Annotated in this window: 57 protein-coding genes, 1 tRNA gene and 1 riboswitch; of the genes, 29 read left to right on the top strand and 29 right to left on the bottom strand. The window is 64.8% G+C overall.

What is annotated here, in order from left to right; genetic code table 11:
* Positions 1-89: 89 nt before the first annotated feature.
* Positions 90-311: a hypothetical protein gene (locus tag CT676_RS36525; protein WP_071917652.1), complete on the bottom strand. Its 222-nt coding sequence runs from the start codon at positions 309-311 to the stop codon at positions 90-92.
* 153 nt (positions 312-464) lie between these two features.
* The gene (locus tag CT676_RS36520) at positions 465-917 is read right to left on the bottom strand and encodes a hypothetical protein (protein ID WP_085401302.1); all 453 of its coding nucleotides are present in this window, start codon (positions 915-917) and stop codon (positions 465-467) included.
* Positions 918-1,073: 156 nt separating this feature from the next.
* Here CT676_RS36520 and CT676_RS36515 point away from each other — a divergent pair, with 156 nt between their 5' ends.
* A complete protein-coding gene (locus tag CT676_RS36515; RefSeq protein WP_135216540.1) occupies positions 1,074-1,346 on the top strand; it encodes a helix-turn-helix domain-containing protein in 273 nt (90 codons plus the stop codon).
* A gap of 8 nt (positions 1,347-1,354) precedes the next feature.
* On the opposite strand, the gene CT676_RS36510 is transcribed toward CT676_RS36515, so the two are convergent.
* A complete protein-coding gene (locus tag CT676_RS36510) occupies positions 1,355-2,587 on the bottom strand; it encodes a PLP-dependent aminotransferase family protein (protein WP_028158083.1) in 1,233 nt (410 codons plus the stop codon).
* An 88-nt stretch (positions 2,588-2,675) separates the two neighbouring features.
* Positions 2,676-3,203 (bottom strand): DUF3124 domain-containing protein, encoded by a 528-nt coding sequence (locus CT676_RS36505; RefSeq protein WP_085401301.1) that lies wholly within the window; start codon positions 3,201-3,203, stop codon positions 2,676-2,678.
* A gap of 67 nt (positions 3,204-3,270) precedes the next feature.
* Between CT676_RS36505 and CT676_RS36500 the strand changes: the two genes are divergently transcribed.
* The 4 genes from CT676_RS36500 (at position 3,271) to CT676_RS36485 (ending at position 8,716) form a co-directional block, all read left to right on the top strand.
* Complete coding sequence (locus tag CT676_RS36500; RefSeq protein ID WP_085401300.1) at positions 3,271-5,001, top strand: cation:proton antiporter; 1,731 nt, start codon at positions 3,271-3,273, stop codon at positions 4,999-5,001.
* A gap of 190 nt (positions 5,002-5,191) precedes the next feature.
* Entirely contained in the window at positions 5,192-6,268 is a 1,077-nt protein-coding gene (gene ribB, locus CT676_RS36495) for a 3,4-dihydroxy-2-butanone-4-phosphate synthase (RefSeq protein ID WP_028148219.1), read from the top strand.
* 138 nt (positions 6,269-6,406) lie between these two features.
* Positions 6,407-7,621: an acyl-CoA dehydrogenase gene (locus CT676_RS36490; RefSeq protein WP_028148218.1), complete on the top strand. Its 1,215-nt coding sequence runs from the start codon at positions 6,407-6,409 to the stop codon at positions 7,619-7,621.
* Positions 7,622-7,792: 171 nt separating this feature from the next.
* Complete coding sequence (locus tag CT676_RS36485) at positions 7,793-8,716, top strand: MBL fold metallo-hydrolase (RefSeq protein WP_167768286.1); 924 nt, start codon at positions 7,793-7,795, stop codon at positions 8,714-8,716.
* Positions 8,717-8,769: 53 nt separating this feature from the next.
* Here CT676_RS36485 and CT676_RS36480 read toward each other — a convergent pair whose 3' ends face one another.
* Positions 8,770-9,624, bottom strand: a complete 855-nt coding sequence (locus tag CT676_RS36480) for a DUF1499 domain-containing protein (protein ID WP_135216538.1) — start codon at positions 9,622-9,624, stop codon at positions 8,770-8,772.
* A gap of 291 nt (positions 9,625-9,915) precedes the next feature.
* On the bottom strand, positions 9,916-11,544 hold the full coding sequence (locus tag CT676_RS36475) for a fatty-acid--CoA ligase (protein WP_135216537.1): 1,629 nt from the start codon (positions 11,542-11,544) through the stop codon (positions 9,916-9,918).
* Positions 11,545-11,608: 64 nt separating this feature from the next.
* Here CT676_RS36475 and CT676_RS36470 point away from each other — a divergent pair, with 64 nt between their 5' ends.
* Positions 11,609-12,706, top strand: coding sequence for an extensin family protein (locus CT676_RS36470; RefSeq protein ID WP_085401297.1), 1,098 nt, complete (start codon positions 11,609-11,611; stop codon positions 12,704-12,706).
* Positions 12,707-12,742: 36 nt separating this feature from the next.
* Here the strand turns inward: CT676_RS36470 and CT676_RS36465 are convergent, their stop codons facing one another.
* Positions 12,743-13,429, bottom strand: a complete 687-nt coding sequence (locus CT676_RS36465) for a L,D-transpeptidase (RefSeq protein WP_063984933.1) — start codon at positions 13,427-13,429, stop codon at positions 12,743-12,745.
* A 337-nt stretch (positions 13,430-13,766) separates the two neighbouring features.
* Between CT676_RS36465 and CT676_RS36460 the strand changes: the two genes are divergently transcribed.
* Positions 13,767-14,744 (top strand): magnesium transporter CorA family protein, encoded by a 978-nt coding sequence (locus tag CT676_RS36460; protein WP_085401296.1) that lies wholly within the window; start codon positions 13,767-13,769, stop codon positions 14,742-14,744.
* Positions 14,745-14,930: 186 nt separating this feature from the next.
* Positions 14,931-15,149, top strand: a complete 219-nt coding sequence (locus CT676_RS36455) for a hypothetical protein (protein ID WP_085401295.1) — start codon at positions 14,931-14,933, stop codon at positions 15,147-15,149.
* Positions 15,150-15,234: 85 nt separating this feature from the next.
* On the opposite strand, the gene CT676_RS36450 is transcribed toward CT676_RS36455, so the two are convergent.
* Genes CT676_RS36450 through pdxH form a run of 3 tightly spaced genes read right to left on the bottom strand, consistent with a single transcriptional unit; the run spans position 15,235 to position 17,442 of the window.
* Positions 15,235-16,005, bottom strand: a complete 771-nt coding sequence (locus CT676_RS36450; protein WP_085401294.1) for a methyltransferase domain-containing protein — start codon at positions 16,003-16,005, stop codon at positions 15,235-15,237.
* Between the two features lie 17 nt (positions 16,006-16,022).
* Positions 16,023-16,775 carry an SDR family oxidoreductase gene (locus tag CT676_RS36445; RefSeq protein ID WP_063984930.1) on the bottom strand — a complete coding sequence of 251 codons (753 nt, stop codon included), beginning with the start codon at positions 16,773-16,775 and terminating at the stop codon, positions 16,023-16,025.
* A gap of 25 nt (positions 16,776-16,800) precedes the next feature.
* Entirely contained in the window at positions 16,801-17,442 is a 642-nt protein-coding gene (gene pdxH / locus CT676_RS36440; RefSeq protein WP_085401293.1) for a pyridoxamine 5'-phosphate oxidase, read from the bottom strand.
* A gap of 113 nt (positions 17,443-17,555) precedes the next feature.
* On the opposite strand from pdxH, the gene CT676_RS36435 reads away from it, so the two are divergent.
* Positions 17,556-17,963 (top strand): RT0821/Lpp0805 family surface protein, encoded by a 408-nt coding sequence (locus CT676_RS36435; RefSeq protein WP_028158074.1) that lies wholly within the window; start codon positions 17,556-17,558, stop codon positions 17,961-17,963.
* Positions 17,964-18,073: 110 nt separating this feature from the next.
* On the top strand, positions 18,074-19,036 hold the full coding sequence (locus CT676_RS36430; RefSeq protein WP_085401292.1) for a J domain-containing protein: 963 nt from the start codon (positions 18,074-18,076) through the stop codon (positions 19,034-19,036).
* A 443-nt stretch (positions 19,037-19,479) separates the two neighbouring features.
* Here CT676_RS36430 and CT676_RS36425 read toward each other — a convergent pair whose 3' ends face one another.
* Positions 19,480-20,250: an anti-sigma factor gene (locus CT676_RS36425; RefSeq protein WP_085401291.1), complete on the bottom strand. Its 771-nt coding sequence runs from the start codon at positions 20,248-20,250 to the stop codon at positions 19,480-19,482.
* 106 nt (positions 20,251-20,356) lie between these two features.
* On the bottom strand, positions 20,357-20,845 hold the full coding sequence (locus tag CT676_RS36420; RefSeq protein ID WP_014497222.1) for a sigma-70 family RNA polymerase sigma factor: 489 nt from the start codon (positions 20,843-20,845) through the stop codon (positions 20,357-20,359).
* A gap of 171 nt (positions 20,846-21,016) precedes the next feature.
* On the opposite strand from CT676_RS36420, the gene fabI reads away from it, so the two are divergent.
* The 5 genes from fabI (at position 21,017) to CT676_RS36395 (ending at position 25,336) form a co-directional block, all read left to right on the top strand.
* Positions 21,017-21,844: an enoyl-ACP reductase FabI gene (gene fabI, locus CT676_RS36415; protein ID WP_085401290.1), complete on the top strand. Its 828-nt coding sequence runs from the start codon at positions 21,017-21,019 to the stop codon at positions 21,842-21,844.
* Between the two features lie 14 nt (positions 21,845-21,858).
* The gene (locus tag CT676_RS36410) at positions 21,859-22,458 is read left to right on the top strand and encodes a histidine phosphatase family protein (RefSeq protein ID WP_028148204.1); all 600 of its coding nucleotides are present in this window, start codon (positions 21,859-21,861) and stop codon (positions 22,456-22,458) included.
* An 89-nt stretch (positions 22,459-22,547) separates the two neighbouring features.
* Positions 22,548-23,636 (top strand): chorismate synthase, encoded by a 1,089-nt coding sequence (aroC, locus tag CT676_RS36405; protein WP_071916063.1) that lies wholly within the window; start codon positions 22,548-22,550, stop codon positions 23,634-23,636.
* A gap of 70 nt (positions 23,637-23,706) precedes the next feature.
* Positions 23,707-24,897 carry an adenylate/guanylate cyclase domain-containing protein gene (locus tag CT676_RS36400; protein ID WP_085401289.1) on the top strand — a complete coding sequence of 397 codons (1,191 nt, stop codon included), beginning with the start codon at positions 23,707-23,709 and terminating at the stop codon, positions 24,895-24,897.
* 40 nt (positions 24,898-24,937) lie between these two features.
* Positions 24,938-25,336, top strand: coding sequence for a hypothetical protein (locus CT676_RS36395; RefSeq protein WP_085401288.1), 399 nt, complete (start codon positions 24,938-24,940; stop codon positions 25,334-25,336).
* Between the two features lie 54 nt (positions 25,337-25,390).
* Here the strand turns inward: CT676_RS36395 and clpS are convergent, their stop codons facing one another.
* Genes clpS through CT676_RS36370 form a run of 5 tightly spaced genes read right to left on the bottom strand, consistent with a single transcriptional unit; the run spans position 25,391 to position 28,134 of the window.
* The gene (clpS, locus tag CT676_RS36390) at positions 25,391-25,696 is read right to left on the bottom strand and encodes an ATP-dependent Clp protease adapter ClpS (RefSeq protein ID WP_014497217.1); all 306 of its coding nucleotides are present in this window, start codon (positions 25,694-25,696) and stop codon (positions 25,391-25,393) included.
* 41 nt (positions 25,697-25,737) lie between these two features.
* Entirely contained in the window at positions 25,738-26,079 is a 342-nt protein-coding gene (locus tag CT676_RS36385; RefSeq protein WP_085401287.1) for a DUF190 domain-containing protein, read from the bottom strand.
* A 2-nt stretch (positions 26,080-26,081) separates the two neighbouring features.
* A complete protein-coding gene (crcB, locus tag CT676_RS36380) occupies positions 26,082-26,510 on the bottom strand; it encodes a fluoride efflux transporter CrcB (protein WP_085401286.1) in 429 nt (142 codons plus the stop codon).
* Between the two features lie 6 nt (positions 26,511-26,516).
* Complete coding sequence (gene crcB, locus CT676_RS36375; RefSeq protein WP_085401285.1) at positions 26,517-26,951, bottom strand: fluoride efflux transporter CrcB; 435 nt, start codon at positions 26,949-26,951, stop codon at positions 26,517-26,519.
* Entirely contained in the window at positions 26,926-28,134 is a 1,209-nt protein-coding gene (locus tag CT676_RS36370) for an MFS transporter (protein WP_135216541.1), read from the bottom strand. The genes crcB (CT676_RS36375) and CT676_RS36370 overlap by 26 nt, the downstream gene beginning before the upstream one ends.
* A 92-nt stretch (positions 28,135-28,226) precedes the next feature.
* A riboswitch (Fluoride riboswitch) is annotated at positions 28,227-28,304 on the bottom strand.
* Between the two features lie 263 nt (positions 28,305-28,567).
* Between CT676_RS36370 and CT676_RS36365 the strand changes: the two genes are divergently transcribed.
* Together CT676_RS36365 and CT676_RS36360 are read left to right on the top strand one after the other, a co-directional pair.
* Entirely contained in the window at positions 28,568-29,431 is an 864-nt protein-coding gene (locus CT676_RS36365) for a DUF1194 domain-containing protein (protein ID WP_063984919.1), read from the top strand.
* A gap of 180 nt (positions 29,432-29,611) precedes the next feature.
* The gene (locus tag CT676_RS36360) at positions 29,612-30,244 is read left to right on the top strand and encodes a hypothetical protein (RefSeq protein WP_071916058.1); all 633 of its coding nucleotides are present in this window, start codon (positions 29,612-29,614) and stop codon (positions 30,242-30,244) included.
* A 32-nt stretch (positions 30,245-30,276) separates the two neighbouring features.
* Here the strand turns inward: CT676_RS36360 and CT676_RS36355 are convergent, their stop codons facing one another.
* Positions 30,277-31,050, bottom strand: coding sequence for an enoyl-CoA hydratase/isomerase family protein (locus CT676_RS36355; protein ID WP_085401329.1), 774 nt, complete (start codon positions 31,048-31,050; stop codon positions 30,277-30,279).
* 208 nt (positions 31,051-31,258) lie between these two features.
* Here CT676_RS36355 and CT676_RS36350 point away from each other — a divergent pair, with 208 nt between their 5' ends.
* Complete coding sequence (locus CT676_RS36350; RefSeq protein ID WP_135216536.1) at positions 31,259-31,642, top strand: VOC family protein; 384 nt, start codon at positions 31,259-31,261, stop codon at positions 31,640-31,642.
* Between the two features lie 30 nt (positions 31,643-31,672).
* Here the strand turns inward: CT676_RS36350 and CT676_RS36345 are convergent, their stop codons facing one another.
* Complete coding sequence (locus CT676_RS36345; protein WP_085401328.1) at positions 31,673-32,731, bottom strand: methyltransferase domain-containing protein; 1,059 nt, start codon at positions 32,729-32,731, stop codon at positions 31,673-31,675.
* A 255-nt stretch (positions 32,732-32,986) separates the two neighbouring features.
* Between CT676_RS36345 and CT676_RS36340 the strand changes: the two genes are divergently transcribed.
* Positions 32,987-33,589, top strand: coding sequence for a hypothetical protein (locus CT676_RS36340; RefSeq protein ID WP_085401282.1), 603 nt, complete (start codon positions 32,987-32,989; stop codon positions 33,587-33,589).
* 48 nt (positions 33,590-33,637) lie between these two features.
* On the opposite strand, the gene CT676_RS36335 is transcribed toward CT676_RS36340, so the two are convergent.
* Positions 33,638-34,549: a GntR family transcriptional regulator gene (locus CT676_RS36335; protein WP_081369470.1), complete on the bottom strand. Its 912-nt coding sequence runs from the start codon at positions 34,547-34,549 to the stop codon at positions 33,638-33,640.
* Positions 34,550-34,637: 88 nt separating this feature from the next.
* On the opposite strand from CT676_RS36335, the gene CT676_RS36330 reads away from it, so the two are divergent.
* Genes CT676_RS36330 through CT676_RS36310 form a run of 5 tightly spaced genes read left to right on the top strand, consistent with a single transcriptional unit; the run spans position 34,638 to position 39,574 of the window.
* Entirely contained in the window at positions 34,638-35,573 is a 936-nt protein-coding gene (locus CT676_RS36330) for a hydroxymethylglutaryl-CoA lyase (protein ID WP_244623380.1), read from the top strand.
* On the top strand, positions 35,570-36,790 hold the full coding sequence (locus CT676_RS36325) for a CaiB/BaiF CoA-transferase family protein (RefSeq protein ID WP_085401281.1): 1,221 nt from the start codon (positions 35,570-35,572) through the stop codon (positions 36,788-36,790). The genes CT676_RS36330 and CT676_RS36325 overlap by 4 nt, the downstream gene beginning before the upstream one ends.
* Positions 36,791-36,828: 38 nt before the next feature.
* On the top strand, positions 36,829-37,875 hold the full coding sequence (locus tag CT676_RS36320; protein WP_085401280.1) for an ABC transporter substrate-binding protein: 1,047 nt from the start codon (positions 36,829-36,831) through the stop codon (positions 37,873-37,875).
* A complete protein-coding gene (locus CT676_RS36315; protein ID WP_085401279.1) occupies positions 37,872-38,720 on the top strand; it encodes an ABC transporter ATP-binding protein in 849 nt (282 codons plus the stop codon). Before CT676_RS36320 ends, CT676_RS36315 begins: the two co-directional genes overlap by 4 nt.
* A 2-nt stretch (positions 38,721-38,722) precedes the next feature.
* The gene (locus CT676_RS36310; protein ID WP_166353707.1) at positions 38,723-39,574 is read left to right on the top strand and encodes an ABC transporter permease; all 852 of its coding nucleotides are present in this window, start codon (positions 38,723-38,725) and stop codon (positions 39,572-39,574) included.
* Positions 39,575-39,614: 40 nt separating this feature from the next.
* On the opposite strand, the gene CT676_RS36305 is transcribed toward CT676_RS36310, so the two are convergent.
* The 8 genes from CT676_RS36305 to CT676_RS36270 form a co-directional block, all read right to left on the bottom strand.
* Positions 39,615-40,862: a methyltransferase gene (locus CT676_RS36305; RefSeq protein ID WP_085401277.1), complete on the bottom strand. Its 1,248-nt coding sequence runs from the start codon at positions 40,860-40,862 to the stop codon at positions 39,615-39,617.
* Entirely contained in the window at positions 40,855-41,589 is a 735-nt protein-coding gene (locus CT676_RS36300; protein ID WP_085401276.1) for a TlyA family RNA methyltransferase, read from the bottom strand. Before CT676_RS36300 ends, CT676_RS36305 begins: the two co-directional genes overlap by 8 nt.
* Positions 41,590-41,623: 34 nt before the next feature.
* Positions 41,624-42,178, bottom strand: a complete 555-nt coding sequence (locus CT676_RS36295) for a nucleoside 2-deoxyribosyltransferase (protein ID WP_085401275.1) — start codon at positions 42,176-42,178, stop codon at positions 41,624-41,626.
* 37 nt (positions 42,179-42,215) lie between these two features.
* A complete protein-coding gene (gene dxs / locus CT676_RS36290) occupies positions 42,216-44,144 on the bottom strand; it encodes a 1-deoxy-D-xylulose-5-phosphate synthase (RefSeq protein WP_028148183.1) in 1,929 nt (642 codons plus the stop codon).
* 589 nt (positions 44,145-44,733) lie between these two features.
* Complete coding sequence (locus tag CT676_RS36285; RefSeq protein ID WP_008132970.1) at positions 44,734-44,985, bottom strand: exodeoxyribonuclease VII small subunit; 252 nt, start codon at positions 44,983-44,985, stop codon at positions 44,734-44,736.
* Between the two features lie 68 nt (positions 44,986-45,053).
* A complete protein-coding gene (locus CT676_RS36280; RefSeq protein ID WP_085401274.1) occupies positions 45,054-45,983 on the bottom strand; it encodes a histone deacetylase family protein in 930 nt (309 codons plus the stop codon).
* A gap of 135 nt (positions 45,984-46,118) precedes the next feature.
* The gene (locus CT676_RS36275; protein WP_085401273.1) at positions 46,119-47,774 is read right to left on the bottom strand and encodes a bifunctional metallophosphatase/5'-nucleotidase; all 1,656 of its coding nucleotides are present in this window, start codon (positions 47,772-47,774) and stop codon (positions 46,119-46,121) included.
* A 178-nt stretch (positions 47,775-47,952) separates the two neighbouring features.
* Positions 47,953-48,708: an enoyl-CoA hydratase-related protein gene (locus tag CT676_RS36270; protein WP_028148179.1), complete on the bottom strand. Its 756-nt coding sequence runs from the start codon at positions 48,706-48,708 to the stop codon at positions 47,953-47,955.
* Between the two features lie 302 nt (positions 48,709-49,010).
* Here CT676_RS36270 and CT676_RS36265 point away from each other — a divergent pair, with 302 nt between their 5' ends.
* Positions 49,011-50,246, top strand: coding sequence for an MFS transporter (locus tag CT676_RS36265; protein ID WP_085401272.1), 1,236 nt, complete (start codon positions 49,011-49,013; stop codon positions 50,244-50,246).
* A 6-nt stretch (positions 50,247-50,252) separates the two neighbouring features.
* Here the strand turns inward: CT676_RS36265 and CT676_RS36260 are convergent, their stop codons facing one another.
* On the bottom strand, positions 50,253-52,031 hold the full coding sequence (locus CT676_RS36260) for an acyl-CoA dehydrogenase (RefSeq protein ID WP_085401271.1): 1,779 nt from the start codon (positions 52,029-52,031) through the stop codon (positions 50,253-50,255).
* A gap of 269 nt (positions 52,032-52,300) precedes the next feature.
* Here CT676_RS36260 and CT676_RS36255 point away from each other — a divergent pair.
* From CT676_RS36255 to groEL, 4 genes are all read left to right on the top strand, one after another.
* A tRNA-Gln gene (locus CT676_RS36255) sits at positions 52,301-52,375 on the top strand.
* A 515-nt stretch (positions 52,376-52,890) separates the two neighbouring features.
* Positions 52,891-53,154 (top strand): DUF1488 domain-containing protein, encoded by a 264-nt coding sequence (locus CT676_RS36250; protein WP_063984906.1) that lies wholly within the window; start codon positions 52,891-52,893, stop codon positions 53,152-53,154.
* Positions 53,155-53,256: 102 nt separating this feature from the next.
* A complete protein-coding gene (locus CT676_RS36245; RefSeq protein WP_063984905.1) occupies positions 53,257-53,574 on the top strand; it encodes a co-chaperone GroES in 318 nt (105 codons plus the stop codon).
* A gap of 141 nt (positions 53,575-53,715) precedes the next feature.
* The coding region (gene groEL, locus CT676_RS36240) for a chaperonin GroEL (RefSeq protein ID WP_135216534.1) at positions 53,716-54,700 on the top strand (985 nt) is incomplete at its 3' end.

Genomic DNA, 54,700 nt, shown 5'->3' with positions numbered 1-54,700 from the left:
TTCGCGCCACCTTCTCCCACAAGGGGAGAAGGAAGAAAGAGCGCAAAGAAATGGCCCCGCGAGGGGCCATTTCCATGATGTGTTACGCATCAATCCCAATGGTGACGGTGACCGCGCTTGACCACGACGACCCGGTCGTGATGGTGCCAGCCGCGATGCCAGCCGTGGTCGCGATGCTCGCGCATTTCGGCGCGGGCGCCGTAGCCATGATGGTAGCCGTTCTTGATCACCACCGTTTCGGCATTCGCCATCGTCGGTGCAACGATCGCGAGCGCGCCGAGAGCCGCAACCACATAACCAAGCTTCTTCAAGATGTCCTCCTCCAATGCAATGCACATGAGAACGGCGCATGTGTGCGAACGTTCCGGAGGAACTGGAAGAGAATTCTGAATGGATGTTCAGACAGAGCACGATTCGGAAAAGTGCGAAGCGGCTTTCCGAGCGATCATGCTCAAACGTGATGCTCAATCGCAGCGTTGCTGTGAAGGTGTCGGCGCGCCTGTCGCGACGTATTTGCCGTCCCTGATCGTGTACACACCGCGCTCGCTGCGATTGTAGATCGCGCGCAGGCTGCCATCCTTCGCCAGCAGCAGCCCGAATTCACGCGCCTGGTGCAGCGAGGGGAAGTAAACCATCACATTGAGCAGGCCCTCGGCTTCGACCGTGGCGGACACCACTTCGTTCTCGTCCCTGGCCTCGCCGAAATCGCGCCGGTACATCACCCGGCCGTCCTTCCTGATCTCGTAAGTCAACAGCGAGCCCTTGTCGCGGTCCGGCCGGGCCGCGCAATCGACTGCCCACGAGCCCAGCAGGCCCCATTGCTCGACCGTCGCCGCAAGCGTCTCGGCGCCGGCCGCTGGCGTGAACGCAATCCACAGCATCGCCGCCGCGATCCAGCAGCCCAGACAACGCGTCATGTCCTGAAAAACCCCGCCTCGAACAAGTCCAAGTGTAGCATCCCGCGCGCGATCGTCCACGCGAGCTGGCAATCGCGCGCGAATTTGATCCGCGTCAATGAGGCCGGTCGTATCAAGGGTAGGATGGCGCTCCCGAAGGCGAAGTTGGTGAGACCGATGCTGAATCAAGTCGTGGATTTCGCGGGCGAGGTACTGCCGGGGAGCTGTGCCGTGCCGCCTTATTCCGAGACCGCGTTCCTGGCCGAGCTGGGCGAGCGCTTGAGGTCCTCGCGCGCGCGGTGCGAGATGTCGCGCCGGGAGCTGGCCCGCCGCTCCGGGATTTCCGAGCGCTACATCGCCCAGATCGAGGCCGGCAAGGGCAACGTCTCGATCGTGCTGCTGCTGCGGCTGGCCTCCGCGATCCACGGCAGCCAGCCTCAGGTGGCCTAGAGCGAGCCTTAGGCGCGCTTCTCCACGTTGGCGCTGCGGGCCGGCACGCCGAACTCCTTGCGGCAGACCTCGGCCAGCACGGCGACGCCCTCACGGATCTGCTGATGCGAGGGGCTCGCAAAGCACAGCCTGAGCCGCGAGGAGGAATGGGGCTTGTTGGTCGACCATTCCGGCCCCGGATTGATCGAGACTCCGGCGGCGAGCGCGGCCTGATAGAGTTTCAGCGTATCGACCTGGTCGGGCAGCTTGACCCACAGGAAGATGCCGCCCTTGGGCTCCTCGAACTCGGCCGCCGTCCCGAACTGCTCGTTCAGCGCCTCCATCAGCGTATCGAGCTTGGTGCGCAGCGCCTTCGTCAGTGCCGGTACGTGGGTCGAAAAGTGCGGCTTGCAATAGGCGGCCAGCACCATCTGCTCCAGCGCGCCTGAGCCTGCATCCGTCTTCAGCGCCAGCATCCGCGACATCACATCCCAGGGCGCGACGATGAAGCCGACGCGCAGCGCCGGTGCGATCGATTTCGAGAACGAGCCGATATGGATCACGCCGCCGTTCGGGCTCATCGCGTGGATCGCCGGCGGTCGCTGTCCCGACCAGACGAGATCGGCGTAGCAATCGTCCTCGAAGATGGGCACGCCATATTCGGCCGCGAGCCGTACCAGTTCAGCGCGGCGGCTCTCCGGCATGATGCTGCCGGTGGGATTCTGCACGGTCGGGATGGTGTAAATGTACTTGGGCCGGATGCCGCGGCTCTTCAAATCGGCCAGCGTCGAGGCCAGCACATCCATACGCATGCCGTCCTTGTCGAGGGGGATGCCGACGACGTTGACCCCGAGCCGCGCCAGGCGGGTCAACGAGCCCTGATAGCTGTCCTGCTCGAAGATCACGGTATCGCCGCGTGTCAGCAGCGTTGCGTTGACGAGGTCGAGCGCCTGGAGCGAGCCGGAGACGATCAGGAGGTCGTCGACGGTGCAGTTGATGCCGGCGTCGCGCTTCAGTTTTGTCACCAGGAATTCGCGCAAGGGCAAATAGCCCTGCGGCCCGTGCGCCAGGCCGTAGGTCGCGAGCGAGCGGCCTTCCTTTTGCAAGGCGGAATTGGTCGCCTCGATCAGGCCGTCGAGCGGCAACTGCTCGGAGTCGTTGTTGCCACCGACAAAACTGTACTTGGCGAGGCCCGTCCAGCGCGCGGAAGGGGCCGGCAGCCCTGCGGGAAACAGGGGCGCGAAATCGAAGCTGGACGTCATGGGAGCGTTCCTCGTTTTGTTCTTGTTGAGCGACCGGCCTTGCGCCGGCGTGCCTTACTTCTTGCCGGCCGTCCTCGTCGGACGGCCTCTACTTCTTTGTGGCCGTCCGGGTCGGACGGCCCTGGCTGATGAAAGCGTAATGCGCATTGGCGACGCCGCCAACCATCAAGGCCTCGACCACGGGCTCGGCGATCTCGCCTGTTGCGGCCCAGTCGACAAGGAAATTGGCCCCGGTCCCCCCGCGCACATCGTCGGTCGGAATGAAGATCGAGACGGTGGCCAGAGGCTTCAGCGCCACCTGGCCCTTCAGGTAGGTCTCGACCTGCTTGCCTGCGGTGTCGAAATAGGCGATGCGTTTGACGATCAGCGGCTGGGTCTCGGAGGCGTTGTGAACGCTCAGCGTCACCGAGAAGTCGACACGTAGTTTGCCCTGGCTCATCGCAACGCTGGAATAGGCGGGCACATAGAACCCGCCGGAGACGGCGAGTTCCTCCTTCGGCAGTGTGGTGAGCGAATCGGCAAAGTTTTGTTCGATATTGACCTTGGATTGCGCGGCTGCGGGCGCGGCAGAGGCGAGGGGACATAGCAGCATTGCTGCGAAAAGCCCTGCTCGCATGTGACGAATTGCTCGCTTGCCGCGCCGCAACCTGGCCCTAGGGTGCGGCAAAACGGACCAATTTGGTATGCACGAACTCATTCGCGACATCACTCTCTGTATTCTGTTTGCCTGGATGCTGGGCCTGCTCGCCCATTTCTCCCGGCAGCCGCTGATCCTGGCCTACCTTATCGCCGGCTTCTGCATAGGTCCATTCGGTGCCGGCTGGGTCAAATCGCAGGAATCGATCAGCGTCATCTCCGAGCTCGGCCTGATCTTCATGCTGTTCATGATCGGGCTCGAGATCGACCTGAAGAAAATCGTGCGGGCGGGAAAGGTGATCCTGTTCGCGGCGGGCGGCCAGCTCATCGGCGGCTGCCTGCTCGGGGTGCTGTTCTTCGTCGGCATCGGCTTGTCGCTCGGCGGTGGGCATTTCGATGCGGTCTATCTCTGCGTCGCCTGCGCGCTGTCGAGCACCGTGATCATCGTCAAGGTGCTCTACGAGAAGCGCGAGCTCGACACGCTGCCCGGCCGCATCACGCTCGGTGTGCTGGTGCTCCAGGACATCTTCGCCATCCTGTTCCTGGCGGTGCAGCCGAGCCTCGCCAATCTCGAGGTCAGCGTCATCCTGCTGTCGATCGGCCGTGTCGCGGTGCTGGTCGCTGCCGCACTGCTGGTCAGCCGCTATGTGCTGCCGCGCCTATTCCATCAGATTGCCCGTCGCCCCGAGTTGATCCTGCTTGGCGCGCTCGCCTGGTGCTTCCTCGTCGCCGAGACCGCGGAGCGGCTCTCACTGTCGCGCGAGATGGGTGCGCTGATCGCCGGCGTCTCGCTGTCGACCTTCCCTTACGCCCTCGACGTCACCGCCAAGGTCACCACGCTCCGCGACTTCTTCATCACGCTGTTCTTTGTCGCGCTCGGCATGACCATTCCCGTGCCGGGCCTCTCCGTGATCGGGCTTGCCTTGATGATCGCGGCGTTCACGGTGGTGAGCCGCCTCGTCACCACCTTCGCCCCGCTCTACCTGATGAAGCAGGGCCTGCGCGCCAGCCTGTTGCCGGCCCTTAACCTCGCGCAGATCTCCGAGTTCTCGCTGGTGGTGATCCAGACCGGCGTCGCCGACCATCATATCGCGGCCGAAACGGCGAATGCGGCCTCCTTTGCCTTCGTGGTGCTGGCGGTGCTCTCGACCTTCGTGATGACCCGCAGCGACGAGATCACCCGCTGGGCGATCGGCCCCCTGAAGCGGATCGGCCTGCGCGACCTCGACCATGGCAACGGCCACGCCGAGGAGGGGCACGAGGGCGGCCACGGCGAGGCCCGCCGCATCGTCATCCTCGGCTTTTTCCGTGCGGCGAGCGCGCTGCTGGCCGAGATCGAACGGCAGGCGCCGGTGCTGCTCGAGCAGATCACCGTGATCGACTTCAATCCCAATGTGTACAAGACGCTGCTGTCGCGCGGCCTGCACGTGATCTATGGTGACATCAGCAGCGCCGACACGCTGCTCCATGCCGGCGTCGGCAAGTCCGAGATGATCATCCTCAGCGTGCCGGACGCCCTTCTCAAGGGCGCCAGCAACGAGAAGCTGGTCCGCCACGTCCGTACCCTCAACCCGACCGCCATGATCGTGGCCACGGCCGATCTTTTGTCGGATGTGAGCGAGCTCTACGCGGCCGGCGCCAGCTACGTCACGGTGACCCGGCTCAGCGACGCTCATGAGCTGTTTACCGTGATCGAAGCGGCCCAGGCTGGCCTGCTGGCCGACAAGCGGGCCGAGCTCGATGTCCGGCTCGGCGAGCGGCGCGAAGTGCTGCCCTGAAGGCGGCGCGGCCGCTTTCCGTCCGGGCCGTGTGCGCCTATATCCCTGGTATCTTCGGTGCAAGCCTTAGACCCGCGGGCCGGCCCGCCATCAGGCATATGCGGTTGCGTCCAGGACACTAGCGCTTGGGGCCAAGTCCGGCTAAGGCGTCCGGCGAAGCCTCCCGGCCATAACCGATAGAGATTGGGAAATGCCCGATAACGTTCAGGAAGTCTTGCAGGCCTTTGCCCGGGGTGAGCTCGTGGTCGTCACCGACGACGAGGACCGCGAGGGCGAGGGCGATCTGATCGTCGCCGCCTCGCTCTGTACCGCCGAGAAGATGGCGTTCATCATCCGCCATACCTCCGGCATCGTCTGCGCGCCGGTGACCACCGAGGACGCGCGCCGCCTCCGGCTCGATCCGATGGTGGCCCACAACGATTCCGCGCACACCACCGCATTCACGGTCTCGATCGACTACAAGCCCGACGGCGGCACCGGCATCTCGGCCGAAGAGCGCGCCTCGTGCTGCCGCGCGCTGTCCAATCCCAATGTCGGCGCCAACGATTTTGCCCGCCCGGGCCACATCTTCCCGCTGATTGCCAAGGACGGCGGCGTGCTCTTGCGCTCCGGCCATACCGAGGCCGCGGTCGACCTGTGCAAGCTCTCCGGCCTGCCGCCGGTCGGCGTCATCAGCGAACTCATGAACGACGACGGCAGCGTGATGAAGGGCGAGCAGGTCGCCCGCTTTGCGGCCCAGCACAAGCTCAAGCATGTCACCATCGCCGACATGATCGCCTACCGCCAGGTGCGCGAGAAGCTGATCGAGCGGGTCTCGACCTTCGTCACCGACAGCCCGATCGGGCCGCTTCAGGGCTATGCCTACCGCTCGCCGTTCGATTCCATCGCCCACGTCGCGTTCGTCTATAACGGCGTCGGCGACGGCAAGAACGTGCTGACGCGCTTCCACAAGCCCAACATCGTCAAGGACATCTTCACCGGCCATAAGCGCATGGCGGCAGTGCTCGAGCACTTCAAGAAGTCCGGCCGTGGCGTCTTGGTTTACCTGCGTGACGGAGCCGCCGGTGTCCCCGTTGCCCCGCTACCCGATGAGAGCGCGAGCGAGGCGGACCGCAACCGCCAGTGGCGCGAGGTCGGTGTCGGCGCGCAGATCCTGCGCGATCTCGGCGTCACCTCGATCCGCCACCTCACCTCGTCGGTGCACGACTACAAGGGCCTGTCAGGCTTCGGCATCGAGATCGTTGCCAACGAGCAGCTTGAAAGCTAGCGCTGTCATTCCGGGGGCGCGCGCTGCGCATCCCCGGGGTCCACGCAGAGCCATCCATCTGCAACGCAATTGCACTTGTTGCCGCGGCGCTTTACTTTGTCGGGCAAATTTTGACGGAACCAGACGAAAGGACGTTTCATGAGCGTGCGCCCTCAGACCAAGGACAAGCCGGCTGCGGCTTCTTTCCAATGGGACGATCCGTTCCTGCTCGACGAGCAGCTCACCGAAGACGAGCGGATGGTGCGCGACACCGCGCGCGCCTATGCTCAGGACAAGCTGCTGCCGCGCGTCACCAAGGCGTATCTCGAGGAGAAGACCGACCGCGAGATCTTCAACGAGATGGGCGAGCTCGGCCTGATCGGCATTACGCTGCCTGAGGAATATGGCTGTGCCAATGCGAGCTACGTCGCCTACGGCCTCGTCGCGCGCGAGATCGAGCGGGTCGATTCCGGCTATCGTTCGATGAACTCGGTGCAGTCCTCGCTGGTGATGTACCCGATCTACGCCTATGGCGACGAGAACCAGCGCAAGAAGTACCTGCCGAAGCTCGCCAGCGGCGAGTGGGTCGGCTGCTTCGGTCTCACCGAGCCCGACGCCGGCTCCGATCCGGCCGGCATGAAGACCCGCGCCGAGAAGGTCTCGGATGGCTATCGCCTGACCGGCAGCAAGATGTGGATCTCGAACGCGCCGATCGCCGACGTGTTCGTGGTCTGGGCCAAGTCGGCCGAGCACGACAACCAGATCCGCGGCTTCGTGCTGGAAAAGGGCATGAAGGGCCTCTCCGCGCCGAAGATCGGCGGCAAGCTGTCCCTGCGCGCCTCGATCACCGGTGAGGTCGTGATGGACGGCGTCGTGGTTCCCGAGGACGCGCTGCTGCCCAACGTGTCCGGCCTCAAGGGCCCGTTCGGCTGCCTCAACCGCGCCCGCTACGGCATCTCCTGGGGCGCGCTCGGCGCCGCCGAGGACTGCATGCACCGCGCCCGCCAGTACACGCTCGACCGCAAGCAGTTCGGCAAGCCGCTCGCCGCGACCCAGCTCGTGCAGAAGAAGCTGGCGGACATGGAAACCGAGATCGCGCTGGGCCTCCAGGGTTCGCTTCGCGTCGGCCGTCTGATGGACGAGGGCAAGTTTGCCCCCGAGATGATCTCGATCATGAAGCGCAACAATTGCGGCAAGGCCCTCGATATCGCCCGCGTCGCGCGAGACATGCACGGTGGCAACGGCATCTCGGCCGAGTACCACGTGATGCGCCACGTCCATAACCTCGAGACCGTCAACACCTACGAGGGGACTCACGACGTCCACGCCCTGATCCTGGGACGTGCGATCACGGGCATCCAGGCGTTTTTCTAGTCGCAGCGTTCTTCGGCCGCGGCTAGTTTGCTCCGCTGTCATCGCCCGCGAAGGCGGGCGATCCAGTATCCCAGAGACCTCGCCTTCGCCTCAGGCGCCGCGGCGTACTGGATACCCCGCTTTCGCGGGGTATGACGGCGAGGGTTGGGGCTGCAGTGCACAGGAAGTCCCATGTCCGACAACGACGACATCCCGTTCAACCGCAACTTTCCGCTCAGGGCCGGTGTCGTCGAGGAAGTCCGTCCCGGCGTGCGGCGCGTGCTCTGTAACAATCCGAGCCCGTTCACCTTCACCGGCACGGTCAGCTACATCGTAGGCCAAGGCAACGTCGCGATCATCGATCCCGGTCCGAACGACGAGGCGCACGCGGCGGCGCTGCTCGATGCCGTCAGGGGCGAGACGGTGAGCCATATCTTCGTCACCCACACCCATCGCGACCATTCGCCGAACACCGCGCGGATCAAGCAGGCGACCGGCGCGCCCGTCTATGCCGAGGGCCCGCACCGTGCCTCGCGCCCGCGCTTCGAGAGCGAGAAGCACAATCCGGAGTCCGGCGCCGACCGCGATTTCGCGCCCGATATCAGGATCGCCCATGGCGACGTCGTCGAGGGTGCCGGCTGGCGTCTGGAGGCCGTGGCGACGCCCGGCCACACCGCCAATCATCTCGCCTTCGCCTGGCCCGAACGGAAATTCAACTTCGTCGGCGATCACGTGATGGGCTGGTCGACGTCGATCGTGGCGCCACCCGACGGCTCGATGATCGACTACATGGAGTCGCTCGACCGCCTCGCCGCGCGCGAGGAGGATCTGTATTTCTCCGGCCACGGCCCGGAGATCCCGGACGGCCAGCGCTTCGTGCGCTTCCTGATCCGCCACCGCAAGGCGCGCGAAGCCTCGATCCTGCACCGCCTGGCCAAGGGCGAGGCCGATATCCCGACCATGGTGCGCGCGATCTATATCGGCATCGATCCCAGGCTGACGACGGCCGCCGGCTATTCGGTCCTGGCGCATCTGGAAGATCTGGTCGCGCGCGGCGTGGTGGCGACGGATGGCGATCCCGTGATCGGCGGTACGTATCGAATGGCGGGGGCCTAGCTTCTCGTCATTCCGGGCTGGATGCTGCGCATCGTCCTGGAATGACAGCGGGGCTACTTCTTCACCGTCTTCGCCGGTGCCTTCGGTGGCGCGACCAGCGTCTTCTTCACCGGTTTCAGCGCGTCGGCGTCGGCGGCGGTGTTGAGATCGTCGATGAATTTTTTGACGCGCGCGGCGTTGCTGCCGAGATCACTGTCGAAATAGCGCGACGCCGAGCGGATATCGACGCGGGAATCGTCACCATCGGGCACGACCCGGATCGAGATGTCCTCGCGGAACCCCATGATCGGCGTCCGTGCCACCGCCTCGATGCGGCCGATACGGCGCGGTGGCTGCGGCTCGCGCTCGTCGATGACGAGCCATTTGCGCTTGATGACGAGCTGGCGCGCGATCGCATAGGCCCGATCGACCGGGATCTCCAGCTCGATCGGCTCGATGTCCGGGTAGAACTGGCGCTGCTGCTCGGCCGAATAGAGGCCGGCATAGACCGCGGTGTTGGTGCCATCGCCGGTGCGCAGGTGCGCGAGCGCGTCGAAGCGCGGCGGGTCGATCGGGTTGGTGGTGATGTCGTAGATCGGCGGCAGCTTGCGGTATTGCAGGGCGAGATAAGCGGGATAAGCGAGGATCGCGCCGTTGATGAGGAAGGCGAGCAGGATGCGCCCCATGCCGCGCGAGCCGTTCTGCCAGATCGCGGCAAAGCCCGCGAGCCCAAACAGGATCGAGAGGCCGGCGATCGCGAGCCCGCCGAAGAACGTCATCAGCGCCGGTTTCATCTCCAGGAAGTCGAAGCGGACGATGATGATCGAGACCACCACCGCCACCACCGCGAACACGGCCAGATTACGCGCCCAGCTCGCGAGGCTGGACACGGGCTCCGACTGATAGGGAGCGGAAAACCTGCGGGCCATCGGGTGAAGCTCTGCCGGGGTTTTGGGCGATGTCGGCCGATTTGGCGCGACGATGGGCCGTTGAGACCACGGCCCGGGGGCAAATTCAAGGGTTCCGCATGCGCCCAGACCGTCATGCCCGGGCATAGCCGTCCGAAGGACGGCGTCGCTTCCACTCGCCTATGCCCGGGCATCCACGTTCTCCGTGCCGCGGGGCAAGGCGTGGATGGCCGGGACAGGCCCGGCCATGTCGTTATGGAGGCTTCAATGCGTCGAGCGCTCACGCCCTCCAGGGGAGGGCGGTACCGAGGGTTACGCCGCCGCGTTCGGGAAACGGTAATCCTTGAACTGGTCGCGTAGTGCGGTCTTCAGGATCTTGCCGGTCGCGGTGTGCGGAATGCCTTCGACGAAGGCGACGTCGTCGGGCATCCACCATTTGGCGATCTTGCCGTCCATGAACTTCAGGATGTCCTCGCGGCTGGCCTGCTGGCCCTGCTTGAGCTGCACGATCAGCAGCGGCCGCTCGTCCCATTTGGGATGATAGATGCCGATGACGGCGGCCTCCGCCACGGCGGGATGGCCGACCGCGAGGTTTTCGAGGTCGATCGAGGAGATCCACTCGCCGCCGGACTTGATCACGTCCTTGGAGCGGTCGGTGATCCGCATGTAGCCGGCCTCGTCGATGGTCGCGACGTCACCGGTGTCGAAGAAGCCTTCCTCGTCGAGGATGTTGCTGTCGACACGGTAATAGGCCTTGGCAACGGCGGGGCCGGAGACCTTGAGACGGCCGAAGGTCTTGCCGTCCCAGGGCAGCTCCTTGCCGGCATCGTCGGCGATCTTCATCTCCACCGCAAAGGGCGCATAGCCCTGCATCTGAAGCACGTCGAGCCGCGCCTCACCGGTCGCATTCTGGAACGGCGGCTTCAGCGCCGCGACGCTGCCGATCGGGCTCATCTCGGTCATGCCCCAGGCGTGGCGCACGTTCGAGCCCATGTCGAGGAAGGCCTTGATCATCGAGCGCGGCATCGCCGAGCCGCCGCAGATCACCATCTTCAAAGCCGGCAGCTTCAGATTGTTGGCGGCCATGTGCTGCAGCAGCATCAGCCACACCGTGGGCACGCCCGCCGTGTGCGTCACCTTCTCGGTCGAGAGCAGCTCGTAGACGGAGGCGCCGTCGAGCTTGGCGCCGGGCATGACCAGCTTGGTGCCTTGCGAGGGGGCCGAGAAGGCGATGCCCCAGCTATTGGCATGGAACAGCGGCACCACCGGCAGCATTGTCTCGGACGCGCTGGTGCCGAGCGCATCGACATTGTTCGCCATCAGCGCGTGCAGCACGTTGGAGCGATGCGAATACAGGACACCCTTCGGATCGCCCGTGGTGCCGGATGTGTAGCACATCGCGGCGGCCGTGTTCTCGTCAAAGTCCTTCCATTCGAACTTGCCGTCGGCCTCCGCGATCCAGTCCTCGTAGGCGACCACGTTCTTCAGCGTGGTCTCAGGCAGATGCGCCTTGTCGGTGAGCACGACGTAGCGTTCCACGCTTGGCAGCTTGTCGGCGATCTTCTCCAGGACCGGAACGAAGGTGAGGTCGGTCATCACGATGCGGTCCTGCGCATGGTTGATGATCCAGGCGATCTGCTCGGGGAAAAGGCGGGGATTGACGGTATGGCAGATGGCGCCGATCCCCATGATGCCGTACCAGACCTCGAGATGGCGCCAGGTGTTCCAGGCGATCGTTGCGACACGGTCGCCGAGCTTGATGCCGTCTCGCTCCAGCACCTGCGAGACCTTGAGCGCCCGCTTGTGGATTTCGCCGTAGGTGGTGCGATGGATCGGTCCCTCGACCGATCGCGTAACGACCTCCTGCTTGCCATGAATCTTGGCGGCGTGTTCGATGATCCGGTGGCAGAGCAGGGGCCAATCTTGCATCAAACCAAGCATTCAGACATTCCTCCGAGGTGGGCTGGACTTTTTATAGCTCTCAGCGCTGGGCCAAAGAATTGTCATGAGTTTTAGCCTGCCGGACTTTCGCCGCAAATGGTCTTGTCGCGGCTATATGTCCGCAGGCGCGGCAATGGTTACCGCTGCGCTCGGGCTGTCGCTTGTGCTGGCGGAGCGGGCAGAAGCGCGAAAATATGCTACGCCGCTGGATATCTTCGGTCTTGGTACACCACGGCCGCGCGCGAAGGTGCACTCCGCCAGGATACCGCTACCAAAGCCCCGCCCGGAGGAGGCCCCCCAAGCAACGGACGAGGCCGCGCCGGAGGCAGAGGGGAAGCCTTCCGCAGACAAGCCGAGCGCGACCAAGCCCGTCGAGGCCGCGCCGCCGCCCGAGAAGCAGCTCTCGGTCTGCCGGCTCGCCTTGACCGAGGAGATCGCCGTCGCGCCGTCCATTCCCGATATTCGCGGCCCCGGCGCCTGCGGCGGCGAGGATCTGGTGCGGCTGGAGGCGATCGTGCTGCCGGACAAGCGCAAGGTGGCGGTCAAGCCGGCGGCGATCCTCCGCTGCACCATGGCCTCCGCGATCGCCGATTGGGTGCGCAAGGACATGGTGCCGCTGGCGGCGAGCCTCGGCTCGACCATCAGCGATCTCGACAATTTCGACAGTTTCGAATGCCGAGGCCGTAACCGCATCGCCGGCGCGATGCTGTCCGAGCACGGCAAGGCCAACGCGCTCGACGTCCGCGCCATCAAGCTCGCCAACGGGCGGTCGATCGGCCTGACCGACCGCGGCATGCCGCGCGATGTGCGCGAGCGCGTGCTGCATTCAGTCTGCGCGCGCTTTTCCACCGTGCTCGGTCCGGGCTCGGACTGGTATCACGAGGACCACATCCATCTCGACCTGGCGCAGCGGCGCAACGACTACCGGATCTGTCAGTGGAACGTCTGGGATCCCCTGCCGCAGGTCGCCCCGTTGCTGCCGGCGGGACGGCCCGAGGAGGCGCCGCCGCGCGAGGTCGCGGCCAGGCCTGAGGCCAAGGATGGGGCCAAGGACGGAGCTGATGACGAGCCGGCGCAGAAATCCCCTGCGCCGGCGGACAAGTCGGCCGCCGATGGCACCAAAGCCGAGCCGCACAAGCCGGCAACAAAAAAGCGCCGGTAAAACCGGCGCTTTTGAATGTCCGAGAGCAGGAGGCGATCAGTAGCTGCCCGCCTGGCCCGTCTGGCTGCCGCCGAGCGCGAGGCGCGAATTGTAGGGCGAGTCGCCATGCTTCGGCTCGAGCACCACGACGATGGTGCCGACCTTGACGCGGCCATAGAGGTCGATCGCGTCTTCGTTGGTTAGGCGGATGCAGCCCGACGAGATCGAGGCGCCGATATATTCCGGCTGGTTGGTGCCGTGAATGCGGAACAGCGTGTCCTTGCCGCCGGAGTAGAGATACATCGCGCGGGAGCCCATCGGATTGTCCGGACCCGGTGCAACGTAGGTCGGCACGCCCAGTCGCGAAATCTCGCCCGGGGTCGGATGCCAGGCCGGCCACTCGGTCATGCTGCCAACCTTGGCAATGCCCGACCAGGCCATGGCTTCTTCGCCGACGGTGATGCCGTAGCGGATCGCCTTGCCGCCATCCATGACCCAGTAGAGGTAATGGTTGTCGGAATCGACCACGATCGAGCCCGGCGATTCCTTGCGGTGGTAATCGACGATGGCGCGGCGGAACGGCTCGGCGACGGGGGTGTTCTCGTACCGGACCTTGGCGAGGAGTTCCTTGTCCTTCGGCTTGAAGGCCTTGGTGTCGGTCGCTTCAAAATGTGTGGCCTGCATGCAGCCCGACAGCATCAGGCCAGCGGCCAAAATACCCAGCATAACTTTCAGCGACGACATGATTTGATTCCAATCGACAACAACTAGCTTTCGCGGGGCTTGAGACGCGCCCAAACCACGACTCCGTTGGGCCCTATTATCGTTGAAATCTGCCACAATTCCAGCGTATCGGACCTTTTCCCGCGCTGCAAGAGCCGAGCTGTGGCTTTTTTGCCGCAAGTTTTGCGCTCCTGTGCTGGTTTTTAGGCAAAGCACGCCCGACTGTCGATTCCGTGCCACGGTTGGGCCACGGCGCCGCCACAAATGCAAACGCTCCGTTAATGTGCTTGTCATCATGAACTTGTCAGAATCGCGCTAAGGGCTGTCAGTCTGTCGCAGGCCCCTGCTGGAGTTGTGCATGTTTTCTGTGTTCGTTCCCTCCGACTCCTCCCTCAAGAAAGCGGTTGTCGAAGACCTCGCGGCGGTTCCGGAGCATGCGGTGTGGATCGACCTGGTCAACCCGACCGCGGCTGAGGACAAGGCGGTGGAGCGGCTCTCCGGTATTGCGATCCCGACCCGGGAGGACATGCAGGAGATCGAGATCTCCAGCCGGCTCTATATCGAGAACAGCGCGCGCTACATGACGGCGACGCTGATGTGCCAGTCCGACACCGACATGCCCCGGACCACGGCTGTGACTTTCATTCTCGGCGATCATCGCCTGGTGACGGTGCGCTACGACCAGCCCAAGCCGTTTGCGCTGGTCGAGGCCAAGCTGGCCCGGTCCTGCACGCCCGCGATCACCGGCGAGATGGTGCTGATGGAACTGCTGGACGCCGTGATCGACCGCTGCGCCGACATCCTGGAGCGCTGCGGCGCCGAGATCGACCAGGTCTCGCACGACATCTTCGAGCCGGAGAGCGAGCGCCACGGCCACGCCAAGCAATATTCCCAGATCCTGATCTCGATCGGCCGCAAGGGCGATCTGACCTCGAAGGTTCGCGAAAGCCTGGTGTCGATCGGCCGCGTCGTCACCTTCCTCTCCGCGGTGGTGGAGGGCGTGAAATGGTCGAAGGACATGCGCGAGCAGCTCAAGACCATGCAGCGCGACGTCGCCTCGCTGACCGACCACGCCTCCTATCTCTCCAGCAAGATCACCTTCGTGCTCGACGCCATGCTCGGCGTCGTCAATCTCGAGCAGAACAACATCATCAAGCTGTTTTCGGTCATGGCCGTTGTCCTGATGCCGCCGACGCTGATCGCCTCGATCTACGGCATGAATTTCAAGGCGATGCCGGAACTCGAATGGGTCCACGGCTATCCGATGGCGCTGGTGATGATGCTCGCCGCCGCGATCGTCCCGTACTGGCTCTTCAAGTGGAAGAAGTGGCTTTGATACCTACCGAGACCTTACGCCGTTCAACGAGACACGGTGGTTGGTGTCGCAGAATAGAGCGGGATTGAGGCCGCGCCGTGATGTGTGCCCGCCGCCCCAATTCCTCCGGTAAAATTTGAGCGGTGGGCTGAACGTTTGCGCGAAACTTGTCTGCGATAAGCAGCATGTTAGCCGCGAGGAACAGCCATGGTTGAAAAACACATAACGTCGCCCCGCAACGTCATCGATCTGGCGAATTATCGTCAGGTCCTGGCGAGCGGCAAGGCGTTGTCGATGTCGGCGCGCATGTGCCGGCACTGTGGTGCTCCGCTGCTCGACGGTGAGAACGACGACGACTGCTCGACTGCGTTCAGCACGGCCGCTCCGCGGCTGCGCGATCGGTCGCGTCGGATTCGAGTCGATTGAGGAACGGAAGGGTAAAGGCGATCCAGGTCCTGCGGCGGCGTTGTCTGGATCGCCTTGCTTCCCGCCCTTCGAGCGGGAAAATCATCTAGCGCTTCACGATCTGGGCCGTCGAGACGACGGTCTCGGCGATGGCGCCGTCGCGACTGAAGGGAGCGAGATGCTGCCCGACGTCGCGCAGCATCGCGTCGGCATTTTCGCCAAGCGCTTCCGGCGATGACGACGAGTAGGTGAGGGTGCGGCGTGTCAGGTCCTGCACACTGATTGTGTGGCTGGTCTCAACCGTGACGAGCTCGGTGGGCTGAAAGGCGCTGCCGCGAAAGAACGCCGGCAAGTCGCGATGGGTGCGCGTGCCCATGCCTGCCTCCTCCCAGAGCTTGGCCGGTGACCAGCGGCGGCGGACGTCGTTGTAGCCATCGAGCCACGGGTTGCTGCCGTCGGTGGCCGAGAACGAGGCGCAGATCAGAATTGCCCCATCGCGCGCGACCAGTCGATCGAGCCGCGCAAGCGTCGGCTCACGATCCATCCAATGCAGCGCGCGGCCGATGGTCGCGACGTCGAATGCGCCGATGTCGGGGCTAAGCGTCTCGACCTTGCCTTCGATCAGCGTGAGTGCGTGGCCTGCGCTCGCAGCCGCGCGTCGCGCCGCATCGAGCATGGCAGGTTCAGGGTCGACGCCGACGATGCGGCCGACATAGGGGCCGAAGCCGAGCGCCAGGAGTCCGGGTCCGGTGCCGAGGTCTATCAGGCTGCTCTGTTTGGTAAGACCAAGCTTATGCGCGACGCTGCGAAAGAATTCGCTCGGGTAGGGCGGCCGCAAATGCTCGTAGAGTGACGCAGTGCTCGCGAACCGGCCCATGCTTCGCCTGCCTGGCCTTACACGTGCTGGCCGCCGTTGATGTGGATCTCGGCGCCGTTGACGTAAGAGCTGGTGTCCGTGCACAGCACGTAGATGATCTTGGCGACCTCGTCGGGCGTGCCGAGCCGGTGCATCGGGATCTGCTGGTCGACGATCTTCTCGGTGCCCGGCGACAGGATCGAGGTGTCGATCTCGCCCGGCGCGATAGCGTTGACGCGGACGCCGACGCGGCCGAAATCGGAGGCCATTTCGCGCGTCAGGGATGCAAGCGCGGCTTTCGATGTGGCATAGGCGGCGCCCGCAAAGGGGTGCACGCGCGAGCCCGCGATCGAGGTGACGTTCACGACCGAGCCCCTGGCCGCCTTCAACTCCTCGATCAATCCCCGCGCGATCATGATCGGCGCAAAGAAATTGACGTGGAAGACGTGCGTCCAGGTGTCGAGGTCGGTGTCGACCGAGCCAAGCCGCGAGCCGCCCGGACCCTTCGGCGAGATCGCGGCGTTGTTGACGAGCGCATGCAGCATGCCGCCTTCGAGCCGGTTGCGGATGTCGGTGATCGCGCGCGCGGTGTCCAGGGGGTTGCCGAGGTCGACCTGGATGTGGTCCTCGGGGCCGGCGTCCCACGGACAGTCCTCGGGGAAGGGATGCCGCGAGCAGGTGATGACGCGCCAGCCCGCCGACGAGAACCGGATCACGGTGGCGTGGCCGATGCCGCGGCTCGCTCCGGTCAGGAGCAGCGTGCGGCGCGGCGCATTGGACGAATGCGGCATGGACATCTTTCAGGTCGGCCTAAGCTCAGGGATACATCCGCGTCTTGGACCATGGCTGGCCGGCCGCGTCACGGCGAAATTCGATACGGTCGTGCAGGCGGAACGGGCGGTCGTGCCAGAACTCGATACGCGAGGGCGTGATGCGCCAGCCGCTCCAGCCCGGCGGCCGCGGCACCTCGCCGATGATGTGCTTGGCCGCGACCTTTGCGATGGCCTGTTCGAAGGCGAAGCGGCTTTCCAGCGCCTCGGACTGCTTGCTCGCCCAGGCGCCGATCTGCGCCTGCTTGGGACGGGTGGCGAAGTAAGCGTCTGCCTCGGCGTCGGTCACTGGCGTCACGTTGCCGCGGATGCGGACCTGACGGCGCAGCGACTTCCAGTGAAAAAGTAACGCCGCCTTAGGATTTGCGGCGAGTTCGCGGCCCTTCTGGCTCGCGATGTGGCTGTAGAAGACGAAACCGTCGGCATCGAAGCCCTTCATCAGCACCATGCGCACGTCTGGCAGCCCGTCGGGGTCGACGGTTGCGAGCGCCATGGCGTTCGGATCGTTCGGCTCGCTCTTGATCGCCTCGTTCAGCCAGGCCTCGAACAGCGCAAACGGTTCGTCGGCGGCGGTGAAATCACCGGATGTTAAGGGTGTCTGGTGTTTCATCGAGGTCGTGTCGGTCATGTCCGGAGTCCGAATTGCGTCCCGCGGCCCAAAACGCGTTGTTGTCCGCTACCGCCCTATATAGGGCATGGGGACGCGTTGGCCTATCGGCGATCCGGCCGTCCGGCTTTGTCATGACAATGATTCTGATCGGGCTCGGCTCCGGCGGCTGCAGCTTTTCCCGCAACGACACCAGTGCCTACGCCAAGGCCGACGACAGCGACCTGACCGGCTCGATCGCGCGGCCGGCAAAGGACGCCCCGCCGACCGACACCGATCTTGCCTTCGCCCGTAACGCCGCCTCCGACGTCCTGAGCAAGGGCGACAAGGATTCCAGCCAGCACTGGGAGAATCCGGAAACCGGAGCGCGTGGCTCGGTGACGCCGATCGCGCAGTCCTACGCCGCCGAGGACGGCCGCAAGTGCCGGGACTTCCTGGCGAGCTACGTCAATGGCAGCACCGAAAGCTGGCTCCAGGGCGCCGGCTGCCAAAGCAGCCGTGGCCGTTGGGAGATTCATACGCTAAAGCCGTGGCGGAGCTAGGAATCGGCTCTGCGGCTAGTTGCAAAAATGCCACTCGCCTCCCACATGACCAGCAGATGGGGCGGGGAGCCCTTTGAACAATTCGATTTCTCTTGAAGGAGACGTGACGGATGCGCGACCCCTATGAGGTCTTGGGGGTGCCGCGGAGCGCCAACGCTGCCGCGATCAAGAGCGCCTATCGCAAGCTTGCCAAGAAGCACCATCCCGACAGCAACAAGGATGACCCCAAGGCCGCCGAGCGCTTCTCCGAGATCAATTCGGCGAACGAGATCATCGGCGACGAGGACAAGCGCAAGCAGTTCGACCGCGGCGAGATCGACGCCGACGGCAAGCCGCGCTTCCAGGGTTTTCCGGGCGGCGGCGGGCCGCGCGGCCGTGCGGGTCCCGGCGGGTTCGAAAGCTATACGTTCCGCAGTGGCGGCGCGGGCCCGGGCCAGGGCGGCGGCGCGTTCGAGGACATCCTCAACAGCATGTTCGGCGGGACGCGTGGTGCGCGGCCCGGGGCCGGCGGCGCCGGGCAGTTCGAATTCGACACCGGCGGGATCGGCCTCGATCTCGACGTCAATGTCGCGATGTCAGTCTCGCTGGAAGAATCGGTCAAGGGTGGCGAGAAGCGCGTCCGGTTGCCGACGGGCAAGGAGCTCAACGTCAAGATTCCGGCCGGCGTCACCGAGGGCCAGCAGATCCGGTTGCGGGGGCAGGGCGAGAGCGCTCAGGGCCATCCGCCGGGCGATCTCCTGATCACGATCAGCATCGCGCCGCACCCGTACTTCAAGATCGAGGGCGCCGACCTCAGGATCGACCTGCCGGTCACGCTCTACGAGGCGGTGCTCGGCGGCAAGGTCCGCGTGCCGACCCTCGGCAATGCCGTGGAACTGTCGGTCCCGAAAAACACCTCCAGCGGCCGGACCTTCCGCCTCAAGGGCAAGGGATTGCCAAAAGCCGGCGGAACCGGGGATCTCTTCGTTACCATCAGGATTATGCTACCGGACGGGAACGACGCCGAGCTTGAGGCATTGATGGAGAAGTGGCGGGACCAACACCCCTACAATCCACGTAGCGGGCTTGGCTAAGGCATGATCCGGACCCGGGGGGCCGCGTGAGCGCGAGGCGTTCATTTGGCGTTCAGCGGCTTTCCGAAAAGATCATGCGCAGAGAAAACTGCTGAAGCGTGAGCCATCGCGCTTTAGGGCGAAGTCGCAACTGAAGGGGGTTCTCCCAGAAGTCCAGAGCATCTCTCGACAGATGATGCTCGTCATATGCCTGAGGCGTGAGAGCGCCTCTCGGCCCATGTGGTTCGACGTGTCGGCTGTCCGGCGGGGCAGTCGATAATAGGTGCGGCCTCGAGAGGGGGACCAGCGCGGTACCAAAAACCCCAATCGAGGCCGCCCGCGTCGATCGGCGGATCGAACGCTACTCATTTTCTCGTGAGCATCCGGTGCGATAATGAGACGCACCCATGTCTTGATTCCAAATTTTCAATGTCGGAATCGAGGCACCGCCTTCAAGCGGTTGCTCAGGTACCGTTTTTCTCGGCTTGGTCGTAGACCGCCTGCGCGACCTTGGTCAGGCGATCGCGATCGCTGCCGCCGCTGACGACGTAGCCGACGCCGCGCTCGGCCCAGAACAGTGCGCCGTCCTTGTCGGCTTTGGCGTAGCGCATCTGAGTCGCGCCGGTCTCGGTCTTGGCGGTGTAGATCGTGTACCGCTCGCCCGAGGCGCCCTCATACATCAGGAACGACGCCGGACCGTTCGGCCCCGGCAAGAGCCGGCCGCCGACGAGCTTCAACCCGCTCGCCTCCAGGTTCGGCGCGAACACGGTCCAGCCGCAGCGCCTGGTCAGCCAGGCCTGGAGATGGTCTCGCTCGTTGCCGCCGACCTCGACCGGGTGGCGAACCTCGACGACATAGAGGCGGTGGGCGTCGAGCGCGTCCGCTGTAAAGCTCTGGAAGGTCGAGGGGGCGTTGGCGGCGCCGTGCGCCACCCAGCCGGCGGTGCCGCCGGCCACGAAGGCGACCAGCACAGCCGCCGCGGCGCCATAGAACCATTGCCGGGGACGGCGCTCCAGCCGCTCGAGCTCCAGCCGGGCCGGCACCGGCTCCTGGACGACAGAGTCGTAACGCGCGTGCAGCATCTCGGCCATGGCGCGCCAGGACTGCACGCGTCCGGCATCGTCAGGGTGTGCGGCAAGCCAGGCCTCGACGTCGGCGCGGCGCTCGGCCGGCAGCTCGCCGTCGACATAGGCGTGCAGCTCGTCTTCGGTAATGGGAATATTATGGTCGTTCATATCGATCGTCTCTGGCTCTGCGGCCCAAAATGTCTTTCGCGGTTCAACTGCGCTGCTTCCCGCTCCATGCAGGCGAAGCGACCCGCGCGATGCATCAACACTGCCATCACTTCACCCGCTTGAGCGCCGGGCGCTCACCTTCCAGCGATGCTTTAACGTGGGCTCTCGCCCGCGCCAGGCGCGACATCACGGTGCCGATCGGCACGCCCTGGATGTCGGCGACCTCGCGGTAGCTCATGCCCTCCAGCATCACCAGCAGAAGCACCGAGCGCTGCTCCTCGACCAGCGTCGCCAGCGCCTTCTCGATGTCGCGCCCTTCGGCCTCGGTCCCGCTGGCATCCGGATTGTTCTCCGTCAGCTGCGTGAATTGCGGGCGCCTTGCCAGCGAGCGCCGCCGGTTCTTGTTGAGGTTGGTCAGGATCGTATAGAGCCAGCTCCTGACATCGCCTCCGAGGAACAGGCGCTCCGAACGCAGCGCCCGCACCAGCGTATCCTGCACCAGGTCGTCGGCCGCATCCGCATCGCGCGTGAGCGCGCGGGCGTAGCGGCGCAACGCCGGGATCATGGCTTCCACACTCTGGCGAAACGCACTCATGCCGTCTTGACGTCCTGGTGTCCGGCGCGAGCGCCTCAATCATCATAACACCCGAACGGAACGGCTATTCCGGCGCTTGAAACAGCGTTAACGCCGCGTATTAGGACTGTACCGCGAAGGAGGGCTGGTGTACCTCCAGACCTCAACGAGAGCTCGACGGGACGCTCAAAAATGTCGCAGGATTCAGGTCTGATACAGGGACTGATGCAAGGCAAGCGCGGGGTGATCCTCGGCCTTGCCAACAACCGCTCGATCGCCTGGGGCATCGCCAAGGCATGCCACGCAGCCGGCGCCGAGCTTGCCTTCACCTATCAGGGCGATGCGCTCAAGAAGCGCGTCGAGCCGCTCGCCGCCGAGATCGGCGGTCTCGTGCTCGGCCATTGCGACGTCACCGATGCTGCCACCATCGACGCCGCCTTCGCAGTGCTGAAGGAGAAGTGGGGCAAGATCGACTTCCTGGTGCACGCGATCGCCTATGGCGAGCAGCTTGATGGCCGCTACGTCGACACCACGCCGGAGAATTTCTCCAAGTCGATGCTGATCTCCTGCTACTCGTTCACCGCCGTGGCGCAGCGCGCCGAGAAGCTGATGACCGATGGCGGCTCGCTCATCACGCTCAGCTATTACGGCGCCGAGAAGTGGATGCCGCACTACAACGTGATGGGCGTGGCGAAGGCTGCGCTGGAGGCCAGCGTGCGCTATCTCGCGGCCGATCTCGGCGAGAAGAACATCCGCGTCAACGCGATCTCGGCCGGCCCGATCAAGACGCTCGCGGCATCCGGCATCGGCGACTTCCGCTATATCCTGAAGTGGAACGAGAACAACGCGCCAATGCGGCGCAACGTCTCGATCGAAGACGTCGGCGGCAGCGCGCTGTATTTCCTCTCCGATCTCGCGCGCGGCGTCACCGGCGAGGTGCATCACGTCGATTCCGGCTATCACGTGCTCGGCATGAAGCGCCCGGACGCGCCGGACATCTCGTTCGGCGGCAAGGACTAGCTTATAAATCTGGAATGCCCGTGCCCACGATCTATTATCTTCGCCACGGTGAGACCGAGTGGAACGCGCTCGGGAGGCTTCAGGGCACCAAGGACGTTCCGCTGAACGCGCGTGGACGCGGTCAGGCCGTGCAGGCCGGCGGCGTGCTGGCGGATCTTTTCAAGCGCGACGGCAAGGACAAGGCGGCGTTACCCTATGTGTCGAGCCCGCTCGGGCGTGCACGCCAGACCATGGAACTCGCGCGCGGCAAGCTCGAACTGCCGCAGGCCGACTACGCGCTCGACGATCGCCTGCGCGAGATCGGCTACGGCAGCTGGGAAGGGCTGACGCTGGCCGAGAGCGAGGCGGCCGATCCGGACGTCTACGCCCGGCGCCTCGCCGACAAATGGACGGTCGGCCCCGCGGACGGGGAGACCTACGCCGATGTGCAGGTCCGCGTGCGGGCCTGGTACGACGAGCTCCGGACCGATACCGTTGCGGTCGCCCATGGCGGGACTTGCCGGGCCCTGATGGTTTCGCTCGGCCTTGAGACGCCGGCCAGCGCCGCCGAGCTCTATATCGAGCAGGGCGCCGTCTACGTCTTCCGCGACGGGCGGCTGGAGAAGTTTAGTTAGGCCGGTTCGCCGTCATCCACGGTGGCTATGGGTTTGACCCCCGGCCCCCCGCGCGTTACCACACGCCGGACCCGACCCAGCGAGCAGCGATGTCCTTCAACACTTTCGGCCACATGTTCCGCGTCACCACCTTCGGCGAGAGCCATGGGGTAGCGATCGGTTGCGTGGTCGACGGCTGTCCGCCCATGATCCCGCTCACCGAGGCCGATATCCAGCAGGATCTCGACCGCCGCCGGCCCGGCCAATCGCGCTTCACCACCCAGCGCCAGGAGCCGGACCAGGTCAAAATCCTGTCCGGCGTGATGGCGCATCCGGAGACCGGCGTGCAGGTGACGACGGGCACCCCGATCGGCCTGCTGATCGAGAACACCGATCAGCGCTCGAAGGACTATTCCGAGATCAAGGACAAGTTTCGTCCCGGCCACGCCGACTTCACCTACGAGGCCAAATACGGCCTGCGCGACTATCGCGGTGGCGGCCGCTCCTCGGCGCGCGAGACGGCAATGCGCGTCGCTGCGGGTGCGATCGCGCGAAAGGTGCTGCCCGACGTCAAGGTCCGCGGCGCGCTGGTGCAAATCGGCCCGCACAAGATCGACCGCGACAAATGGGACTGGGACGAGATTGCGAAAAATCCGTTCTTCTGTCCGGACAAGGACAAGGCCGCGTTCTTCGAGACCTATCTCGACGGCATCCGCAAGAGCGGCTCGTCGATCGGCGCGGTGATCGAGGTCGTCGCCGAAGGCGTGCCGGCAGGCCTTGGTGCCCCGATCTACGCAAAACTCGATTCTGATCTCGCGGGCGCGATGATGACCATCAACGCGGTGAAGGGCGTCGAGATCGGCGCCGGCTTTGGCGCGGCGGAGCTCACCGGCGAAGAGAACGCCGACGAGATGCGCACAGGCAATGATGGCACGCGCTTCCTCTCCAACCATGCCGGCGGCGTTCTGGGCGGCATCTCCACCGGACAGCCGGTGGTGGTGCGCTTCGCGGTGAAGCCGACCTCGTCGATCCTCCAGCCGCGCCTCACTGTCGATCGCAAGGGCGCCGACACCGAGATCTTCACCAAGGGCCGCCACGACCCCTGCGTCGGCATCCGCGCCGTGCCCGTCGGCGAGGCGATGATGGCCTGCGTGCTCGCCGATCATTTCATTCGGGATCGCGGGCAGGTCGGCCGGTAGGGCATTCGTGTCGCGGTACTAGCCCACCGCGCAGCTTGACGTCCCCACAACTTCGTCCGCAAATGCGGACATGCAAAACTCCGAGATCCAGCGCATCACCAACTGGCTGATCGACGGTGCGAGGTCGTCCGGGACCCCTTCCGAGATGATCGCCGAGGTCTGCGAGCATCTGGTCGCGGCCGGCCTGCCGCTGTCGCGGTTCGGCATCTTCATTCGCACGCTGCATCCGGAAATCTTCGGCCGCAACTTCATCTGGCGGCAGGGCCAGAAGGTCGAGATCGGCACCGTCGATTTCGAGATCCTGGAGACGCCCGAGTTCGCCCGGAGCCCGCTCCGGATCGTGTTCGAGGAGGGGCTGGAGGTCCGGGGACGGATGGACGATCCGGACAGCAAGCGGTTTCCGTTCCTCGACGACATGCGCGCCGAAGGCGTGACCGACTACCTCGCGATGCCGATGCACTATCTCGACGGCTCGATCCATGCGACGAGCTGGGTCACGCGGCAGCCCGGCGGCTTCAGCGACGACGACATCGCGGCGATCCGGACCCTCGGGGCACCGCTTGCGCGCGTCAGCGAGATCATCAGCCTGCGCCGCACCGCCGAGATGCTGCTCGACACCTATGTCGGCAACCGTGCCGGCGCGCGCATCCTCGGCGGCCAGATCCGCCGCGGCCACAACGACACCATGCAGGCCGCGATCTGGCTCTCGGATCTGCGCGGGTTCACTGCGCTGTCGGACCGGCTGCCGGCCGAGACCGTGGTCGAGATCCTCAACCAGTATTTCGACTGCCAGGTCACCGCGATCCGGGGCCATGGCGGCGAGGTGCTGAAATTCATGGGCGACGGCCTGCTCGCGGTGTTCCCGATCGACGAATATGTCGGCGATGCCGCCCATGTCTGCACCCGCGTGCTGGAGGCCGCGCGCGAATCCCGCGCCAGCGTCGAGGCGCTCGCTTTCCCGGTCGGCGACATCGTCGAGCGCTTCCGCTTCGGCGTCGCGCTGCACGTCGGCAACATCCTCTACGGCAATATCGGCGGCGGCAACCGGCTCGACTTCACCTGCATCGGCCCCGCCGTCAATCTCGCGGCAAGGCTGGAGAAGATCACGGGCCGGCTGGGGCGGACCGTCGTGGTCTCGGAAGTCTTCGCGAACGCCTGCCGCCATGACTGGCGCGAGCTCGGCGAATTTCCGATCGCGGGATTTTCCAAGGCGCAGCGCGTGTATGGGCTTGCCGAAGAGACGCCGGTGGTGATGGCCTGAAAGTCGATGCATGATCCCGCATGTGAGACGATGGGTATGCTTGGCACTCTTCCTGTTTCTGGCAGCCTGCGGGTTCGTTCAGGACGACGCGATTGACGGTCCCTATCGTCTCGTCGCCGTCGACACGGATGACGACATGACGCTTTGCCGCTCCGTCGGCACGGATGGAACTTGCGTTGGCGACGGCCTCCCGGAGCCTACGGTCTTTCAGGCCGGCGCGAACGCCCAGTACATCGTGTTCGCTCGCCATCCATGGACATCGGGAAAGCGACCGGACCGCTCCGTCACGGAGTTTTACTACATCTCGCGAAAAGCAAACGAATGGGACGTTGCGGTGCGGGTTTTCGTGAGCGGCCCCTTCACTGAATCTGAATACCTGGAGGAGAAGCGGAGGCTGCAGCTTCCGGAGTTCAGCAAGGTCTTTGCCAGGTTGAAGTAGCTTGCGACCAGATCATCACAGCAGCCTCAGGCGTGGCTCGCGAGCAGCGAAGCCCTATTCCTCGGGCTCCGTCGTGAACAGCAGCGGATAGCCCTTGGCGCGGCCGGCGTCGGTGGCGCGGGTGGCCTTGGTTTCGGCGACGTCCCTGGTGAACACGGCGACCACGCAGGCGCCCAGCTTGTGCGCGGTGATCATGACCTTGTAGGCCTGATCCTCGGTCATGCGGAACTCGGCCTTGAGGATCATCGTGACGAATTCGCGTGGCGTGAAGTCGTCGTTGATCAGGATGACCTTGTGCAGCTTGGGCCGCTCGACCTTGGTCTTCGTCCTGGTTTTAGGCTTGGTAACGGTGTCGTTCATTCCGCCTCCCGGAAACGGCGGGCTCGGTTCAGCCGCGGTGCTCAGTGTGCGGTCCTCTCACCATATTGTAGGACCTGCACCTTCTCCAAGGTGATCAGGCCGCTCGACATCATGCCATCCAGGATGGGCAGGAATGCGTTGATGCTGTCCTCGCTGTCGACGATCTCGATCAGCAGCGGCAGGTCTTCCGACAGCCGTAGGATCTTCGAGGTGTGTAGCCGGCTCGACTTGCCGAACCCCATCGGGCCGCGCAGCACGGTGGCGCCCGCGAGATGCCGCTCGCGCGCCGTCATCACGATCGCTTCGTAAAGCGGCTTGCCGTCGAAATGGTCGCTCTCGCCGATGAAGATCCGGAGCGAAACAGCCTGATTGGGGATTTGCATGGTCAGCTCCTCGTCAAGCGGTTGTAGCGGCTTGCCATCATATGGCCGAGCCACACGGAGACCAGCCAGCAGATGACGGATGCCGCGATATAGGCGAGTGCCGTGTATTTCATGCCGCCGTGGAACAGGCGGAAGGTCTCCAGGCTGAAGGCCGAGAAGGTGGTGTAGCCGCCGCAAAACCCGGTCATGACGAATTGCCGGTGCTCGGGCCGCGCCAGCATGCGGCCGTCGGGGCCGGTCAGCGTTGCGTAGAAGCCGATGATGAGCGATCCCGTGGCATTGATGAACAGCGTCGCGACGGGGAAGCCCGGGCCGGTGTCGAGCACGAGGGAGACGAAGTAGCGCGCGAGGCCGCCAAGGACGCTGCCGAAGGAAACCCAGGCATAGAGCATCGTGCTGCGCCAGCGGTCGGTGGAGGAGGGAACGGTCATCCGCCTCTAGCCTCCAAGACCGTCAGCGAGGACAAAGCCGAAACTGACGGCGGCAAGGCAAAGCCCGACCGAGAGCGCGACATTGCCGAGCGCATGCATCGGCTCGCCGTTGCGCGCCAAGGTCAGCGTTTGCAGGCTGAACGAGGATACCGTGGTGTAGCAGCCGAGGAACCCGGTCACCGCGAACAGCCAGGGATTGGGGGAGGCGAAGATCGAGCCGGGATGGGTTGCCAGCGCGCCGAAAATGCCGATCAGGAAGGCGCCGGTGATGTTGATGGTCATGGTGCCCCAGGGAAAGGTCTCGCCCAGCCGCCGCGCGATCGCGCCCGAGACGAAATAGCGCGCGCAGCCGCCGAGAACGCTGCCGATCACGATTGCGATCACTCCGCTCAACACGACGAACGCCCCTCCATCATCATTTGTCCTCCGCTGCCAGACCATTGCCGACGGCGAGCAGCCCTGCGAGCGCGACCAGCGCGAAGCCGAGCCCGGCCAAAAACGTGCCTGCCGGACCGTAGGCATCCCACAGCGCGCCGGCGATCACGCTTGCTGCCAGCAAGGCCAGTCCGGTGAACAGGTTGAAATAGCCGAATGCGGTGCCGCGCAGGCTCGGCGGCGCGGCGTCGGCGACGAGGGCCGACAGCAGGCCTTGGGTCAATCCCATGTGCAGCCCCCACAGCACGACGCCGAGCGCGAGGCCCGCGAGGCTAGGCAGCAGCGCGAGCGCGAGGTCGGCGGCCGCGAGGAAGACGAGGCCGAGCGCGAGCAGGCCGGTCCGGTTGATCCGGTCCGACAGCACGCCGGCGGGATAGGCCGACAGCGCATAGACCACGTTCATCAGCACCAGCACCGCCGGCACCCACATCGCCGAGAGACCGATGTTCTGCGCGCGCAGGATCAAGAAGGCCTCGCTGAAACGCGCGAGCGTGAACACCACGCCGACCGAGACGACGCGCCAGTACACGGATCCGAGCTGCCGCATGGCGGAGGTGTTCAGCGGATTCTTCGTAGTCTCCCGGCTTGGGTCCGGCTCCGGCTCGCTCACCGCGAATGCGATCAGGCCGAAAGACAGGAAGGCCGGCAGCACCGCCACCCAGAAGACAAGGGCAAAATTATCTGCCGTCCACCACATCAGGCCGATCGCCACGAGCGGTCCGACGAATGCGCCGATGGTGTCGAGCGACTGCCGCAGGCCGAAGCTCGCGCCGCGCAGACCCGCAGGTGCGATATCGGCGATCAGCGCATCGCGCGGTGCGCCGCGAATACCCTTGCCGACGCGGTCGATGAAGCGCGCGGCAATCAGCCAACCGACGCTGGGGGCAAGCGGGAACAGCGGTTTTGTCAGCGCGGCTAGGCCGTAGCCGAGCGCCGCGAGGAGCTTGCGCCGGCCGAGCCAGTCGGACAATGCGCCGGAGAAGATCTTCGTGATCGAGGCGGTCGCCTCCGCAATGCCCTCGATGAAGCCGACCGTCAGCGTGGAGGCCCCGAGCACAGTGACGAGATAGACCGGCAGCAGCGCGTGGATCATCTCGGAGGAGACGTCCATCAGCATCGAGACGAAGCCGAGCACCCAGATCCCCCTGGGCAGCCCCGCACGCGCAGCATTCGGTGTCGTCGTCGTCACGCCCTGACCTTCGCCTTCAGGCAACAAAAAACCCGCCATCGGCGGGTTTGTCCATGCTCCCGCCAAAGGCCGAGGCTTTTGAGATTGCCCCTCCTCGAGCAGGAGTCATCAGCCCACTACGGTCACAGGCCGACGGGCGGTTGTCGGGGGACTCCATCCCCATCTGTACATCCAACCTAGCATGGAAATCGCACCGGACAAGTGGGCGGGGAACGTCTGTCTTCGGCTCGATGCTGCTGGACGCTCCGGAATGATGGCGTGAGCGATCGCGCATGTCCCCGTGGCGCAAGCGCGGCAACACGGCGGCAGCTTTGCGTGACGTGCGCATTCCCAACTCGCGAATTCCTAACTGGAATGTGAAGCGCAAGCGATCTTCGGACTTTGCGGCAAGGCGATTGCATGTCACCATCGCGTCATACGACGGGAGACTGCGATGCGCATGCTGTTCTCGATCGGGGCTGTGCTGGTGGCCGGCGTACTCGCCGGAGGGGATGTCGCGGGCATCGCGGCACCAGGGCCCAAATTTGAACCGAGCAAGAGTTCGCCACAACGGCTAGCGGCCGATCGGGACGCGCAGACGGTCGATGTCGAGCTGGTCCTCGCGGTCGACGTCTCCTACTCCATGGACATGGATGAACTCGCGATCCAGCGCGAAGGCTATGCGCAGGCGATCCAGTCGAAGGAATTCCTCCAGGCGCTGAAGCTCGGGCCGAATGGCCGGATCGCGGTGACTTACTTCGAATGGGCCGCTTCCAGCGATCAGAAGATCATCATCCCGTGGCGGCTGGTCGACGGACCGGAGACGGCGGACGCGGTCGCCGCCGAGATCTTGAAGACGCCGATCCGGCGCGCCTCGCGCACCTCGATCTCCGGGGCGATCACGTTCGCGATGCCGTTGTTCGACGAGGATCCCTATCGCGGCTTGCGCCGCGTGATCGACATTTCCGGTGACGGCCCCAACAACAATGGCGGCCCGGTCACGGCGGCGCGCGACGCCGCGCTCGAGAAGGGCATCGTCATCAACGGCCTGCCGATCATGGTCAAGGAGCCGTCCTATTCGACCATGGATATCGACAATCTCGACTACTATTACGAGGACTGCGTCATCGGCGGTCCCGGCTCCTTCGTCATCACGATCAAGGATCGCGACAAGTTCAAGGAAGCGATCCGCACCAAGCTCCTGATGGAGGTCGCGGGCCGCATGCCGGAGCGCCCCGTGAGGCGCGTTGCCGACAAGGAGCCACGGGTCAGCTGCTTGATCGGCGAGAAGATCTGGTCGGACCGCTGGGGGCGCTGATCCGCACCACCCCGAATGAGACCTTTTGCCCTGTCCCGCCCGCGGTCGAATTTAACCACGCGTTAACTGCTGCGTGGCCCTAATCGGCCTGCTTCCGGTTGTTTCCGGATAAAGTTCTGACTTCGCCGTCCGGCGCGCGAACAGAAGCGGGTCTGTCAGACAAATCCGCCGAGCAATCCAATGGCCATCGTCACATCGAGCACCAGCCAGATTTCGCCCGCCAACGAGCGGGTGTATCACCAGAGCAGTCTGGTGGGTGACTGGAAGGGCAATTGGGCAGGCAACAACCAGGCCGTCGGCTTCAAGGTCGTGAACATCCGCGGGGCCAGGGCCCAGATCGAGTACACCCATAACGGGCACACCGAGCGCGGTATCGGCGAGGTCAATGGTGCAACGATAAGCTACGGCAACGTCACGGTCGGCACCAAGGACGGCAAGAACCTGGTGCTCCTGTTCTCCTCGGGCGTTGGCAAGCAGAGCGCGACTTTGCAGAAACAGGCGCCGGCAGGTTCCGACAGCATCCTCATGGGAAGCTGGGGCGGCTATTCCGCCGACATCGGCAAGAGCGCGAGCTTTCGCGTGTTGGCCATCAACGGCAAGGAGGCGACGGTCAGCGTCACCACCGACGGTATCACCCGCCAGGGCACCGGCTACGTCTACAGGAACGTCATCATGTTCGGGCAGTCGCAGATATCGACCGACAACGGACAAAACGGCAAGATCATCTATCAGGTCGGCTCCAAATCCTTCACTGTGCCGGTGACGAAATATCCGCCTGCGGATTCGTCGTCCTCGGTGGACAGGACGGCCTGAACGTCAGCCTCCCTGGGCGGCCGGCGGCCCCCTCACCATTTCGGCGCCCGCTTCTCCACGAACGCCCTCAAACCCTCCTGCGCTTCGTCCGACGTCGCGACATTGCAGAAATCGTCCACTGCACTTGCGATGCTGCGCCGGTAGTCGAGATCGATCTGGCGCATGAAGGCGGCGCGGCCCATCCGCAGCACGGCGGCCGACTTGCCGGCGAATTGCGCCGCGAGCTTGATCACCTCGGCGTCGAGCTCGGCATCGGCAACGACGCGGTTCACCACGCCGAGCTCGCGCGCCTCCGCGGCGGTGAAGACGCGGCCGGTGAACAGCAGCTCGAAAGCGCGATGACGTCCGACGATGCGCGGCAGATGCGCGTAGTGGATCGCGGGAATGACGCCGACGTCGATCTCGGGATAGCCGAACGTCGCGCTCTCGGTTGCCAGCACCACGTCGCAGGACACCGCCATGGTCATGCCGCCGCCGCGCGCCGCGCCTCCGACCGCGGCGATCGATGGCTTTCCGAGCCCATACTGGGCGTCGTAAAGGTCGATATAGAGCGCCTGGAGGAATTCGCGGATCTCGGCGCCGGATTTCCCCAGCAGGATGTCGAGGTCGAGGCCGGCCGAAAAGCGCTTGGCGATCGCGCTCGCCAGCACGACAACGCGTGCTTCCGGATCGTTCGCCGCGCGACGCAGGGCCGCGACCACCGCACGGATGACTTCGAGGCTCAGTGCATTGACAGGCGGGCGGCGCAGCGTGATGCGGGCGATGTTGCCTGCGCGTTCGTAGGCGACTGGATTGTCAGATGTCACCGGGTTCTCCATGCTTTCGGGAAACGTGCGGCATCGATCGCGGTGGTGGCGCGGTTATTTCGCGTCGAGCGGCGGCAGCGGCGGGACGCTGTCGTTCGGCGCTTCCGCCTTGTTCGGCGACAGCTTACGGTGCGGCTTGGGCCGTGCAAGACCTCCAGCGCGCATGTTAGACTGCGTGCATGAGATTGCTTGCCGGATGGAGGGACCAATGACCGACGAACACCCGATGATGGCCGGCTCCGCCACCGTCTTCGTCGTGTCCGACATCACAGCCAGCCTCGCCTATTACCGCGATGTGCTCGGCTTCGAGGTCACCTTCGAATACGGTCAGCCTCCGTCCTACGCCTGCCTCTGCCGCGACGAGGTCGGCCTGCATCTGCTTGCGGCGGAGGTAACGAAGCGGTTGCCCGGGCACGGCGGCATCTGCATCTTCGTCAGGGACGTCGATCAGGTCTATGCCGAACTATCGGGACGCGGTGCCAGGCTGCTCAACCGGCCGGAGGACCGCGACTATCGTATGCGCGATTTCGACGTCGTCGACGCCGACGGCAATCAGCTCACGTTCGGTATGGGAACGGACGACGCGGCCTGACATCGCCGGCCGCGCGCGTCCGCCGTTGCATCAGATCCGGGCCTCCAGGATCAGGTTGAAGGGTGTTTCGGCGGCGCGGCGGAAGCGCGACAGGCCGCCTTCGCTGGCGACCTTGCGCAGCCTTGCCTCGCCGGCTTGAGCGCCGAGCGCGAGGCCGACCTCCTGATCGAGCGAGGCCGGCGTGCAGATCATGGTCGATGCCGCATAGTAGACCCGCCCGACAGGATTGAGATTGTCTTCGAGGCGGTCGCCTGCGAACGGCTCGACCAGCATGCAGGTGCCGTCCTTGGCCATGGTCTCGCGCACGTGGCTGATGGCGCCGACGGGATCGCCCATGTCGTGCAGGCAATCGAAGAAGCAGACGAGATCGTAGCCCTCGGCCGGATAGGTCTTCGCCGAGTGAACCGCGAAGCTGACACGATCGCCCAGCTTCGCCTCAGTGGCCGCCTTTCGTGCGGCCGCGATCGAGCCCTCGTGATAGTCGAAGCCGTAGAAGCGGGAGTTCGGGAAGGCCTCCGCCATCAGCCGGGTCGAGACGCCGTGCCCGCAGCCGACATCGGCGACCTTGGCGCCGCGCTTCAGCTTGTCTACGACGCCTTCGAGCGCGGGCAGCCACTCCTGCACCAGATGATGCATGTAGCCGGTGCGGAAGAACCGGGCGGTGCCGCAGAACAGGCACTCGCTGCGACGATTCCAGCCGACGCCCTTGCCGGACTTGAATGCGTCCGTAATTTTCGGCTCGTCGAGGAACGCCGCGGCAATGACATTGCCGACCGCGCCGAGGAAGACCGGGCTGTCCTCATCGGCGAGCGCCAACGCCTGCTCCGGCAGCATCGAGAACTTGCCGGAAGTGGAGTCGTATTCGACGTAACCAGAAGCCGCCTGGCTCGCCAGCCACTCGCGGACGTAGCGTTCGTTCGTTCCGGTGGCGCTTGCGAGTTCGGCAGAGTTCATGGGTCCCTTGGCGGCGAGGGCGCGGTAGAGGCCGAGCTTGTCGCCCAGCAGGACCAGCGATGCGTTCATCGCCGCACCGACCTCGGTGATCATCTTGCCCATAAAGGCATTCAACCTGTCGGAATCGACCTCCATGACAGCCTCCATGTTGTGTCTGGCATTTTCAAAGGTCTGCGCAATTGCGTCTTGCCGGACTGCCCCGGCCGATCAGGATCGAGGCGACGGCTCGCGTTCGCGCGTCCTCTATGTGGGTCAATCCGTCGCGCAGGAGGTTCAACACGTCGGGATAACGTAATTTTGGAACTCGATGGCGCGACCACCGGCATCGCGTCACTGGTATTCGCGTGGTCCCCGGCGTATAATTTCCGCACTTTTTTGACGGTCACCTGAATGTTCAGCCTTGCACGTTCCTGCGGTCTCGCAACTCTCTTCGTGGTGCTCTGCCTCGGCGGAGCGCCGGCTCATGCGCAAGTCGCGCCGCTGCAATATTGGATCCCGGGCGGGCCTTTCGGCTTTGGCGGCAGCGCCGGCCAGAGCTCCGATGGCTACGGCAATTTTCCGAGCTTCAAGGGTGGCGATGCCAACGCGGGCTATGATTTTCGTCCCGGTTTCTTCGTCGGAAGCGAACGCGGCAACCTAGGCCTGGGCGGACTCAGCCAGCCTGCGCCGGCCGGCAATTTCAGCGCGCTCTCCTACGATGGCACGCAGTTCGGTTACAACTACAAGACCGCGGGCGGCATGCCCGTCACGTTCTTTGCCGGGTTCGACACGCTGAAATACAATGGCGGCATCGGCAGCTCGCTCGCCCCGCTCACCTCCGGCGCCTCGCCCGGCTACGGCGCTTTCGCGGGTGTCGAGTTCAAGCCGACCCCCAACCTCAGCCTGTCGTTCGGCGCCGGTTTCACCCAGCAGCAATCGGGACGCATGGACAGCGACATCAATTCGTCAATGCTGCCCGGCGAGTCACCGGCGTTGGGCGGCTTGCGGCGTTGAGCGCTCACACGTCCGTTTCGCCGCCCGCTTGACCGCGGCCGCGTTGGCCTACGACAAGCCGGCCACCAGCGGGCGTTGCAGGTGCTTCGCCATCAGCTCTGCCGCCTCGGCGTAACGCCGCGTTTCCAGAACCTCGAGCAGGCGCAAATGCTCGCGCACGTGCCGCCGCATACCGTCGCGGTCGGCGAAGCTGCGATAGGCGAACAGGCGTCTGATTGAATTCACGCGCCGGAGCGATTCAAGAAAGAAGGGATTGCCGGCGCCGCGAATGATCTCCTCATGGAATTCGCAACCGGAAAGAAAGACCTCGCCGATCGTCATCTTCTCGAGCTCGCCTTCGAACACGCGCAGCTGGCGCTCGCGCAAGCGTGCAATCACCTCCTGCGGCAGCGCAAAGCCGGGCTGGGCGATTGCCGCAGGTTCGATCACCGCGCGAAACGCCATGGCCTTGGCGTGAGCTTCGGGGTTCGAGACCGTCTCCGCGAAGCGCCAGCCATAGCCCGGCAGGCGTGCAATCCAGCCCTCGGCAGCGATCCGGTCAAGCAGCCGCTGCAACTCGGCCCGGCTGAGGCCATAGCGGCGCATCAGCTCCGCCTCGGTGACGTCAGCCGGCAGTCGGCTTGCGAGCACGTCGCCTGCGATGGACGTATAAACCTGTTCGCTGCGCCTGACCGCCGCGAGGGCTGGCTGGGCTGCGCCGCTGGTCGGATGCTTGGCCAGCACGAACCCGCGATGTGGCTCGCCGCGCGCGAGCCCTGCCGCTTCCAGAGCCTTGAGGCCGAGCCGGATCGGCGCGCGTGAAAGATCGAGCGCATCGGCAAGCCGCTGTTCGATCAAGCGATCGCCAGCCTTCATGCCTTCGCGTCGGGCGAGCGCCATGATCAGCCCGGCGAGGTGCTCAGCGCGCTCGGAACCGCCTTTGCTTGAAGCGGGCGGTCGGGAATTGTCGGAGGCGGTCATTGCAGTGCACGCGGATTTTGAGCTTGACAGATTGTCCCACGGATTGTTCTTTTACGCAATAATATACAATCGAACCAGGGAGAGCCTGATGGCGCATGCGCCGGATGTCCTGATTTGCGAGGTCGGCCCCCGCGATGGACTGCAAAACCTGGACGTGTTCGTTCCCACCGAAGCCAAATGCGCGCTGATTGATACGATCGCCGCCGCCGGCATGCGCGAGATCGACGCGGGATCCTTCGTGCCGCCGAAGGTCGTGCCGCAATTCGCCGATGTCGATGCGGTGATGGCGCACGCGCTCGCGCACAGGACCGCGACCATCGGTGCACTTGTGCCGAACGTGAAGGGCGCCGAGCGCGCCATCGCCGCCGGTGTCGACGCCGTCTACTTCGTCATCTCCGCCAGCGAGACGCACAACCGCGCCAATGTGCGCCGCTCGATCGAAGAGCAGCTCGACGGGTTTCGCGCGGTCCGCGCCGCGATCGACGCCTCTCCGGCGGGCCGGCGGCCGCACCTGATGGGCGCGATCGCCACCTCCTTCGGCTGCTCGCTGGAGGGCGAGGTGAGCGAAGCGGCGGTGTGCCGGGTCGCGCGCGCCTTTGCCGAGGCCGGTGCCGACGAGATCGGGCTCGCCGACACCGTCGGCTACGCCACCCCGAAACTGGTCAGGCAGATCGTCGAAGCCGTCAGGCGTGAAGTCGGATTGCAGATGACGCTGCGGCTGCATCTGCACGACACGCTCGGTGCTGGCCTCGCCAATGCCGTCGCCGGCCTCGACGCCGGGATCCGGCGTTTCGACGCCGCGGTATCAGGACTTGGCGGCTGTCCGTTCGCGCCTGGTGCCCGTGGCAACATCGTCACCGAGGATCTCGTGTTCATGCTGGAACGCATGGGACTTTCGACCGGCATCGACCTCGATCGCCTGATGCAGACGCGCGAGATTCTGGCCCGCCATATCCCGGCAAAACATCTGACCGGGCACCTGCACGAGGCCGGAATTCCCAAGGTGCTGCGGAGGGCGGCATGACGGCGGCGGCGCCCGAGGCGGCAACGGAGCTCCGTCCGCTCGCCGGCCTTCGGGTCATCGAGTTCAGCCAGATGGTGATGGGGCCGAGCTGCGGCTTGATCCTCGCCGATCTCGGCGCCGACGTGATCAAGGTCGAGCCGCCCAAGGGCGACCGCACCCGCTACTTCAAGGGACCGGCTGCCGGCTTCTTCGCCACCTACAGCCGCAACAAGCGCAGCATCGCGCTGGATACGTCGACCGCGGAAGGCCAGACCATCGCGCGGCGGCTGATCGAGAGCAGCGACGTCCTGATCGAGAATTTCCGACCCGGCCTGCTGAAGCGGATCGGTCTCGACTACGAGTCGGTTGCCGCTTTTGCGCCACGCCTGATCTACTGCTCGCTCAAAGGCTATTTGCCCGGCCCCTACGAGAATCGCCTCGCGCTCGACGAGGTCGTGCAGATGATGGGCGGCCTTGCCTACATGACGGGCCTGCCGGACCGGCCGATGCGCGCCGGCGCCTCGGTCAACGACATCATGGGTGGCATGTTCGGCGTGATCGCGATCCAGGCTGCGCTGGCCGAGCGGCAGCGCACCGGCCGCGGTCGCTACATCCAGAGCGCGCTCTACGAGAACAACGTGTTCCTGATGGCGCAGGCCATGATGTGCGAGGTGGTCAGCGGCCAGCCCTCGATCCCCTATTCGATCAAGGACAGCCCCTGGCCGGTCTACGATCTCTTCGACACCAGGGACGGCTCGAAGCTGTTCGTCACCATCGTCGGTGAAGAGCAGTGGGAGGCGTTCTGCCGCGCCTTCGATCGCGAATCCTGGCTTGCCGATCCGCGCTTTGCGACGAGCAACGACCGCGTCGACCATCGCGGCTGGCTGATTCCGGAGATCGCGAAGATCTTCAAGCAATGGGACAAGGCCGATCTCGCGGCGCGCCTCGAGCAGCTCGATCTGCCCTACGCGCCGGTGAACAAGCCCGGCGATCTCTTCGACGACCCGCATCTGAACCAGTCGGGCGGGCTGACCAACATTCACCTGCCTGACGGCGGCGAGGCAAAAACGCCGCTGTTGCCGATCTCCATGGACGGCCGCCGGCTGCCCAACCGCTACGATCCGCCGCAGATCGGCGAGCAGACGCGCGAGATCCTGGGTGAGATCGGCGTTTCGTCGAGCGAAATCGAAACGCTGCGAAAGGCAGGAACCATTCGGATCGCGCCTGGGCCGTCCTGACGAACGGATCGATCAAACAAGAATCAACGGAGGAGCACATGAACATCACCAGGCGCCAGGCGCTGATCGCGGGCTCCACATTGGCCGGCGCGTCGATGCTGCCCGGGCAGCTCCGCGCCGAGACCAAGCAGGTATCGCTCGCCTTCGGGCCGGTGTCGCCGGTCTACGCCATCGGCATGATTGCCGAGCTGAAGGGTTACTTCAGGGACGAAGGTCTCGACTCCAAGCTCGTCACCGGTAACGCCGGCACGTTCGGCCGTCAGACGCTGGCGGCGGGACAAGCCGTGTTCGCGCATGGCGATGCCAGCCACCCGCTCCAGCTCAGTGCGCGCGGCAAGCCCTGCAAGATCCTGCTCGCGACGGAGATGGTGTGCTCCTACGCCAACATCGTGGTCCGGCAGGACCTTTACGACGGCGGTATCAATTCGGTCGAGAAGCTCGCGGAGCACAAACGGCCTGACGGCGCCAAGCCGATCGTCGCGGCCACCGCGATCGGGTCGGGCACCTGGGTGTTCGGCACCTATGTGTTCGAAACGCGCGGGCTCGGCGACAGGGTGAACTGGGTCGCCGGCGGCGGGCCCAACACGATGTTTCCGTCGCTGCAGACCAAGCAGTTCGACGCAATCATGGCGCCGCCAAGCTGGATCGTCGAGGTCGAGAAGAAGGGCTTTGGCAGGACGATCTACGACACCTCCAAGCCCGGCGTATTCGAGAAGGATTTCGGCGGAACGCTGCCCGTGCTGGTGATCTACACGCTCCAGGACACGATCGAGCAGGACAAGGCGACGGTGCAGGCCTATGTGAATGCGATCCACCGCGCGATGGCTTTCGTGAAGGCGACGCCGCTCGCGGACGTGCAGGCACTGGTCACGCCGAAATATTTCTCGGGCATCGACCCCGATGCGGTCAGCGCCGAGCTCGGCTTCGACAAATCGACCTGGGCCTATGACGGCGTCATCGACAAGTCCTCGTTCGAACGCGGAGCCAAGCCCTGGTACCGCAAGGGAACGGATATTCCCGAGACGAAATACGAGGATGTCGTCGACATGAGCTTCCTCCAGGCGGCCAGAGCGAAATACAAATGATCGCCGCGCCAAGCCCGGGATTCGCGCTCGCGCGAGACGAGGTTGAGAGAGCGGAGACGCGAACCCGCATCGCGGTGCGAGGTCTCGCCAAGCGCTTCAACGCGTCGGGCCGCGAGTTCGTGGCGGTCGATGACGTTTCCTTCGAGGTCAAGCAGGGCGAGTTCGTCGCGCTGCTCGGTCCGTCCGGCTGCGGCAAGAGCACCATTCTCAACATGGTCGCGGGGCTATTGCCGCGCTCAGGCGGACGCATCCTGATCGATGAGGACATGGTTGAGACCGGTAAGGTCAACCCCAGGGTCGGCTATGTCTTCCAGCGCGACACACTGTTTCCCTGGCGAACCGTGGAGCAGAACATCGGCTATGGGCTGGAGATCGCGGGGCTGCGAAGGACCGAGCGCGCCGGGCGCGTCGCTTCGGCCGTCGAGAAGGCCGGGCTCTCCAGCTTTGCACAAAGCTTCCCCAGCACGCTGTCCGGCGGCATGCGCCAGCGCGTCGCCTTGATGCGCACGCTGATCATGGAGCCCGAGATCCTGCTGATGGACGAGCCGTTCGGCGCGCTCGACACCCACACCAAGCTCGAGATGCACAAGACGCTGCTGGAGATATGGGAACGCGAGCGGCAGACCGTGCTGTTCGTGACCCACGATCTCGGCGAGGCCTTGACCTTGGCGAGCCGCATCATCCTGCTCTCGGCGCGGCCCGGGAGGCTCAAGGAAGATTTCGACGTCGCGATCCCGCGGCCGCGCGATCCCGTGGACGTCCGCGAGACCGCCGAATTCGGCCGCCTCTACTCTCACATCTGGCATTCCCTCGGCGAAGAATTCCGCCGCACCAGGGCCGAATGATCATGTCCAACAGCCGTAGCGCCGTCCTGTTCTGGCAAGTGGCCATTCTCGTGGTGGTTCTCGTCGTCTGGCAGTGGGGCTTCGAATGGAGCAAGGCGCTGTTGCCGAAGGCCTATGTGCCGAAAATCCTCGATCCGTATTTCGTCGCCAAGCCGTCGTTGATCTGGCAGAGCTTCCTGCGGCTCGGCTGCTTTGCCGATCCCGCCGGCTTCGCCGCCTGCATCAACGGCAACGACAACAATCTGTGGCTCGCCACGCTCGTCACGCTGAAGAACACCTGGTGGGGTTTTCTTTTCGGGTCCGCGAGCGGAATCGCGGCCGGCCTGGTCCTCGGCCGTTCGGACTTCCTGGCCCGCGTGTTCGGGCCCTATGTCGTGGCGCTCAACTCGATACCGCGCATCGCGCTGGTACCGCTCGTCATCCTGATCTTCGGCCTCGGCGATCTCTCCAAGATCGCCACTGCCTGGCTCGTCGTGTTCTTCGTGGTGTTCTTCAACACCTTCGAGGGAACGCGTGCGGTCGACCGCGACCAGATCGCCGCTGCCCGTCTGCTCGGCGCCAGCGAATTCATCGTGCTGCGCACGGTCGTGATCCCTTCCGCACTGGCCTGGGTGTTCGCGTCGCTGTTGCCGGCGGTGTCTTTTGCGCTGATCGGCGTCATCGTTGGTGAGTTCATCGGCGCCGAGCGCGGGCTCGGCAAGCTCATCATCGAAGCCGAGGCGCGCGCCAATGCCAGCGAGATGATGGTCGCCATCTTCGTCATGATGTTCGTCGGAATCCTGTTGGCGATCGCGGTGCGCTCGCTGCAGTCCTACTTGCTGCGATGGCAGCCGCAATTCGAACCGTCGGCATAGCAGTCTGGAAGGGTTCGGACGGTGAGCGGCAGGTAGCGCGTCAGCGCGTGAACCGCGCCACCAATTCCACATGCGGCGTGTGGCGGAACTGATCGACCGGGACAACGGTCTCGATCCTGTAGCCGCCGTCGATGAGGAGCCGGGCGTCGCGAGTGAAGGTTGCGGCGTTGCACGACACCGCGATCACGACGGGTACCTTGCTCGCAGCGAGTTTCAGCGCCTGCGCCTGCGCGCCCTGGCGCGGCGGGTCGAACACCACGGCGTCGAAGTCGCGCAGCTCCGGCGGCACCAGCGGGCGGCGGAACAGGTCGCGCGGTTCGGCCTTGATCGGTTTCAGCCCTGGTGTGCGCGCAGCCTTCACGAGCGCGGCGACGGCGCCGGCGTCGTTGTCATAGGCGGTGACGCGCGCCTTCTCGGCGAGCCTCAAGGCAAACGGGCCGACGCCGCAGAAGAGGTCGAGAACCTCCTTGGCCTTGCCGACACGCTCGGCGACGAGCGACGCCAGCGTCTCCTCGCCCGCGACCGTTGCCTGCAGGAACGAGCCCGGCGGCAGCGTCACCTCGGCGCGGCCCATCCGTACCGTCGGCGGCAAGCGTTGCAGCACCAGTTCGCCGTGCCGCGTCAGCCGCGCCAGCCGATGCAGCTCCGCAACGCGCGAGAGCGCCGTGACCAGCGCCGTCGGCAGCGGGCCGGAGCCGCGCACGTCGACATCGAGGCCGTTGGCGGTCGCGGTGACCTGGATGTCCAGCGGCTTCGTCGCCGCCATTCTGGACATCAGGGATTCGGCAAGCGCCCAGGCGGCATCGAGCGCACCCTCGAGCCCGGGATCGAGGATCGGGCAGCGATGGATCGGGATGACGTCGTGCGAGCTCGCCGCCGAGAAGCCGACCTTGAGGACGTCATGCGTGCCGAACCGGCCGTGCAGCGTGACGCGCCGGCGCCCCGCGCCATGGGCATCGACCAGCGGCGCCACCTCGCAATCGATGCCGGCCTGCGCCAGCGTCTCGACCACGATGCCGCGCTTCCACGCGTGATAGGGCTCAGCCGCCCAGTGCTGGATGGCGCAGCCGCCGCAGACGCCGAAATGCGGACAGAACGGCTCGATGCGATCGGGGCTGGCGACATCGACCGCGAGCAGCTTGCGGCGGTCGGGATGGCTGCCGGCGACGTGGTCGACCTCGACGGTCTCGCCGCCAAGCGTGTAGGGCACATAGACGGCATCGCCCGCTGCGAGCGAGACGCCGTCGCCGCGATGGCCGACGTGATCGATCCTCACGCGCTCAACCACGGCGCGCGCCCAGGAAGAATTCGATATTGCCGTCACCGCCGGTGATCTGGGAGGGGAACACCTCGATGTCGGTGCAACCGAGCGAAGCGGCAAAGACCGCGATGTCGTCGCAGATCTCCTGATGCACGGCGGCGTCGCGGATGATGCCCTTCTTGTTGTGCTTCCTGTCAGCCTCGAATTGCGGCTTGATCAGTGCCAGTAGGCTCATCGGCGCGGCTGCCAGTGACAGCGCCACGGGCAGCACCGTCTTGAGCGAGATGAAGCTGACGTCGATGACGACGACGTCGGGCCGCGCCGGCAGCCGTTTGCCGTCATAGCTGCGGATGTCGGTCTCCTCCATCGACACGATTTTGGGATGGTCGCGCAGCGAGGGATGCAGCTGGCTGGTGCCGACATCGATGGCGAACACCAGGCTGGCGCCGTTCGCCAGCAGCACCTCGGTGAAACCGCCGGTGGAGGCGCCGACATCGAGGCAGACATGGTCCTCGATCTCGATGGGGTAGCGCTCCAGCGCGCCGGCCAGCTTGACGCCGCCGCGCGACACATAAGGATGCGCAGGCTCGGCCACGATCACCGCGTCCTCGGCGATCGTCTCCGAGGGTTTGGCGACCTGCTTGTCGTCGGCGGTGACGAGCCCGGCCTCGATCGCCGCGCGCGCCCGCGCCCGGCTCTCGAACAGGCCGCGCTCGACCAGCAGAACATCCGCACGCTTGCGGGCAGGGGACATCGGATCTCCGGAGGCGACTGAAGCGTCGAAGCGTCTATGTAGCGATCAATCGCGCGGCCGCCATCCGGACGCAAGCCTCGAACGCGGCCAGATCGTGCCAGACGTCGATCGGCATCTGCGCCGGCGTCACCAGCGGGCAGCCGTGCAGCTCCAGCGCATGGATCATCATGAGGTTGTCGACGAGGCCAAAATCCTCGACCGTCAGCCCCTGTGCATCGACCAGCCGTCCGTCCTCGGAGGTCACGTCCATGAAGCGGCCGACGCGGTCGGCATAGACGGCGCCGTCGTTGGAATAGGCCAGGCAAAACTTGCGGCGGCCGGCCATGTAGCCGAGCTCATAGACGGTGCCGGGGTCGGCGCCGGCACCGCGGAACGGGGTGAGGTTGGCGATGATGGCATCGGCTTCGTCCATCATCGCCTCGTTGCCGCAAAAGATCTGCCGCGAGGCGTCGGGCGAGGTGAGATCGATGGCGTTGTCGAGGGGATAGAGGCCGGTGAGCCCGTGCGCCGCGCAGATCGCAGCCTTTTGCCGGCCGATCTCAACCGCATCCGGCAGGAACACGTCGGGCCCTGCCAGATAGATTTTCATGAAGGTCGCGCTGGTTCGCGAAGGTCGAAGCTCGCCGTCAGGCGAGCTTGACCGTCTCGGTCTTGACGTCCTTGCCCAGCGCCTCGAACACCTTGGCGACGATGCCCTTGGCGTCGAGACCGGCACGGCCGTACATCGCGGCCGGCGTGTCGTGGTCCTGGAACACGTCGGGCAGCACCATCGAGCGGAACTTGACCATGCCGCCGTCGAGCGCGCCCTGATCGGTCAGGTACTGCGCGACATGCGAGCCGAAGCCGCCGACCGAGCCTTCCTCGATCGTGATCAGGATCTCGTGGTCGCGGGCGAGCTTGAGAACCAGCTCGGTGTCGAGCGGCTTCATGAAGCGCGCATCGGCGATCGAGGTGGAGAGGCCGTGGGCGGCGAGTTCGTCGGCCGCCTTCTCGCATTCGGCGAGGCGCGTACCGAAGGAGAGCAAGGCGATCTTGCTGCCTTGGCGAATCATGCGGCCCTTGCCGACCTCGAGCGGAACGCCGACTTCGGGCATCTCGATGCCGCGGCCTTCGCCGCGCGGATAGCGCAGCGAGCTCGGACGGTCGTCGATCGCGACCTGGGTCGCCACCATGTGCACGAGCTCGGCTTCGTCGGCTGCGGCCATGATCACCATGTTCGGCAGGCAGCCGAGATAGGCGTTGTCGAACGAGCCAGCATGCGTCGCGCCGTCGGCGCCGACGAGGCCGGCGCGGTCGATGGCGAAGCGGACGGGCAGGTTCTGGATCGCGACGTCATGCACGATCTGGTCGTAGCCGCGCTGCAGGAAGGTCGAGTAGATCGCGCAGAACGGCTTGTAGCCCTCGCTCGCAAGACCGGCGGCGAACGTCACCGCGTGCTGCTCGGCGATGCCGACGTCGAAGGTGCGGTCGGGGAAGGCCTTGTTGAAGATGTCGACGCCGGTGCCCGACGGCATCGCCGCGGTGATGGCGACGATCTTGTCGTCCTTCTGCGCTTCCTTGACGAGGCTCTGGCCGAACACGTTCTGGTAGGCCGGCGCATTCGGCTTGGCCTTGGCCTGGGTGCCGGTCGCGACGTCGAACTTGACGACCGCGTGATACTTGTCGGCGGAAGCTTCCGCCGGGCCGTAGCCCTTGCCCTTCTGGGTCACGACGTGGACCAAGATCGGGCCGGTCTCCATGTCGCGCACGTTCTTCAGCACGGGCAGCAGATGGTCGAGGTTATGACCGTCGATCGGGCCGACGTAATAGAAGCCGAGCTCCTCGAACAGCGTGCCGCCGTCCATCATGAAGCCGCGCGAATATTCCTCGACGCGGTTGGCGCGGTTGGCGATGATCTTGGGCAGGCGCTTGTTGATCTGCTTGGCCGCATCGCGCAGCGTGCGATAGGTCTTGCCGGAGTAGAGGCGCGACAGATAGGCGCTCATGGCGCCGACCGGCGGCGCGATCGACATGTCGTTGTCGTTGAGGATCACGATCAGGCGCGAGTTCATGGCGCCGGCGTTGTTCATGGCTTCATAGGCCATGCCGGCTGACATCGCGCCGTCACCGATGACGGCGATAACGTTGTTCTTGCCGCCGGAAAGGTCGCGCGCGACCGCCATGCCGAGGCCGGCGGAAATCGAGGTCGAGGAATGCGCCGCGCCGAACGGATCGTAATCGCTCTCGCTGCGCTTGGTGAAGCCGGACAGGCCGCCGCCGGTGCGCAGCGTGCGGATGCGGTCGCGCCGGCCGGTGAGGATCTTGTGCGGATAGGCCTGATGGCCGACGTCCCAGATCAGCCGGTCGCGCGGCGTGTCGAAGACATAATGGATCGCGGTGGTGAGCTCGACCACGCCGAGGCCGGCGCCGAAGTGACCGCCGGTCACCGAGACGGCATCGATGGTCTCTTGCCGCAGCTCGTCGGCGACCTGGCGAACCTGCTCGATCTTGAGCTTGCGCAGGTCATCCGGCGTATGGATGGTGTCGAGAAGCGGCGTTTTACTGTATGCGTTCACGGCGATTTCCAATTTGTCAGCGCCGGAAGATCGTTCCGGTGCGCGATGGGTTTGCACAATATCGGCGCAGCGCGAGTCCTTAAACCGTCGGAGCCACCTGCATGGGGCAGGGCCCCGTCTTCAAGCTTAGGTGAGCCTAGGTGCGCTCCGGTTCAGTCCCTGTGATCCCTGTCACTTAGATCGGCTTCGTCCGTCCCAGCCAATTTCATTAGCAGTTTGAAGCGCTTGTCGTCGGTAATTTGTGCCCACGCAAGGCTTGCAAAAAGCCACACTCCGCGCAGCTTTACACCAAAGCTTGGGCCAAAGCCAACCCGCAGGGTCGTTTAGGGGTATGCACCTGCAACCCGCGGGCCAGCTTGGTTAATCTTGGCGCCGGCGGATGGGTTCCAGTCTTGCCCGGTTCCTCGCCTGCATTTTGGGCGAGAGGAAGGCCGTTTTGGCCAGATTCGCGAGCCCGAGAGGCCCTGGCCGGGGGAACTCTTCGATGTCAGTGCCTGGCCGCCGAGGGCTGTAAGCCCAAACAGCGGCGTGCGATCATGAAAAACTGCAGATGGCCGATGCTTGAGGCGGGCGGCTTGAAACGGGGACCTTACTGCACGTCGAGCGGTGCGGTGCCGGTGGCCTGGCCGCTGGCATCGGTGGTGATCTTGTCGACGCGTGCCTCGGCTTGGCGCAGCAATTCCTCGCAGCGGCGCTTCAGCGCCTCGCCGCGCTCGTAGATCGTCACGGATTCCTCGAGCGGCACCTTGCCGTCCTCGAGCCGCTTCACGATGGTTTCGAGCTCCTCGATGGCGCGTTCGAAGGTGAGCCTGGAGACGTCGACTTGGGTATTTTCGGCCATATCCGTTTCCGATTGCCCGCTTCACGTGAGAAAAAGCGCAGTTTTGCGGGCGTAATGTGGCGGGTGCGTCAAGCGCCCATCAGGGCGCCGACATGCGCCGTAACAGATTCTTTCAATCCTTGCAGGTCATAGCCGCCCTCGAGCACCGAAACAATGCGGCCCCCTGCGGACTTGTCGGCAAGGTCCATCAGCTTGCGCGTGACCCACGTGTAGTCCTCCGCGCGCAAATTCAGCGAGGCCAGCGGATCGCGGTAATGCGCATCGAAGCCCGCGGAGATGACGAGAAGCTCGGGGCTGAATTTTTCGAGGCGCGGCAGGATCAGTTGCTCGAACGCGGCGCGGAATTCTGGTCCGCCGTCTTCGGAAGCGAGCGGCGCATTGACGATGGTGTCGTGGTCGCCGCGCTCGCCCTTCGCGCCGGTACCCGGAAACAGCGGCATCTGATGCGTCGAGCAGTACATCACGGTCTGATCGGACCAGAAGATGTCCTGCGTGCCGTTGCCGTGATGCACGTCGAAATCGACGATGGCGGCGCGCTGGATGCCGTATTTGCGCTGCGCATGACGCGCCGCGATCGCGGCATTGTCGAAGAAGCAGAAGCCCATCGGCTTGCCGATCTCGGCGTGATGTCCGGGCGGGCGCACCGCGACGAAGGCGTTGCGATGCTCGCCATTCATCACCGCTTCGGTCGCAGCCACCGCGCCGCCGACGCCGCGCATCACCGCTTCCCACGTGCCTGGTGACATCGAGGTGTCGCCGTCGATATAGACCTGACCGCTGGTCGGCGCGATGTGGCGCAGCTCGGTGACGTAGTGCTCGTTGTGGCAGAGCGTCACGAGATCGAGATCGCCTTCCGGTGCCAGGTCGCGCGCCAGGAACTGGAAGCGCTCCTGCGACAGCGCTTCCTCCACCGCCCGCAGGCGGTCGGGCCTTTCAGGATGTCCCGGGGGCGTGACGTGGTCGAGGCAGGCCTTGTGGGAGAGGAGAAGCGTGCTCATCAGGTCGGCCTCACAGGGAACGGGCTCTTGACGTCGCTTGGCGCATCCCGAGCCAAAACGCAAATGCAAAAAGCAATCTAAGCGCTTGGGCGGGAATGGCAAAGGGTGGTTCCGGACAAGTCCGTTTGATCCGGATCAATTCACGCGCAGGATGCGGGTGGGCGGCAGCGGACCGATCGGTCCGTGTGCCCTGAAGAAGGCGAACAGCGCGTCCGCGTCGTAGCCGCCATATTGCTGTGCTGTGCCTTGTTTGGCGGCCGTAAAACCGTCGCCGCCGACGGCGAGGTAATCGTTGACGGTGACGCGGTAGCCGCTTCCAGGCTCGATCGGCTTGCCGTTGAGCGTCATCTTCTCAAGGCTGATTCGCTCGCCGAACGGTTTCGTCGCATCCCAAGTGTAGCTGAACCCGTTCGAGACCTGGAGAATCCGCGGGCGCTTCGGATCGAGCCATTGCTGCTCCAGCATGTCCTTGAGCTGGCTGCCCGTGAGCGTCATCGTAACGAGGCGATTGCGGAACGGCTGGCTCGCGAACAGTTCGCCGAACGACACAGCGCCGTTCTCCTTCGGAACAATGTCGGTGCGGATGCCGCCGGGATTGGTGAGCGCGATGACAGCGCTGCCATCCTTGGCGTCCTTCGTCGCGGCGAGCTGCGCGTCCGCGATGACGTCGCCGAGCGCGCTCTCGCCGGCCTCGTTCGGCACGCGCGACAGCGTCTGCGTCACCGATCCGGCCGGGCGATTCGCAATCGGTGCCGACAGCTTGTCATAGGCTTCGATCAACGCGGTCTGTTCGGGATCCTTCGCCAGCGAGGCATTGGCGACGATGACGTTCTCGGCTTTGGCGCTGACGATGTCGCGGGTTACAGGATCGAGCTTGAGGTCTATCGCGGTGACCAGCGTGCCGTATTTGTCGCCGCTGGTGACGAGCCGCCCGTCGATGTCGCAGACATAGGCGCGGTGGGTGTGGCCGCTGACGACGACGTCGACGGCGCGGTCGAATTTCTTGACGATGTCGACGATCGGCCCCGTAATGGCGGGGCATTCATTGTAGTCGCCTGAGGGCTCACCGCCCTGGTGGATCAGCACCACGATTGCCTCGACGCCGCGCGCCTTCAGCTGCGGCACCAGCGCGTTCACCGTCTCGGCCTCGTCGCGGAATTCGAGCCCGGCAATGCCTGAGGGCGAGACGATGCCCGCGGTCTCCTTCAAGGTCAGTCCGATGAAGGCGACGGGGATGCCCTCGAACTCCCTGATCTCGTAGGGCGGCAGTACGCTCTTGCCGGTCGCGGTCTCGATGGTGGAAGCCGCGAGATAATGGAACTTGGCGCCCGTGAAGGGATGCGGCCCCTGGCAGCCGTCGACCGGATGACAGCCGCCGTTCTGCATCCGCAAGAGCTCGGTCTTGCCCTCGTCGAACTCGTGATTGCCGACCGAGGTGATCGCAAGCCCCATCATCGAGAGCGCCTCGACCGAGGGCTCGTCGTGAAACATTGCCGACAGGAACGGGCTCGCGCCGATCAGGTCGCCGGCGGCAACGAAGATCGTGTTTGTATGCCCCTCGCGCAGCTGCTTGACCAGCGTCGCCATGTACTCCGCGCCGCCGGCCACGACCATGACCTTCTTGCTTTTGTCTTCGGGATCATTGATCCGGATGCCGCCCGGCGGCGGACGCAGATTGCCGTGGAAATCGTTGATGGCGAGAATGCGCAGCTCGACCGGCGCCGCGGTTTGGGCCGAGGCGGGGAGGGCGATGGCGAGGGCGGCAAGGAGGAATAGGAAGGCGTATCGCATGGAACAAGTTTAGTCGTTCCCCGCGAAGATTTCACGAACGTTCTCGCTGTCATTCCGGGGCGCGCGTAGCGCGAGCCCGAAATCCATTCATCCACCAACTCTGCCGCACGATGGATTCCGGGCTCGCGACTTCGTCGCGCCCCGGAATGACGACCATTGGCTGGGCGCCGGCCGCCCCCTACCTCTTCTTCCGGTTTGCAAACGCCTTGAACGCGGCAATCGCCTCGTCCGACTTCAACCGCTCGCCGAACAGATGGGCCTCCTGGTCGATGCGGCGGGTGAGCTCCTCGGGCGCGGCGCGCAGCAGCTTGCGCGAGGCCGCGACCGCCTCGGCCGGCAGCCGGCAGATATCGCGCGCCACCTTGCGCGCCTCGACCTCGGTATGTCCCGGCGAGACCACGGTGTTGACGAAGCCTGCCGCGTGCGCCTCCGCGGCGGTGAAAGTCCGCCCCATCACCAGCATCGCGAAGGCGCGCTGGTAGCCCATCGTGTTCGGCATCAGGAGGCTGGCCGCGCCGACCGGAACGAGCCCGAGATGGATATAGGGCGCGGAGAAGGTCGCGGCGTTCGAGGCGAGCACATAGTCGCAATGAAACAGCATCACGGTGCCCATGCCGATCGAGGCGCCATCGACGGCCGCGATGATCGGCTTGACGTTGAGGGCGAGCGAATAGAGAAATTTTGCGCCGTCCGACAGCGTCTCGGAATTCGGTTCGGCCTGCATGAAGTCGTCGATGTCGTCGCCGGCGGTGAATACGCCGGAGCCGCCGGTGATGATCATGCAGCGGATGTCGGGATTGTTCTGCGCGGTGTCGATCGCGCGGCTCATCTCGCGATACATGTCCTGCGTGATCGCGTTCTTCTTGCTCGGGCGGCGCAGGGTGATGACGCGTGTTCCGCGCTCTTCGGTGACGACGATGTTGCCATTCGGCATGAGAGCCCCCTGCGGTCGCCGCGACGCTTGCCTTGGCGAGTCTCGCAAGCCTCAGCCTACATCATCTTGCAGGCGTGCCAATCCGCCCGCTCGACCTTTTCGAGAACGTCCCCGTGAGTTCGCCGCATGGCGCGCTGTCGTTTTTCTGATCGGGAACCGCACCGCACCGGATCATGCCGGTTGTATTGCTTCGCACATGCAGTTGCGCATTGCAACAAATGGCTACAATGTTTCATTTGAAAAACCGGGGGTTGTAGGGCACGATTGCCCAATGCCGGTTCCTTTGGCCGATTGTTCGTTTGATGATTGCCGCAACGGGCGTTGACGAATCCTCGCTGCGTTATCGCGGCTGGCGCGTCGTGCTGGCCTGTTTCCTGATGGCCTTCTTCATGTTCGGCTTCGGCCTCTATGGCCAGGGCGTCTATCTCGCCGAGCTCCAGCGCGCCCATGGCTGGCCGGGCACGCTGGTCTCCGCGGCGAGCACCTTCTCGTTTCTCCTCACCTCCGTGCTCGTCATCTTCACCGACGATCTGCTCGCCCGCATCGGGCTGCGCGCGCTGATCCTGAGCGGCCTGTCGGCGCTCGGCGCTTCGACCGTGCTGCTGGCGCTGATGCAGACGCCCTGGCAGCTTTATCTCGCCTATGCGCTGATGTCGGTCGGCTGGACCGGCATGGGCACCGTGGTGATCGCCACCGTGCTGAACGCCTGGTTCGAACGGCGCCGCGGGCTCGCGCTCAGCCTCGCCTTCAACGGCGCGACCTGCGGCGGCATCGTCCTCGTTCCGCTGTTGTTGTCGCTGACCGGCAGCATCGGCTTCCAGTCCGCCATGCTTGCCGCCACGATGGCGATGGTGGTGCTGGTGCTGCCGGTGGTCGTCATCTTCATCGGCTGGCCGACGCAGATATCGCCGGCATCGGGCGGCCGCTCGTCCGCTGGCATGGCCGCGCCGGCCCATTCCCGCAAGACGCTGCTCGCCAACGCGGCGTTCTGGACCATGGTGCTGCCGATCGCGATCGCGCTGCTGGCACAGATGGGATTCATCATCCACCAGGTGACGTTCCTCGAGCCGCTGATCGGGCGTTATGCCGCAGGCCTTGCGGTCACCATCATGGCGGCGATGGCGGTGGTCGGCCGCCTGTCGCTCGGCCTGTTCGTCGACCGGCTCGATCCGCGGCTCGCCTGTGCGGCGTCGATGACGAGCCAGGCGGTGGCGCTGTTCGTGCTTCTCCAAAGCACGAACCCGACCGTGCTGCTCGTCTGCTGCGCCGTCTACGGCTTCTCGATCGGCAACATGATCACGTTCCCACCCTTGATCATCCAGCGCGAGATCGGTGCTGCCGCCTTTGCCGCCGCAATGGGATTGGGCACGTCGATCAGCGGCGTCGTCAGCGCCTTCGGCCCCGGCATCATCGGCCTCGTGCGGAGTTTCACCGGCAACTACACGAGCGCGTTTGCGATCTGTGTGATGCTCGATCTCGTGGCGGCTGGAATCGTGCTGTGGCGGCCGGGCCGACGCGCGAAGCTTGCGGCGTCGTAGCCACCCTTACCCCAACAACACCGCATCCGCCGCCGCGACCGACTCCGCGCTCTCCGTCACCGTGCGCTCCAGCGCGCCGGCCTGCACCGTGATGTTCTCGGCGAAGAAGCGCGCGAGCGAGACGTAGCGCGCGGCGTCGGTGTTGCCGTCGGACTTGGCGGCGAGCGCCTCGGAGGCCAGCATGCAACCGCCGAGCGTCGAGCCGAACTGCTGGAGGTACGGCGTCGCGCCGGCGAGCGCCTCGTTCGGCGCGGAGGTCACGCGCTCCAGCAGCCACTTGCTGGTGCGCGTCAGCGCCTCCAGCGCCTCGCGCAGCTTGATACCTGTGGTGCCGAAAGCGGGATCGTTGGAGGCTTCGACCTGCTTCACGGTTGCCGAGAGCTCGTCGAGCAGCGCCCACACCGCAGCGCCGCCATTGGCCGCGAGCTTGCGGGTGACGAGATCGATCGCCTGGATGCCGTTGGTGCCCTCGTAGATCGCGGTGATGCGCGCATCGCGGTAGTGCTGCGCGGCGCCGGTCTCCTCAATGAAGCCCATGCCGCCGTGCACCTGCACGCCGAGATAGGCGACCTCGTTGCCGATATCGGTGGAATAGCCCTTGGCCATCGGCGTCAGCAGCGCCGCGCGTGCGGCGGCGTCCGCGCGGACCTTCGGATCCCTGGCGCGCGTGGAGACGTCGATCGCGACCGCGGTCGCATAGCAGATGGTGCGTGCGGCCGCGGTCTGCGCCCGCATCCGCATCAGCATGCGCTTGACGTCGGGATGCACGAAGATCGCGTCCGAACCGTCACCCGTCTTGCCGATGGCGCGGCCCTGCTTGCGCTCCTGCGCATAGGCCAGCGCCTGCTGGTAGGCGCGATCGGCGACGCCGACGCCCTCCAGCCCGACGCCGAGGCGGGCCTGGTTCATCATCGTGAACATGCAGCGCATGCCCTGGTTCTCTTCGCCGACGAGGAAGCCGATCGCGCCGCCATGATCGCCCATGGTCATGGTACAGGTCGGGGAAGCATGCATGCCGAGCTTGTGCTCGACGCCCGACGCATAGATGTCATTGCGCGCGCCGAGCGAGCCGTCGGCATTGACCATGAACTTCGGCACAAGGAACAGCGAGATCCCCTTGGTGCCGGCGGGCGCATCGGGCAGGCGCGCCAGCACGAAATGCACGATATTGTCGGTCATGTCGTGCTCGCCATAGGTGATGAATATCTTCGTCCCCTTAATGCGATAGGTGCCGTCGGCCTGCCGCTCGGCGCGGGTACGCAGCGCGCCGACGTCGGAGCCGGCCTGCGACTCGGTCAGCTGCATCGTGCCGGTCCATTCGCCGGAGACGAGCTTTTCCAGATAGATCTTTTTCAGCTCGTCGCTGCCATGCGCATCCAGCGCCTCCATTGCTGACGCCGTGAGCAGCGGGCAGAGGCCGAAGGCGACGTTGGAGGCGCTCCAGATCTCGGTACAGGCGGCGTTGATCGCGATCGGCAGGCCCTGGCCGCCGAAATCCTCGGGGCCGGAGACCGCGTTCCAGCCGCCCTCGGTCCAGCGCTTGTAGGCGTCCGGCCAGCCCGGCGCAGTCGTGACCTTGCCATCGCTGAGCTTGATGCCGTGCTCGTCGCCGACCTGGTTGAGCGGCGCCAGCACGTCGGTTGCGAACTTGCCGGCTTCCTCCAGCACGGCGCTCACGATGTCGCCGTCGAAATCGCCGTAATGGCCGGCCTCCACGGCAGCCTTGAGGCCGGCGCCATGGTTGAGCGACAGCAGCATGTCTGAGATCGGCGCGCGGTAGGTCATGGCTCACTCCCGTGGACAGGTATTGGCGCCGTATTCCCATGAAACGGGGGAGGTCTCAACTGCCCGAACGCCGGGACTGCGCCGGCCCGGAACGGCGCCGCCGCCGGGCTAATAATAAAGGGTGGCACGGCCAGCGCCGGCCCCGGTCCTGGACCTCAGGTATTTTGCCCTTCCAGGCGGTTGAAATGCCGCGCCGCTCCCTATAGACCGGCTGCGACCAGCGGGAATCTGCGGTAGCCGGTTCTTCCGCCCATTCCCTGGTCGCCTGTTGGGGCGTAGCCAAGCGGTAAGGCAGCGGATTTTGATTCCGCCATTCGGAGGTTCGATCCCTCCCGCCCCAGCCAATTGATATTGCTTACCAAATCGACGTCATCGTTGCCCCATTTGGAGAGCGGATGGCGCTGTCCGCTGGAGACGTTGCTGTTTTTGTTCGCCACCATTCACTCAGAACATCTTCCAGAAACTCGAGATCAGTTACCCGGACGGTGTTCGCGAATTCCGCACAACGATCGCGCGGGTCGCTGAAGATAAGCTGACCACCTGTAGGACTGAGCGCAGTACGAGTGACGGTCGTACCTTGTGAAAGGATCGTATCAACTGCCGCCGGGCTGAGCTCGTGAGTCATTTCAGCGGAGCCAACTAGCTGTTGGCTTGAGCCGATAGCGCGGGTGAGCCGAGAGGACTACCACTGAAAATTTATTGCAGCGACGATCAACAGCCCGAAGAAGATCACGAGGCTGGTCGCACTTAATTTTCGTGGGCAGTTGTAATCCGATTCCAGAGTAGCCATTTATGGTTTAGCGCAGCCGGATCGCTCTCAGAACCTATTCCCGTTGCGCAAACTTGATCGGACCCAACCATGATCGAGTTTCCGAATTTCAGTCGTTCATATGACCGAACGCGGCATGCCGTGCGTTTTTGGGGATACGATAGCGCGTTAGAGGCATCGTTCTTCATAGAGGAAGACGCGCTGAGGCGACTTGAACCGGGCGCTCACTCCAACAATGAATCGGATTTCCTGAGCGCATTCGATTCCAATCGTGATGTGATATGTGCCGCCGCTGCCAGGGTGTACGTCCGCGGCAGCAGGGGCTCTTACGATCTGGTCGCCGCCAATTTTTGAGACGAAGCCTCACGTCTTGATGGACGCGGAAGACTTCGTTTACGGCACGTGCTTCATTACGACTGCCAATCCAGAATAATCACAAAAGCCAGGGAGGATCGCATGAAATTCCGTCCGCTCCATGACCGCGTCGTGGTCAAGCGCATAGAGGCCGACGACAAGACAGCCGGTGGCATCATCATTCCGGACACCGCCAAGGAGAAGCCCTCCCAGGGCGAAGTCATCGCCGTCGGCCCCGGTGGCCGCGACGAAGCCGGCAAGCTGATCCCGATCGACCTGAAGGTCGGCGACCGCGTGCTGTTCGGCAAGTGGTCCGGCACTGAAGTCAAGATCGACGGCGTCGACCTGCTGATCGTGAAGGAAAGCGACATCATGGGCGTCCTCACTGATCTGCCGGCCGCCAAGAAGAAGGCCGCGTAAGCGCCAGCCGGTTTTCCTTACCCTGAGGATTCGGCGTAGCCGGGTTCTCGAAGGATGAGGCCCGCAATTCAAATCTCATCCCTCAAGAGCTCGCCAGTTGCGCGGCCTTTGGGATCTGACCAGTTGAAAACGGAGATCGCCATGTCAGCCAAAGAAGTCAAATTCGGCGTCGATGCCCGCGACCGCATGTTGCGCGGCGTCGAAATTCTCAATAACGCGGTGAAGGTCACGCTCGGTCCGAAGGGCCGCAACGTCGTGCTCGACAAGTCGTTCGGCGCTCCCCGCATCACCAAGGATGGCGTCACCGTCGCCAAGGAGATCGAGCTCGAAGAGAAGTTCGAGAACATGGGCGCACAGATGGTGCGCGAAGTCGCCTCCAAGTCAGCTGACGCGGCCGGCGATGGCACCACCACCGCCACCGTGCTCGCGGCTGCGATCGTGAAGGAAGGCGCCAAGGCGGTTGCCGCCGGCATGAACCCGATGGACCTCAAGCGCGGCATCGACTTGGCAGTGGACGCCGTCGTCGCCGACCTCGTCAAGAACTCCAAGAAGGTCACCTCGAACGAGGAGATCGCCCAGGTCGGCACCATCTCGGCCAACGGCGATGCGGAGATTGGCAAGTTCCTCTCCGACGCCATGAAGAAGGTCGGCAACGAGGGCGTCATTACGGTTGAAGAAGCCAAATCGCTCGAGACCGAGCTCGAAGTCGTCGAAGGCATGCAGTTCGACCGCGGCTACATCTCGCCCTACTTCGTCACCAACGCCGACAAGATGCGCGTTGAAATGGACGACGCCTATATCCTGATCTACGAGAAAAAGCTCTCCAGCCTGAACGAACTGCTGCCGCTCCTGGAAGCAGTCGTGCAGAGCGGCAAGCCGCTCGTTATCATCGCCGAAGACGTGGAAGGCGAGGCGCTTGCGACCCTGGTCGTCAACCGTCTGCGCGGCGGCCTGAAGGTCGCGGCCGTCAAGGCTCCGGGCTTCGGCGATCGCCGCAAGGCCATGCTGCAGGACATCGCGATCCTGGCCGGCGGCCAGGCGATCTCGGAAGATCTCGGCATCAAGCTCGAGAACGTCACGCTCAACATGCTCGGTCGCGCCAAGAAGGTGATGATCGACAAGGAGA

The sequence above is a fragment of the Bradyrhizobium sp. MOS001 genome (genome assembly GCF_004634465.1).
GTDB lineage: Bacteria > Pseudomonadota > Alphaproteobacteria > Rhizobiales > Xanthobacteraceae > Bradyrhizobium > Bradyrhizobium barranii.
Note: the sequence above shows the minus strand (reverse complement) of the source record. Positions and strands in the feature narration are given on the sequence as shown.

What these genes read in the sequence shown, in the direction of transcription:
- CT676_RS36350 (WP_135216536.1), top strand. Translation starts at nt 31,259, where the DNA reads ATGACCGACGAACACCCGATGATGGCCGGCTCCGCCACCGTCTTCGTC.
- CT676_RS36420 (WP_014497222.1), bottom strand. Translation starts at nt 20,845, where the DNA reads ATGAGTGCGTTTCGCCAGAGTGTGGAAGCCATGATCCCGGCGTTGCGC.
- CT676_RS36400 (WP_085401289.1), top strand. Translation starts at nt 23,707, where the DNA reads ATGCAAAACTCCGAGATCCAGCGCATCACCAACTGGCTGATCGACGGT.
- CT676_RS36325 (WP_085401281.1), top strand. Translation starts at nt 35,570, where the DNA reads ATGACGGCGGCGGCGCCCGAGGCGGCAACGGAGCTCCGTCCGCTCGCC.
- fabI (WP_085401290.1), top strand. Translation starts at nt 21,017, where the DNA reads ATGTCGCAGGATTCAGGTCTGATACAGGGACTGATGCAAGGCAAGCGC.
- CT676_RS36360 (WP_071916058.1), top strand. Translation starts at nt 29,612, where the DNA reads ATGGCCATCGTCACATCGAGCACCAGCCAGATTTCGCCCGCCAACGAG.
- CT676_RS36310 (WP_166353707.1), top strand. Translation starts at nt 38,723, where the DNA reads ATGTCCAACAGCCGTAGCGCCGTCCTGTTCTGGCAAGTGGCCATTCTC.
- CT676_RS36520 (WP_085401302.1), bottom strand. Translation starts at nt 917, where the DNA reads ATGACGCGTTGTCTGGGCTGCTGGATCGCGGCGGCGATGCTGTGGATT.
- crcB (WP_085401285.1), bottom strand. Translation starts at nt 26,951, where the DNA reads ATGGTCTGGCAGCGGAGGACAAATGATGATGGAGGGGCGTTCGTCGTG.
- CT676_RS36330 (WP_244623380.1), top strand. Translation starts at nt 34,638, where the DNA reads ATGGCGCATGCGCCGGATGTCCTGATTTGCGAGGTCGGCCCCCGCGAT.
- CT676_RS36450 (WP_085401294.1), bottom strand. Translation starts at nt 16,005, where the DNA reads ATGGGCCGGTTCGCGAGCACTGCGTCACTCTACGAGCATTTGCGGCCG.
- CT676_RS36445 (WP_063984930.1), bottom strand. Translation starts at nt 16,775, where the DNA reads ATGCCGCATTCGTCCAATGCGCCGCGCCGCACGCTGCTCCTGACCGGA.
- crcB (WP_085401286.1), bottom strand. Translation starts at nt 26,510, where the DNA reads ATGACCGTTCCCTCCTCCACCGACCGCTGGCGCAGCACGATGCTCTAT.
- CT676_RS36510 (WP_028158083.1), bottom strand. Translation starts at nt 2,587, where the DNA reads ATGACGTCCAGCTTCGATTTCGCGCCCCTGTTTCCCGCAGGGCTGCCG.
- CT676_RS36435 (WP_028158074.1), top strand. Translation starts at nt 17,556, where the DNA reads ATGACAATGATTCTGATCGGGCTCGGCTCCGGCGGCTGCAGCTTTTCC.
- CT676_RS36460 (WP_085401296.1), top strand. Translation starts at nt 13,767, where the DNA reads ATGTTTTCTGTGTTCGTTCCCTCCGACTCCTCCCTCAAGAAAGCGGTT.
- CT676_RS36365 (WP_063984919.1), top strand. Translation starts at nt 28,568, where the DNA reads ATGCGCATGCTGTTCTCGATCGGGGCTGTGCTGGTGGCCGGCGTACTC.
- CT676_RS36515 (WP_135216540.1), top strand. Translation starts at nt 1,074, where the DNA reads ATGCTGAATCAAGTCGTGGATTTCGCGGGCGAGGTACTGCCGGGGAGC.
- pdxH (WP_085401293.1), bottom strand. Translation starts at nt 17,442, where the DNA reads ATGACCGACACGACCTCGATGAAACACCAGACACCCTTAACATCCGGT.
- CT676_RS36245 (WP_063984905.1), top strand. Translation starts at nt 53,257, where the DNA reads ATGAAATTCCGTCCGCTCCATGACCGCGTCGTGGTCAAGCGCATAGAG.
- CT676_RS36345 (WP_085401328.1), bottom strand. Translation starts at nt 32,731, where the DNA reads ATGGAGGTCGATTCCGACAGGTTGAATGCCTTTATGGGCAAGATGATC.
- CT676_RS36275 (WP_085401273.1), bottom strand. Translation starts at nt 47,774, where the DNA reads ATGCGATACGCCTTCCTATTCCTCCTTGCCGCCCTCGCCATCGCCCTC.
- CT676_RS36265 (WP_085401272.1), top strand. Translation starts at nt 49,011, where the DNA reads ATGATTGCCGCAACGGGCGTTGACGAATCCTCGCTGCGTTATCGCGGC.
- aroC (WP_071916063.1), top strand. Translation starts at nt 22,548, where the DNA reads ATGTCCTTCAACACTTTCGGCCACATGTTCCGCGTCACCACCTTCGGC.
- CT676_RS36425 (WP_085401291.1), bottom strand. Translation starts at nt 20,250, where the DNA reads ATGAACGACCATAATATTCCCATTACCGAAGACGAGCTGCACGCCTAT.
- CT676_RS36505 (WP_085401301.1), bottom strand. Translation starts at nt 3,203, where the DNA reads ATGCGAGCAGGGCTTTTCGCAGCAATGCTGCTATGTCCCCTCGCCTCT.
- CT676_RS36430 (WP_085401292.1), top strand. Translation starts at nt 18,074, where the DNA reads ATGCGCGACCCCTATGAGGTCTTGGGGGTGCCGCGGAGCGCCAACGCT.
- CT676_RS36410 (WP_028148204.1), top strand. Translation starts at nt 21,859, where the DNA reads ATGCCCGTGCCCACGATCTATTATCTTCGCCACGGTGAGACCGAGTGG.
- ribB (WP_028148219.1), top strand. Translation starts at nt 5,192, where the DNA reads ATGCCCGATAACGTTCAGGAAGTCTTGCAGGCCTTTGCCCGGGGTGAG.
- CT676_RS36260 (WP_085401271.1), bottom strand. Translation starts at nt 52,031, where the DNA reads ATGACCTACCGCGCGCCGATCTCAGACATGCTGCTGTCGCTCAACCAT.
- CT676_RS36480 (WP_135216538.1), bottom strand. Translation starts at nt 9,624, where the DNA reads ATGGCCCGCAGGTTTTCCGCTCCCTATCAGTCGGAGCCCGTGTCCAGC.
- CT676_RS36455 (WP_085401295.1), top strand. Translation starts at nt 14,931, where the DNA reads ATGGTTGAAAAACACATAACGTCGCCCCGCAACGTCATCGATCTGGCG.
- CT676_RS36500 (WP_085401300.1), top strand. Translation starts at nt 3,271, where the DNA reads ATGCACGAACTCATTCGCGACATCACTCTCTGTATTCTGTTTGCCTGG.
- CT676_RS36470 (WP_085401297.1), top strand. Translation starts at nt 11,609, where the DNA reads ATGAGTTTTAGCCTGCCGGACTTTCGCCGCAAATGGTCTTGTCGCGGC.
- CT676_RS36340 (WP_085401282.1), top strand. Translation starts at nt 32,987, where the DNA reads ATGTTCAGCCTTGCACGTTCCTGCGGTCTCGCAACTCTCTTCGTGGTG.
- CT676_RS36295 (WP_085401275.1), bottom strand. Translation starts at nt 42,178, where the DNA reads ATGAAAATCTATCTGGCAGGGCCCGACGTGTTCCTGCCGGATGCGGTT.
- CT676_RS36250 (WP_063984906.1), top strand. Translation starts at nt 52,891, where the DNA reads ATGATCGAGTTTCCGAATTTCAGTCGTTCATATGACCGAACGCGGCAT.
- clpS (WP_014497217.1), bottom strand. Translation starts at nt 25,696, where the DNA reads ATGAACGACACCGTTACCAAGCCTAAAACCAGGACGAAGACCAAGGTC.
- CT676_RS36385 (WP_085401287.1), bottom strand. Translation starts at nt 26,079, where the DNA reads ATGCAAATCCCCAATCAGGCTGTTTCGCTCCGGATCTTCATCGGCGAG.
- CT676_RS36485 (WP_167768286.1), top strand. Translation starts at nt 7,793, where the DNA reads ATGTCCGACAACGACGACATCCCGTTCAACCGCAACTTTCCGCTCAGG.
- CT676_RS36335 (WP_081369470.1), bottom strand. Translation starts at nt 34,549, where the DNA reads ATGACCGCCTCCGACAATTCCCGACCGCCCGCTTCAAGCAAAGGCGGT.
- CT676_RS36280 (WP_085401274.1), bottom strand. Translation starts at nt 45,983, where the DNA reads ATGAGCACGCTTCTCCTCTCCCACAAGGCCTGCCTCGACCACGTCACG.
- CT676_RS36270 (WP_028148179.1), bottom strand. Translation starts at nt 48,708, where the DNA reads ATGCCGAATGGCAACATCGTCGTCACCGAAGAGCGCGGAACACGCGTC.
- CT676_RS36320 (WP_085401280.1), top strand. Translation starts at nt 36,829, where the DNA reads ATGAACATCACCAGGCGCCAGGCGCTGATCGCGGGCTCCACATTGGCC.
- CT676_RS36490 (WP_028148218.1), top strand. Translation starts at nt 6,407, where the DNA reads ATGAGCGTGCGCCCTCAGACCAAGGACAAGCCGGCTGCGGCTTCTTTC.
- CT676_RS36300 (WP_085401276.1), bottom strand. Translation starts at nt 41,589, where the DNA reads ATGTCCCCTGCCCGCAAGCGTGCGGATGTTCTGCTGGTCGAGCGCGGC.
- CT676_RS36475 (WP_135216537.1), bottom strand. Translation starts at nt 11,544, where the DNA reads ATGCTTGGTTTGATGCAAGATTGGCCCCTGCTCTGCCACCGGATCATC.
- CT676_RS36465 (WP_063984933.1), bottom strand. Translation starts at nt 13,429, where the DNA reads ATGTCGTCGCTGAAAGTTATGCTGGGTATTTTGGCCGCTGGCCTGATG.
- CT676_RS36315 (WP_085401279.1), top strand. Translation starts at nt 37,872, where the DNA reads ATGATCGCCGCGCCAAGCCCGGGATTCGCGCTCGCGCGAGACGAGGTT.
- CT676_RS36285 (WP_008132970.1), bottom strand. Translation starts at nt 44,985, where the DNA reads ATGGCCGAAAATACCCAAGTCGACGTCTCCAGGCTCACCTTCGAACGC.